Annotated in this window: 56 protein-coding genes and 2 tRNA genes (2 of these 58 running past the window's edge); 16 read left to right on the top strand and 42 right to left on the bottom strand. The window is 64.1% G+C overall.

All coding sequences use genetic code 11. From position 1 onward, the window contains the following. The 5 genes from B6V72_RS16330 to B6V72_RS16310 all read right to left on the bottom strand — a co-directional run. Positions 1 to 142 carry the 5' end (the start) of a formate dehydrogenase subunit gamma gene (locus tag B6V72_RS16330; protein WP_088736016.1) on the bottom strand. 335 nt of this gene lie to the left of the window's left edge, so the window shows 142 of its 477 coding nt (coding positions 1-142); it begins with the start codon at positions 140 to 142; its stop codon lies beyond the left edge, outside the window. Between the two features lie 89 nt (positions 143 to 231). Next, positions 232 to 1116, bottom strand: coding sequence for a LysR family transcriptional regulator (locus tag B6V72_RS16325; RefSeq protein ID WP_088736015.1), 885 nt, complete (start codon positions 1114 to 1116; stop codon positions 232 to 234). Positions 1117 to 1184: 68 nt separating this feature from the next. Continuing rightward, positions 1185 to 2906 carry an OFA family MFS transporter gene (locus B6V72_RS16320; RefSeq protein ID WP_075777247.1) on the bottom strand — a complete coding sequence of 574 codons (1722 nt, stop codon included), beginning with the start codon at positions 2904 to 2906 and terminating at the stop codon, positions 1185 to 1187. 247 nt (positions 2907 to 3153) lie between these two features. After that, a complete protein-coding gene (locus B6V72_RS16315) occupies positions 3154 to 5094 on the bottom strand; it encodes an ATP-binding protein (RefSeq protein WP_088736014.1) in 1941 nt (646 codons plus the stop codon). Between the two features lie 3 nt (positions 5095 to 5097). Next, complete coding sequence (locus tag B6V72_RS16310) at positions 5098 to 6450, bottom strand: sigma-54 dependent transcriptional regulator (RefSeq protein ID WP_088736013.1); 1353 nt, start codon at positions 6448 to 6450, stop codon at positions 5098 to 5100. 177 nt (positions 6451 to 6627) lie between these two features. Between B6V72_RS16310 and B6V72_RS16305 the strand changes: the two genes are divergently transcribed. Continuing rightward, entirely contained in the window at positions 6628 to 7281 is a 654-nt protein-coding gene (locus B6V72_RS16305; protein WP_146696212.1) for a hypothetical protein, read from the top strand. 470 nt (positions 7282 to 7751) lie between these two features. Here B6V72_RS16305 and B6V72_RS16295 read toward each other — a convergent pair. The 13 genes from B6V72_RS16295 to murA form a co-directional block, all read right to left on the bottom strand. After that, positions 7752 to 7827 (bottom strand) — tRNA-Phe (locus B6V72_RS16295). A gap of 99 nt (positions 7828 to 7926) precedes the next feature. Continuing rightward, positions 7927 to 8118, bottom strand: coding sequence for a DNA gyrase inhibitor YacG (gene yacG, locus B6V72_RS16290; protein ID WP_088720315.1), 192 nt, complete (start codon positions 8116 to 8118; stop codon positions 7927 to 7929). Then, on the bottom strand, positions 8115 to 9167 hold the full coding sequence (locus B6V72_RS16285; protein WP_088736011.1) for a ribonuclease E/G: 1053 nt from the start codon (positions 9165 to 9167) through the stop codon (positions 8115 to 8117). The genes yacG and B6V72_RS16285 overlap by 4 nt, the downstream gene beginning before the upstream one ends. After that, positions 9167 to 9736, bottom strand: coding sequence for a Maf family protein (locus B6V72_RS16280; RefSeq protein ID WP_075775994.1), 570 nt, complete (start codon positions 9734 to 9736; stop codon positions 9167 to 9169). Before B6V72_RS16280 ends, B6V72_RS16285 begins: the two co-directional genes overlap by 1 nt. Continuing rightward, positions 9733 to 9951 (bottom strand): translation initiation factor IF-1, encoded by a 219-nt coding sequence (gene infA / locus B6V72_RS16275; protein ID WP_010397442.1) that lies wholly within the window; start codon positions 9949 to 9951, stop codon positions 9733 to 9735. The genes B6V72_RS16280 and infA overlap by 4 nt, the downstream gene beginning before the upstream one ends. An 88-nt stretch (positions 9952 to 10039) precedes the next feature. After that, entirely contained in the window at positions 10040 to 10927 is an 888-nt protein-coding gene (locus tag B6V72_RS16270) for a carbon-nitrogen hydrolase family protein (protein WP_088736064.1), read from the bottom strand. Positions 10928 to 10935: 8 nt separating this feature from the next. Further along, complete coding sequence (locus B6V72_RS16265; RefSeq protein WP_088736010.1) at positions 10936 to 11517, bottom strand: GNAT family N-acetyltransferase; 582 nt, start codon at positions 11515 to 11517, stop codon at positions 10936 to 10938. Further along, a complete protein-coding gene (locus tag B6V72_RS16260) occupies positions 11517 to 11924 on the bottom strand; it encodes a ketosteroid isomerase-related protein (RefSeq protein WP_075775992.1) in 408 nt (135 codons plus the stop codon). The genes B6V72_RS16265 and B6V72_RS16260 overlap by 1 nt, the downstream gene beginning before the upstream one ends. A 4-nt stretch (positions 11925 to 11928) precedes the next feature. Further along, positions 11929 to 12381, bottom strand: a complete 453-nt coding sequence (locus B6V72_RS16255; protein WP_075775991.1) for a low molecular weight phosphatase family protein — start codon at positions 12379 to 12381, stop codon at positions 11929 to 11931. Positions 12382 to 12386: 5 nt separating this feature from the next. Further along, positions 12387 to 12863 (bottom strand): UPF0262 family protein, encoded by a 477-nt coding sequence (locus B6V72_RS16250; protein ID WP_075775990.1) that lies wholly within the window; start codon positions 12861 to 12863, stop codon positions 12387 to 12389. Continuing rightward, positions 12863 to 14176, bottom strand: coding sequence for a histidinol dehydrogenase (gene hisD / locus B6V72_RS16245; protein ID WP_088736009.1), 1314 nt, complete (start codon positions 14174 to 14176; stop codon positions 12863 to 12865). The genes B6V72_RS16250 and hisD overlap by 1 nt, the downstream gene beginning before the upstream one ends. Positions 14177 to 14313: 137 nt before the next feature. Then, positions 14314 to 14793, bottom strand: coding sequence for a DUF2948 family protein (locus B6V72_RS16240; protein ID WP_088736008.1), 480 nt, complete (start codon positions 14791 to 14793; stop codon positions 14314 to 14316). A gap of 51 nt (positions 14794 to 14844) precedes the next feature. Then, positions 14845 to 16113 (bottom strand): UDP-N-acetylglucosamine 1-carboxyvinyltransferase, encoded by a 1269-nt coding sequence (gene murA, locus B6V72_RS16235; RefSeq protein ID WP_075775987.1) that lies wholly within the window; start codon positions 16111 to 16113, stop codon positions 14845 to 14847. A gap of 290 nt (positions 16114 to 16403) precedes the next feature. Here murA and B6V72_RS16230 point away from each other — a divergent pair. The 4 genes from B6V72_RS16230 (at position 16404) to B6V72_RS16215 (ending at position 19473) form a co-directional block, all read left to right on the top strand. Continuing rightward, positions 16404 to 16478, top strand: a tRNA-Thr gene (locus B6V72_RS16230). A gap of 307 nt (positions 16479 to 16785) precedes the next feature. Continuing rightward, entirely contained in the window at positions 16786 to 17196 is a 411-nt protein-coding gene (locus tag B6V72_RS16225; protein ID WP_075775981.1) for an FMN-binding protein, read from the top strand. Between the two features lie 31 nt (positions 17197 to 17227). Further along, positions 17228 to 17950 (top strand): FAD:protein FMN transferase, encoded by a 723-nt coding sequence (locus B6V72_RS16220; RefSeq protein ID WP_206185804.1) that lies wholly within the window; start codon positions 17228 to 17230, stop codon positions 17948 to 17950. Continuing rightward, positions 17947 to 19473 (top strand): hypothetical protein, encoded by a 1527-nt coding sequence (locus B6V72_RS16215; protein ID WP_088736006.1) that lies wholly within the window; start codon positions 17947 to 17949, stop codon positions 19471 to 19473. Before B6V72_RS16220 ends, B6V72_RS16215 begins: the two co-directional genes overlap by 4 nt. A 429-nt stretch (positions 19474 to 19902) precedes the next feature. On the opposite strand, the gene B6V72_RS16210 is transcribed toward B6V72_RS16215, so the two are convergent. The 3 genes from B6V72_RS16210 to B6V72_RS16200 all read right to left on the bottom strand — a co-directional run bounded on the left by B6V72_RS16210 (position 19903) and on the right by B6V72_RS16200 (position 23387). Beyond that, the gene (locus B6V72_RS16210) at positions 19903 to 20268 is read right to left on the bottom strand and encodes a DUF1850 domain-containing protein (protein ID WP_088736005.1); all 366 of its coding nucleotides are present in this window, start codon (positions 20266 to 20268) and stop codon (positions 19903 to 19905) included. Further along, positions 20265 to 22346 (bottom strand): TRAP transporter permease, encoded by a 2082-nt coding sequence (locus B6V72_RS16205; protein ID WP_088736004.1) that lies wholly within the window; start codon positions 22344 to 22346, stop codon positions 20265 to 20267. Before B6V72_RS16205 ends, B6V72_RS16210 begins: the two co-directional genes overlap by 4 nt. 90 nt (positions 22347 to 22436) lie before the next feature. After that, on the bottom strand, positions 22437 to 23387 hold the full coding sequence (locus tag B6V72_RS16200) for a TAXI family TRAP transporter solute-binding subunit (RefSeq protein ID WP_075775976.1): 951 nt from the start codon (positions 23385 to 23387) through the stop codon (positions 22437 to 22439). Between the two features lie 312 nt (positions 23388 to 23699). On the opposite strand from B6V72_RS16200, the gene B6V72_RS16195 reads away from it, so the two are divergent. After that, positions 23700 to 24722, top strand: coding sequence for an AbrB family transcriptional regulator (locus B6V72_RS16195; RefSeq protein ID WP_240497743.1), 1023 nt, complete (start codon positions 23700 to 23702; stop codon positions 24720 to 24722). A gap of 5 nt (positions 24723 to 24727) precedes the next feature. Here B6V72_RS16195 and B6V72_RS16190 read toward each other — a convergent pair whose 3' ends face one another. From B6V72_RS16190 to B6V72_RS16170, 5 genes are all read right to left on the bottom strand, one after another. After that, complete coding sequence (locus tag B6V72_RS16190) at positions 24728 to 25363, bottom strand: hypothetical protein (protein ID WP_233243098.1); 636 nt, start codon at positions 25361 to 25363, stop codon at positions 24728 to 24730. A gap of 46 nt (positions 25364 to 25409) precedes the next feature. Beyond that, positions 25410 to 25544, bottom strand: coding sequence for an aa3-type cytochrome c oxidase subunit IV (locus B6V72_RS16185; RefSeq protein WP_075775975.1), 135 nt, complete (start codon positions 25542 to 25544; stop codon positions 25410 to 25412). A gap of 62 nt (positions 25545 to 25606) precedes the next feature. After that, on the bottom strand, positions 25607 to 26101 hold the full coding sequence (locus B6V72_RS16180; protein WP_075775974.1) for a DUF6173 family protein: 495 nt from the start codon (positions 26099 to 26101) through the stop codon (positions 25607 to 25609). Next, positions 26098 to 27150, bottom strand: coding sequence for an MBL fold metallo-hydrolase (locus tag B6V72_RS16175; RefSeq protein ID WP_088736003.1), 1053 nt, complete (start codon positions 27148 to 27150; stop codon positions 26098 to 26100). Before B6V72_RS16175 ends, B6V72_RS16180 begins: the two co-directional genes overlap by 4 nt. Continuing rightward, complete coding sequence (locus B6V72_RS16170; RefSeq protein ID WP_088720329.1) at positions 27147 to 28838, bottom strand: acyl-CoA dehydrogenase; 1692 nt, start codon at positions 28836 to 28838, stop codon at positions 27147 to 27149. The genes B6V72_RS16175 and B6V72_RS16170 overlap by 4 nt, the downstream gene beginning before the upstream one ends. A gap of 114 nt (positions 28839 to 28952) precedes the next feature. On the opposite strand from B6V72_RS16170, the gene B6V72_RS16165 reads away from it, so the two are divergent. After that, positions 28953 to 29915 (top strand): L-threonylcarbamoyladenylate synthase, encoded by a 963-nt coding sequence (locus B6V72_RS16165; RefSeq protein ID WP_088736002.1) that lies wholly within the window; start codon positions 28953 to 28955, stop codon positions 29913 to 29915. A 76-nt stretch (positions 29916 to 29991) separates the two neighbouring features. On the opposite strand, the gene B6V72_RS16160 is transcribed toward B6V72_RS16165, so the two are convergent. Further along, positions 29992 to 30552 carry a YqgE/AlgH family protein gene (locus B6V72_RS16160; RefSeq protein ID WP_075776024.1) on the bottom strand — a complete coding sequence of 187 codons (561 nt, stop codon included), beginning with the start codon at positions 30550 to 30552 and terminating at the stop codon, positions 29992 to 29994. Positions 30553 to 30726: 174 nt separating this feature from the next. On the opposite strand from B6V72_RS16160, the gene B6V72_RS16155 reads away from it, so the two are divergent. Next, entirely contained in the window at positions 30727 to 31584 is an 858-nt protein-coding gene (locus B6V72_RS16155; RefSeq protein ID WP_088720331.1) for a protein-disulfide reductase DsbD domain-containing protein, read from the top strand. A gap of 24 nt (positions 31585 to 31608) precedes the next feature. Here the strand turns inward: B6V72_RS16155 and B6V72_RS16150 are convergent, their stop codons facing one another. From B6V72_RS16150 to B6V72_RS16140, 3 genes are all read right to left on the bottom strand, one after another. Then, entirely contained in the window at positions 31609 to 34977 is a 3369-nt protein-coding gene (locus B6V72_RS16150; RefSeq protein ID WP_088736001.1) for an efflux RND transporter permease subunit, read from the bottom strand. Between the two features lies 1 nt (position 34978). After that, positions 34979 to 36439, bottom strand: a complete 1461-nt coding sequence (locus tag B6V72_RS16145; RefSeq protein ID WP_088736000.1) for an efflux RND transporter periplasmic adaptor subunit — start codon at positions 36437 to 36439, stop codon at positions 34979 to 34981. Between the two features lie 162 nt (positions 36440 to 36601). Continuing rightward, positions 36602 to 37426 carry a uracil-DNA glycosylase gene (locus tag B6V72_RS16140; RefSeq protein ID WP_088735999.1) on the bottom strand — a complete coding sequence of 275 codons (825 nt, stop codon included), beginning with the start codon at positions 37424 to 37426 and terminating at the stop codon, positions 36602 to 36604. A 98-nt stretch (positions 37427 to 37524) separates the two neighbouring features. Between B6V72_RS16140 and B6V72_RS16135 the strand changes: the two genes are divergently transcribed. From B6V72_RS16135 to plsY, 4 genes are read left to right on the top strand one after another with little or no spacing between them, the layout of a single operon-like run. Next, positions 37525 to 38490, top strand: a complete 966-nt coding sequence (locus B6V72_RS16135; protein WP_075775967.1) for an aspartate carbamoyltransferase catalytic subunit — start codon at positions 37525 to 37527, stop codon at positions 38488 to 38490. Continuing rightward, positions 38483 to 38968, top strand: a complete 486-nt coding sequence (locus B6V72_RS16130) for a hypothetical protein (protein ID WP_077701094.1) — start codon at positions 38483 to 38485, stop codon at positions 38966 to 38968. The genes B6V72_RS16135 and B6V72_RS16130 overlap by 8 nt, the downstream gene beginning before the upstream one ends. A gap of 10 nt (positions 38969 to 38978) precedes the next feature. After that, positions 38979 to 40259: a dihydroorotase gene (pyrC, locus tag B6V72_RS16125; RefSeq protein ID WP_088735998.1), complete on the top strand. Its 1281-nt coding sequence runs from the start codon at positions 38979 to 38981 to the stop codon at positions 40257 to 40259. Between the two features lie 19 nt (positions 40260 to 40278). Next, on the top strand, positions 40279 to 40887 hold the full coding sequence (plsY, locus tag B6V72_RS16120; RefSeq protein ID WP_075775965.1) for a glycerol-3-phosphate 1-O-acyltransferase PlsY: 609 nt from the start codon (positions 40279 to 40281) through the stop codon (positions 40885 to 40887). 6 nt (positions 40888 to 40893) lie between these two features. Here the strand turns inward: plsY and B6V72_RS16115 are convergent, their stop codons facing one another. Further along, positions 40894 to 41625, bottom strand: a complete 732-nt coding sequence (locus tag B6V72_RS16115) for an SDR family oxidoreductase (RefSeq protein ID WP_075775964.1) — start codon at positions 41623 to 41625, stop codon at positions 40894 to 40896. Between the two features lie 149 nt (positions 41626 to 41774). Between B6V72_RS16115 and argB the strand changes: the two genes are divergently transcribed. From argB to B6V72_RS16095, 4 genes are all read left to right on the top strand, one after another. Beyond that, positions 41775 to 42653 carry an acetylglutamate kinase gene (argB, locus tag B6V72_RS16110; RefSeq protein ID WP_075775963.1) on the top strand — a complete coding sequence of 293 codons (879 nt, stop codon included), beginning with the start codon at positions 41775 to 41777 and terminating at the stop codon, positions 42651 to 42653. Next, on the top strand, positions 42646 to 43296 hold the full coding sequence (locus tag B6V72_RS16105; protein ID WP_240497742.1) for a ferredoxin: 651 nt from the start codon (positions 42646 to 42648) through the stop codon (positions 43294 to 43296). Before argB ends, B6V72_RS16105 begins: the two co-directional genes overlap by 8 nt. Continuing rightward, the gene (locus B6V72_RS16100) at positions 43293 to 43811 is read left to right on the top strand and encodes a histidine phosphatase family protein (RefSeq protein ID WP_088725638.1); all 519 of its coding nucleotides are present in this window, start codon (positions 43293 to 43295) and stop codon (positions 43809 to 43811) included. Before B6V72_RS16105 ends, B6V72_RS16100 begins: the two co-directional genes overlap by 4 nt. Before the next feature lie 106 nt (positions 43812 to 43917). Beyond that, positions 43918 to 44901 carry a malate dehydrogenase gene (locus B6V72_RS16095; protein ID WP_075775960.1) on the top strand — a complete coding sequence of 328 codons (984 nt, stop codon included), beginning with the start codon at positions 43918 to 43920 and terminating at the stop codon, positions 44899 to 44901. A gap of 131 nt (positions 44902 to 45032) precedes the next feature. Here the strand turns inward: B6V72_RS16095 and B6V72_RS16090 are convergent, their stop codons facing one another. The 11 genes from B6V72_RS16090 to B6V72_RS16040 form a co-directional block, all read right to left on the bottom strand. Further along, positions 45033 to 45824 (bottom strand): amino acid ABC transporter ATP-binding protein, encoded by a 792-nt coding sequence (locus B6V72_RS16090; RefSeq protein WP_075775959.1) that lies wholly within the window; start codon positions 45822 to 45824, stop codon positions 45033 to 45035. Positions 45825 to 45840: 16 nt separating this feature from the next. After that, a complete protein-coding gene (locus tag B6V72_RS16085; protein ID WP_075775958.1) occupies positions 45841 to 47160 on the bottom strand; it encodes an amino acid ABC transporter permease in 1320 nt (439 codons plus the stop codon). Position 47161: 1 nt separating this feature from the next. After that, positions 47162 to 48424, bottom strand: coding sequence for an ABC transporter permease subunit (locus tag B6V72_RS16080; protein WP_075775957.1), 1263 nt, complete (start codon positions 48422 to 48424; stop codon positions 47162 to 47164). Positions 48425 to 48561: 137 nt separating this feature from the next. Continuing rightward, complete coding sequence (locus B6V72_RS16075; protein ID WP_075775956.1) at positions 48562 to 49578, bottom strand: amino acid ABC transporter substrate-binding protein; 1017 nt, start codon at positions 49576 to 49578, stop codon at positions 48562 to 48564. Between the two features lie 218 nt (positions 49579 to 49796). Then, complete coding sequence (locus B6V72_RS16070) at positions 49797 to 50507, bottom strand: ATP12 family protein (RefSeq protein WP_088722965.1); 711 nt, start codon at positions 50505 to 50507, stop codon at positions 49797 to 49799. Continuing rightward, on the bottom strand, positions 50504 to 51169 hold the full coding sequence (locus B6V72_RS16065) for an HAD-IA family hydrolase (RefSeq protein WP_088735997.1): 666 nt from the start codon (positions 51167 to 51169) through the stop codon (positions 50504 to 50506). Before B6V72_RS16065 ends, B6V72_RS16070 begins: the two co-directional genes overlap by 4 nt. Further along, positions 51166 to 52206, bottom strand: a complete 1041-nt coding sequence (locus B6V72_RS16060; RefSeq protein ID WP_088720339.1) for an RluA family pseudouridine synthase — start codon at positions 52204 to 52206, stop codon at positions 51166 to 51168. The genes B6V72_RS16065 and B6V72_RS16060 overlap by 4 nt, the downstream gene beginning before the upstream one ends. Next, the gene (gene crcB / locus B6V72_RS16055; RefSeq protein ID WP_075775952.1) at positions 52203 to 52580 is read right to left on the bottom strand and encodes a fluoride efflux transporter CrcB; all 378 of its coding nucleotides are present in this window, start codon (positions 52578 to 52580) and stop codon (positions 52203 to 52205) included. The genes B6V72_RS16060 and crcB overlap by 4 nt, the downstream gene beginning before the upstream one ends. A gap of 44 nt (positions 52581 to 52624) precedes the next feature. Beyond that, the gene (locus B6V72_RS16050) at positions 52625 to 53941 is read right to left on the bottom strand and encodes a replication-associated recombination protein A (RefSeq protein WP_088735996.1); all 1317 of its coding nucleotides are present in this window, start codon (positions 53939 to 53941) and stop codon (positions 52625 to 52627) included. Between the two features lie 87 nt (positions 53942 to 54028). Then, positions 54029 to 54619, bottom strand: a complete 591-nt coding sequence (locus B6V72_RS16045) for an acyl-homoserine-lactone synthase (protein ID WP_075775950.1) — start codon at positions 54617 to 54619, stop codon at positions 54029 to 54031. Positions 54620 to 54671: 52 nt separating this feature from the next. After that, a protein-coding gene (locus tag B6V72_RS16040; RefSeq protein WP_088725634.1) for an autoinducer binding domain-containing protein crosses the window boundary here: on the bottom strand, positions 54672 to 54991 show its 3' portion. It continues 292 nt past the right edge of the window; 320 of the gene's 612 nt are visible here — the last part of the coding sequence; the start codon falls outside the window, past its right edge; its stop codon occupies positions 54672 to 54674.

Raw genomic sequence — 54991 nt, 5'->3', positions numbered from 1 at the left:
ACCCGTGAGCCTGCGTGGGGATATACCCGAACGCCTCCTGCAAAGCATGCAGCATCGGCAGAAGCGGCCCTTCGAGGGCGCGGTGGGCGTCGACGATCCGAGCGATCTCGTCGCCGTCGATAACGGTGGCAGGCTGGGCCATGGCTGTCGTCCTCCAATTTGGCATACGTTGGCACACGGTGGGGAGCGCTGATCAATAACGGCGTTCCGTGGGGCGATAGGGATTTTGGATCAAGCGGCGGGCAGGCGCCGGGCTTCGGCTAGAAGCGCCGACAGAACGGGGGTTCGCGGGTCACGCTGCGGCAGGATCAGCGCGACCTTCTGTGGCCGCGACGCGCCTTCGAGCGGCACCAGTGCGACGTCCTTGCCGCCCGCGACGAACTCGGCCACGTCCTGGGGCAGCACGGTCATGCAGTGGCCCGACGCCACGCTCGCGACCAGCGCGATGATGGAATTCGCCTCGATACAGGTCGCCGGGGTCACGCCGCTTTCGGCAAAGAGCCGATTGATGATCCGCCGGTTCTGCATGTCAGGTGTCAGCAGTGCCAGCGTCTGCCCTTTCAGGTCGGACCACGACATCTTGGGCTTATCCGCAAATGGAGAATTGCGGGCACAGACGAGTATATAGCTTTCGTCATAGAGTTCTGCAGTATCGACCCGGCCGAGAGGCTCGTTTTCCAAGTAGGAAATCCCGGCATCGGCCTCGAAATCGTCGAGCATTTGCAGGATCTCGCGCGAGTTGCGCGACAGGATGGTGAAGCGCACGCCCGGATGACGCTTGGCGAAGGTGGTGCAAAGCCGCCCGGCCCAGGTCTGCGCTGTGGGGATCACCGCCAGCCGCACCTCGCCAGTCAAGCCGTGCCGACTGTTCCGCATCTCGTCTTGCAATTGCCGCGCATCATCGACGATGCGCTTCGCCCAGAACAAGGCGGTCTGGCCTTCAGGTGTCAGCCCGCCAAACCGCGAGCCACGATGCACCAGCTGCACGCCCAGCTGCGCTTCCAGCTGCTTGATCCCGGCGGACAGCGTCGGTTGCGCGATATTCATCCGCTCGGCCGCACGCCCGAAATGCCCCTCTTTGGCCAGCGCGATGAACATTTCCAGCTTGTCCAGCATCGGCGGTCTTTCCTGCGGCGCTCTCATAGAAGGCCGGGGCGCGCAACGCACGCCCCGGCCCGATTTCATCATTCACCCGGAACGGCTTGCAGTTCCGGTTCGTCGTGGTGGTGGTGTTCCTTGACGGGCTTCATCATCAGGTTGGCAAAGAACGCCACGACCAACAGCGCCGCCATGCAATACATGGTGGTGTTGTAGAGCGACGGGGTCGGGTCAATCGTGCCGGCGGGCGCGATTTCCATCAGCTTGGCGATAGTCACGGTCTTGGCCGCGGCCAGCTGATCCAATTGCGTCAACGGGGCGCCGAATTTCTCGGCAAAGGCCGCCGGATCGACCTTGGCGGCCAGATCCTGGATCGCGTTCGTCACCGACATCTGCCGCAGCGAGGTGATGGCCAGTGGCCCCAGCACGCCCGCGGTGGACCACGCCGTCAGCAGCCGCCCGTGGATGCCGCCCACATGCATGGTTCCGAACATGTCCGCGAGGTATGCCGGGATCGTCGCGAACCCGCCGCCATACATCGAGAAGATGATCATCGTCGCGGCGTAGAAGCCGATCAGGTAGACGATCGACGGGTTGGTGGCCACGGCTGTGGCGAAATAGGGGATCGACAGATACAGGATCGTGCCCAAGACGAAGAAGCACATGTATGTCGCCTTGCGCCCGATGTAGTCCGAGGTCGACGCCCAGAAGAAACGCCCCACCATATTGAAGACCGAGATCATCAGCACGTAGGTCGAGGCGAACGCTGCCGTGACCACCAACGGCATCACCGTGCCGAAGATTTCCGACATCATGGTTTTGGCCACGCCGATCACGCCGATACCGGCGGTCACGTTGAAGCACAGCATGAGCCACATCTGCCAGAACTGCGGCGTTTTCAGCGACTGATCGATATGGACGTTGTTTTGAGACACCATGCCCGAGGCGACGGGCTTGGGCTGCCATCCGGCGGGCTTCCAGTCTTCGGCAGGCACGCGATACTGGAACGAGGCCAGGATCATGACGATGAAATAGACGATGCCCAGCGTCATGAAAGTCTGTGCCGCCCCCGTATTGCCGGTGCCCACGACATAGACACCCGCCTGACCACCGAAATCCGCTGCTTGCGCGGCACTGGCCACCACGACCTCGACCTTGCCCGCGGCGGTTTCGGCAAAGACACGACCGTTCTCGACCACGGTCGCGACAGCGTCTCGCGCGCCGAGGAAGTCGGGGGCTTTCTGGAACACGCCCAACAGCCAGCCTTGAACCGGAGCCGCGATCATCGCGCCGCCGCCGAAGCCCATGATCGCCATGCCCGTCGCCATGCCCCGCCGGTCGGGGAACCAGCGGATCAGCGTCGACACCGGCGAGACATAGCCCAGCCCCAGCCCGCAACCGCCCAGCACGCCGTAACCCAGATAGATCAGCCAAAGCTGGTGCGCGGCGATGCCGAACGAGCCGATGATGAAACCGCCGCCCCAAAGGAACGCGGCCACCACGCCGACCATGCGCGGCCCGACGTCTTCCAGCCACTTGCCCGCGAAGGCCGCGGCGAGGCCCAGAAACACGATCGCGACCGAGAAGATCCAGACGACCGAGCTCAGCGACCAGTCTTCGGCGGCGGGCGCGACCACGCCCAACGCGCGGGTCAGCGCCGGGTTGAACACCGACCAGGCGTAGACGGAGCCGATGCACAGATGAATGGCGATGGATGCCGGCGGAACCCGCCAGCGGTTGAAACCGGGTTCGGCGACGATGTGGCTTTTGTGCAGAAAGCCCAGCGCCCCGCCAGAAGCGTTGCTCATGTAGTTTCCTCCCATGTTCTTGACAGAACGCCCCGGTCTCCTCCCCGAGCCGCTCCGGCGGCATGCAACGGCATGCGCGGACATAAGCAGGCAATTCAGTCCTTGCGTTGTCAAGAAAATTATTATTTGTTATCAGCTACTTATGAGGACACAATGTCCTGCCACGCTCTCTCGCTTTCGAATAAGTTGGACATTTTGTCCCAGCCCACGCAACGCGGGTCCGCGAAATCTGGTCATTGTGTCCGGATCAGTCGGCAACAGCGGCGGGCAGGACGATTTCAAACCGGCTGCCACCTCCGGGCATCGAGCGCACGGAAATCCGTCCGCCGGCGCGACTCACGAGTTGCTGGCTGATCGACAGGCCCAGTCCCGTGCCCTGCGCCTGCTTGGTGGTGAAGAACGGGTCGAAGATGCGCGGCAGGACCGACGGGTCGATGCCGGTGCCGGTATCCTCTACGCTCAGAATGACCTCGCCGGCTTCCTCGGCCGTGGCCACGCGAAGTGTCCCGCCGCCGGGCATGGCTTGGACTGCGTTCAGAATCAGGTTGACGATGACCTGCTGCAATTCCGTCCGCGACATATGTACCTGCGACTTGCTCTCGGTCTCAACCACACTCGTGATGCCCGCCGCCTGAATCTGGTGCCGGGTCAAGACGAGGCAATCACGGGCTACTTGCGAGAGGTTCACCAGCCTGTCTGCGCCGGAATACTCCTCGGGGCGCGCGAAATGCAGCAGCTTCGAGACGATGACACCGATGCGGTAGACTTGGTCGTCGATCAGGCGGAACTCTTCTTCGGCCCGGCGGCCGTCCTCGCCAAGGTTGCTGCGCGCAAGGTCCAAATTGCCTTGGATCACCGCGACCGGATTGTTGATTTCATGCGCGACAGAAGCCGTGATCTCGCCCACGGCGGCCAGTTTCTCGGAGATGATCAGACGTTCGGTAGTTCGCTCCAGCCGCTGGTTGGCCTCGTGCAACTCGCGGGTGCGCTCCTCCACGCGGTGCTCCAGCGTCTCACCCCATTGTCGCAGCTCGCGGTCGCGTTGTTGGAGCCGGTCTAGCAGGCTATCGAAATGTCGCGCGACCTGTGCGATCTCACCATCCGTTTCGACCGGAGCGTTGCGTGCCCCCAGATCGCCGCTTTCCACCCGGTCGATGGTGCGGGTCATTCCTTCGAGCGGGCGAAAGATACGCCGGGCCCATCGCAGGAAAACTGGAACCGACGCCAGTGCGATGAACAGGAACGCAAGGCTCAGCGTGATGACCGAATTGCGCTTGGCCGCGCTGAACGGCGCTTCGAGAAAGCCGACATAAAGCATCCCGACCGGTGTGCCGAAACTGTCGAGAACGGGTTCATAGGCCGAGATATACCAGTCATTGACGACAAAGGCGCGATCCAGCCAGATGTATCCTTCGCCCAGAACCCGTGCGCGAACCGCGGCAGAGACACGCGTTCCCAGCGCCCGCACATTCTCAAAGAGGCGGACATTAGTGGAAATACGCACGTCATCCAAAAACAGCGTCGCCGTGCCTTGGCTGCCCTCGGGCAGGCTTTCGGCGCGGTAGACGAGTGCGTTGATCGTATCGATGAAACCGAGGTTCCGGTTCAGCAGGACGCCCCCCGCCAAGGCCACCCGCGTCCCGTCCGGAAGCGTCAGCGGGGCGGCTGAATGAATGACCATGCCGCGCGTCTCGACGGTGCGCTCCGTGGGCACCGCGCCGCGGGTGGGAACCAAGGGAATTTCCGCTTGCGCAGCCAGATCGGGGGATATCGCTGCCAAGGTATCTGCATCGAACACGTCGATCTTGCTTTGCCACTTCCCATCGAGCGCATCTTTTATGACGGGCCACGTCGTATCCCGCGTGATATGCAGGAAATCGAGCCCGAGCCGCGCACGTTCCTCCTCCAGGAAGGCGTCGGCCGTGCCATTCTCGAGCGCGGTTTGCAGCGCCACAGACCGCGCGACGGCATCGATATGCTCACCAGAGGTCTCAACCAGCCGCCCGAGATATTGATCCGCGATGGTCAGGTCGCCGGTGACCTTGTTGAGCAGGATCGCGTCCACCTTGCCCGACCAGCGCCAGATGGTGCCGCCCAGCAAGACCGGCAAGAGCACAAGCATCGGCAGCAGCGCGATCACCAGCAAGCGCACGCGGACCGATCGCAAGGCTTTGGGCGCGCGCAGCATTACCTACAGGCCCCAGGTCGCGCATTTTCGGTCAATCGTCTTGCGCGAGACACCCAAGCGCCGCGCGGCCTCGGCCCTGTTACCGCCAAGCGCCTCGAGAGCGCGAAGAATTTCGCGCTTTTCCATGTCCTCCAGTGGCGCAATTTCGCCCGGCGCAATGGCGTCCCCGAGCGTTTCCAGCGGGAACCGCCCAAAGATCAGCGCGCGCTCGACGAAATTGTGCAGCTCACGAATATTTCCAGGCCAGTCGTGGCGCAGCATGGCCGACCTGACTGCGGAGGTCATCTCGACCATCGGTAGGTTGAGCGCTGCCGCGATTTCGGTCTGGAACAGCTCGGCGAGGTCCAGAACATCGGTGCCGCGATCCTTGAGAGGGGGCATGGCCACCTCGATGACGTTAATGCGAAACAGCAGGTCCTCGCGGAAATGACCCTCTTGGACAGCCTTTTGCAGCGACTTGCTGGACGCGATGACAAAGCGCAGGTCCAGTTGCACGTCGCGACCGGTGCCGATGGGTCGGATCACGCCGTCTTCGAGCACGCGCAGAAGCGCCGTCTGCGCGTTTGCGCTCAACTCGCTGACATCGTCGAGGAAAACGGTCCCTCCCGAGGCCTGAGCAAGCAATCCCTCGCGTCCGGCCTGTGCGCCGTTAAAGGCTCCGGCGCCGTGACCGAACAATTCGTATTCGATCATGTCCGCCGGGATGGCGCCGCACTGGATCGCGACGAATGGGGACGCGCCGCGCCCGGACCGGCCATGCAGATGGCGCGCGGCGACTTCTTTGCCCGACCCGGACGGGCCGGTGATGAGCACCGGCGTCGACAAGGGTGCCACGCGCTCCAACAGCGCTCGGACCTCAGCAATTACAGGCGAGGCCCCGATCAGTTCCTTGCGGCGATTGCCGCTGGCGGCCGTCTCCAGTTCCCGCCGCAAAAGCGCATTTTCGCGTCTCAACTTCGCCAGTTCCAGACACTTGCGCAGAGCGTTCAGGATCTGGTTCGAGCGGAAAGGTTTGATCAGGAAGTCCGAGGCACCCGCACGCATGGCCTCGATCGCCGTCTGCAAATCGGCATAGGCCGTTATCAGGATCGTATCGGTAAAGCCGCCCTTGGAGCGCTGCGCCTGAAGCCAGTCGAGACCTTTCTGCCCCGGCATGATATTGTCGAGAACCATTATGTCATATTGGCGCACCGCGAGCATCGCTTCGGCGGCGCGGGTGTCTTCTGCGCTGTCCACATGGCGTGCGAGGGGATTCAGCGTGTTGACGAGGAAATGTCGCATCCCCGGCTCGTCATCGACGATGAGAATACGCGCCGCCCTGAGCGGATCGCTCCCGTCTTCGGGCGCTTGCAGCATGCATTCCTCCCAATTGCTGCGGCCAGAAGACTATGCAATTTCCTGCAAGTTTTCCCGCACACTATATCTCATGCGCCAAACGGTCAGAAATTCAAGGCTGGCATTCCTTTTTTCGGAAGCGCATTTATCGGCAAGCTTTACCTTTCGCGGCGAATGTCGGCACACTACGGATATTTCATGACACGTATTCTCCTTCTTGCTGCGGCTTTGTCCGGCCTGCTGGCCGGACCGGCTGCGGCCGAAAAGCAAATCTACAATGTCACGCTGGGCCGCCGCCCCTTGGGCTCGCTGCAATTCGAAGGACAAGGCAGCAATGCGACGCTGCGGCTATCGCTCGACAACACGCCGTTCGGCTTGGACGACGGAACCTTCGAGGCGGTGACGCAGGCCAAAGGTAAGGAGGTCGATTACCTTGGGACGAGCCGGGGCAGCGAAACACGCGATATCGCGATCGTCCGTAAAGCGGACACCGTGACTGCCGTGACAATTACCCCACACTCTGAAATGACGGAGATGACGGACGCCGGAAAAGTTCCCCCCGGCGTGATCTCCCCGACCGAATTCTTCGCAAAGCTGGCAAACGGTGAAACCTGTCCTTCGCCGATGGCCATGTATGATGGCCGACGCGTGGTTCAGATGGCCACGACGGCGAAGAAGCAAAACGATGACACGGTGATCTGCGACATGTCCTACAAAGTTGCGATGGGGCCTGGGTATGTCTTTCCGTTTTACTTCAAGTCGTTCGATGTGCAGCTTGCTTATACCGCCCGCAAGCTCGCCACATTCGCCATGAGTGCCGGTGGGTTCACGGTGCGCCTGATCCGGCAGTAGCCACAAGCCGCAGAAAGTTCAGCCCATAGAAACCTAGAAGTCTTCGACGCATGGCAGCTGCGGGCGCTATGAACGGCGGCCCAAATAATCAGATCGCTATAGCCTCGGAAATCGCGAGGTCTTCTTCGAGTTCGAAACCAGACTATCGAGTGCCGTCCATCTTCGTGCGACCGAGCAGTCGAACCGCGCGCTGATTTCCTGTCTTAAGGTGGATCCGCGCAACTTTGGTCCGGCAGAAAGAATGCGTGGCGAATGAAGCAGGCGCGCAGACCTGACAATCTTGCCTTCGACGTGCCGCGCAAGGGAAGCGAACTCCTCAGAAGATTCGGTGCCCGACCCGCATGACGTGTCGGATATCTGGTAGTTTGGGGAAAGGAGCCCCGGCGGAGTCCCAGGCCAATTTCGACCGAAATGCCAGCAGACCCAACGCAAGGTAAGGCAAAAGCTTCGCTAAATATCAGGTATTTAAGTGGTGCCCGGAGGCGGATTCGAACCACCGACACGCGGATTTTCAATCCGCTGCTCTACCAACTGAGCTATCCGGGCACTTCGACCTTTCGGTCTTGGTGGAGCGGTTACTAGACGAGGGCGCGGGGGGTGTCCAGAGGGATTTCGCAGAAAATTCCGCGATCTTGCGAAAGGTTTTCAGTGCGGCTTGCCGGGGGGCAAATCATCGCCCGCGAGGCCGGTCGGCGCGCGCTCTTCTTCCTCGGCGATATCGCCGGGAATGACGTAGGAGCCGTTCAGCCAGCGCGCCAGATCGACGTCGGCACAGCGCTTTGAACAGAAGGGGCGGTATTTCGGGTCGGCCTCCTTGCCGCAGATTGGGCAGCTCATATCGCCTCCGTCGTCTGGCCCCGCAAGAGACGTGCGAGCGGCACGCGGTCGCGCTTGCGTTGCATCTCGAAATTGCCCAGCGGCGTCCAGCCTGCGAGCGAGGTCTCTGGCTCGCCTTTTACGGCGCGGCGCAGCTGCTGCTCCAGCGCCTGACGGTCGCGCTTGGGCATCGGGGCGAAGTCGATCACGACCTGCCCCCCAAGGCCGCGCAGGCGCAGCTGACGCGGCAACTCTCGGGCCGCGGCGATATTCGCCTTCAGCGCCGCGGCGGGCGACGTGTCGTTGCCCGTATTGACGTCGACCGAGATCAAGGCACGGGTCGGCTCGATCATCAGATGCGCCCCGCCCGGCAGGTCGACCCGCGGGTGCAGAAGCGCTTCGATCGCGTCGGCGACGCCGTAATCGTCGAACCCGCCTTCGATCACCTCGTCGGGCACCGGTTCGGCCCAGTCGCGCCAGGCTTCTTCATGCGGATCGGGCGCGTCGACGAGCAGCTCCGGCCCGCCTTCAGTATCGTTAGTCACGGCCTCGGCCAGCTCGCGCATCGCGGCGACATCTTCTGCCACCTCATCGAGCGCCACATGGGCCGCGGCAGAGCGCAGGATCACGCCCATATCCGAGCCTTCCATCACCGCCTCGGCTGCTGCCTGCAGATCGGCGCGCAGATTCTCTTCATGGATCCGCCGGGAGACGTTGATGCCGGGCGCGCCGGGGGTGACGATGGCGTAGCGCGACTTGAACAGCACCCGCAGCGTCACAGGCAGCGCCTTGCCGGGCTCGGTGCCGCCGGAGACCATGCAGATCACGGTCTGGCCCGGGGCGAGCCCCTTCACCTCTTTCAGGAAGCCGCGCGCGCCTTCGGGTAGATCGACGAAGACGCCGCCCTGCCCTTTCATCTGGCGACCGATCGTGCCGCGCAGAATCGCGCCGGGGGCAAAGCTGATCTCGTCGGAAGTGTCGATGATCAGGTCTTCGAGTTGCCCGTCGACCATCAGCGCCGCCGCTTCGCGACCGGCGATTTCGTCCAGCAGAACCACACGCCCCTGCATTACACTTCCCCTCGAATGCCCGCGCTTGCGAGCAGCGTTGCGGTTTCTGCGAGCGGCAACCCCACGACCGCGGTGAACGAGCCCTGGATCCACGGCACGAACGCGCCGCCGCGCCCCTGGATGGCGTAGCCACCCGCCTTGCCGTGCCACTCGCCCGAGGCGAGATAGCCGTTCACGTCCTCGTCGCTAAGCGGTTTGAACTTCACCACCGTATCGACGAGCCGCTCGCGCAGGCCCTGCGCCGTGCGGATCGCCACGGCGGTAAACACATGGTGCCGACGCCCGGAGAGCAGCCAGAGGAACTCCGCCGCCTCCTTCTCGTCTTCGGGTTTGCCCAAGATACGGCGCCCGCAGGTCACCGTTGTATCGGCGCTCAACAGCACCTCGTCGTCGGCCACATCGAGCGCCATCGCTTTCTCGCGGGCCATGCGAGCGACATAGTCGCGCGCGGCCTCGCCTTTGAACGGCGTTTCGTCGATATCGGCGGGGCGCACGTCAAAAGGCTCCAGCCCGAGCTGGGCCAGAAGCTCTCGCCGCCGCGGGCTCGCCGAGCCGAGGATCAGCTTCACTTGAAGCGGTAGTTGATACGACCCTTCGTGAGGTCGTAGGTGTTCATTTCCACCTGAACCTTGTCGCCTGCCAGAACGCGGATGCGGTTCTTACGCATCTTGCCTGCCATATGCGCGATGATCTCATGGCCGTTTTCCAGCTCGACCCGAAACGTCGCGTTAGGCAGGAGTTCCTTCACGACACCGGGAAATTCGAGCATTTCTTCCTTGGCCATGGTCACTCCGTAAATGGTTTCCCGCGCAATTCGCGGGCGAGCGTTTAAATGCGCCCGTAAGCCGCGAAATTCAAGGGGAATGTCAAGGCTAAGCGGGGTTTTCCGAGGCGATCCGGATTATTTGGGCCGCATCAGACTGCTCGGACCAATGTTTGTAGAGCAAAACAGCTCCTGCAGTCCGGCTTTGCGCGACGCGATCCAAGTCCACCGTCGCGAAGGTCCAGCCGGGTGAGTCGGGGGCCCCTTCGGCCACAATCCCGCTTTCGGGCCAAAGCCCATCGGGCGGTGCGAAGATCGCAGCCGTGCCCCGGTTCTCGTCCACCGCCGGGCACCAAAGCGCATCGCCCACGGCCGGCGCCTGAACGGTCACGCATTGGTTTTCCAGCGCCCGCGCCATCGCACCTATCCGCACCCGGTTATAGCCCGCGAGCGTGTCGGTGCAGGAGGGCACGAGGATGATCTCTGCCCCCGCCTCGGCCAGCGCGCGCGCCAGCAGGGGGAATTCGCTGTCGTAGCAGATGGTGACCCCGATCTTGCCGAGCGCGGTGTCGAAAAGCACCAGCCCCTCGCCCGCATCGACATGCCAGATCTCGCGCTCGAACCGCGTCATGATCGCCTTGTCCTGATGCCCGATCAGCCCGCCGGGACCGAACAGGCTCGCCCGGTTCACGCGTTTGGTGCCGTCGATGACGGGGCCGGAGGGGGCGAGGATATGCACGCCATGTTTTGCCGCGAGATTTGCGAACAGCGTCTCCATATCCGCGCGTAATCCGGCGACATGCGCCAGCGCGGCTTCCAGGTCAGCCGCAACCTCTGCACCGCCGAGGCTGGCCAACTCCATCGCGCCGTATTCGGGAAAAACCAGAAGCAGCGCGCCCTGCCCCGCGGCCTCGGTCACCCAAGTCGTAACCTTCGCCGCGTAGCCCGCCCAATCGTCGAACCAGTCGAGCGGATAGGCCGCCGCGGCTATCGTCACATCGCGGCTCACAGCGGGCGTCCCCAGAATTGCAGCGCCTTCTCGGTCTGCTGATCCTCACTCAAATCGGTCCATTTGAACCGCGCGATTACGCCCTCCATCGGCGCATAGCCCCGCTTGCGCCAAAACCCGTCGAGCGGGCGGTAATCGGCGGGCTTGAGCGGATGATCGTCGGGCCGGATCACCGAGCAGAAGACCGAATGACCGCGCCCCAGCTCGCGCGCATGGGCCTCGCGGTGGTCGAAGAAGGCGTGACCGAGCCCCTGCCCGCGATAGTCGGGCAGCAGCACCGACTCGGCGCAGTAGAACACGTCTACCAGCTGCAACCCGGTGCCTGCGAAAGGTGCCGCGAAATCATCGGCGTGATCTTCCAGCGGCGTGCCCGTGGCCGCTCCAACCAATGTCGTCCCGTCGAACGCGCCGACGACCACCGCCGCATCGCTCTCGCGGTAGCTCTGGATATAACGCCGCTCATACTCCAGCGAGCCGTCATAGATGTAGGGCCAGTCCCGGAAGACCGCGATCCGCAGCCGCGCCACGTCGTCAAGCGCCGCATCCAGCGCCTCACCGGTCAACCGCCGCACCTCCATCACGAAACCTGCGCGATCCAGTCTGCGAGGTTGTAATAGGTGACGACGCGCGTGATCTTGCCCTCGTCGAGCGTGAAGAACGCCCCCGCCGGCAGGACATAGCTTTGCCCATGCGCCTCGGGCAGCCCGTCATCGGTCTCCAGATAGACGCCGTTCACGATGAACTCTGCCGCACCGCGGGTGCCGGCATCGTTCGCCATGATCACCATGTCGGTCAGTTGCTCGCGATAGCAGCGGCTCATATGCGCGTTGAATTCGCGGAACGCCTCGATCCCGTGGCGGATTTTCCCCTCGTTCACATGATGCGCAAAGGGCTCGCCCAGCAGCCGCTCCATCGCCTTGGTATCGCCTTCGTTGAAGGCATCGTAGTAACGCGTGATCGTGTCGAGAGCGCGGGCGCGAGGCATGGTCTTACTCCTGAGGGGGGCCGAAACGGTCGATGAGATGACGACGGATCTGGTCGCGGGTGTCGCGATAGGCAGCGAGTTTGGCCTCGCGCGTCTCGCCAATCCCGGTCGGGTCGAGAATCGGCCAATATTCCACGTCGAGATGGAAAAACCGCGTCAGTTCCAACGCCTGACGCTGCGAGGCGGGCGAAAGTGCGATCACCAGATCGAAGGCCGACAGATCGTCGCCCCATTCCTGCAACTCGGTGAAAGAGCGCGCGCGGTGTCGCTCCAGATTGACGCCGATCTCCGCCATCACCGCGATGGTGAACCCGTCGATCTCCAGATCGGCCTTCACGCCCACTGACTGCACGTAACATTCGGTGCCGTAAAATTTCTTCATCATCCCCTCGGCCATCGGGGAGCGCGTGGAGTTATGATCGCACGCAAAAAGAACGGAGTTGGGGATCTCGCCCATTCCGATTACCTCGGGGCGAGAACGGCAACGAGGGTGAAGAGGCGCCGCGCCGTGTCGATGTCGATCTCGGCCTTGCCTTCGAGGCGTTCCTGCAGGATGCGCGCGCCTTCGTTGTGTATGCCGCGCCGCGCCATGTCGATCGCTTCGATCTGGCTGGGCGGCAGTTTCTTGACCGCCTCGAAATAGCTCTCGCAGATCTGGAAATAGTCCTTCACCGCCTGCCGGAACGGGCCGAAGGACAGATGGAACTCCGCCACTTTCGCGCCGCTCTCGGTTTCGGTGTCGAAGACCAGCCGCCGGTCGCGCACTGCCAGCGTCAACGTGAACGGCCCTTCCGGCGCGGGTTGGCCGTCACGACCCGGGATGTCGAAGCTGTTATCCTCGAGCAGGTCGTAGATCGCGACCTTGCGCTCCTGCTCGATCTCGGGCGAGGGCGCGGGAAGGCCGCTCGTGTCCAGCTGGATATGCGAAATCCGGGCCATCACCCCTCCCCTTCGTCATTGAGCGCATCGAGCCGCGCACGCACCGACAGCCCATGCGCCTCGAGGCTTTCCGATTTCGCCAGAATCTCCGCCGAAGGGCCGATCGCCTTCAGCGCGCCGGGCGTCATCTTCGCCATGGTCGTGCGCTTGATGAAATCCATCACCGAGAGGCCTGAGGAAAACCGCGCCGAGCGCGCCGTGGGCAGAACGTGGTTCGGCCCGCCAATATAGTCGCCGATCGCTTCGGGCGTGTAGGCACCAAGGAAAATGGCACCCGCGTGTGTGATCGCTTCCGCCAGCCAATCGGGATCGGCGACGCAAAGTTCCAGATGCTCGGGGGCCACCCGGTTCGACAGCTCGGCTGCCTCCATCAGATCCCGCGCGACGATCACCGCCCCGAAATCGCGCCAGCTGGCGCCCGCGATGGCGCGGCGCTCCAGCGTCTCGAGCCGTTTTTCGACCGCCGCCACAACCGCCTTGCCGAAGGCCTCGTCGGTGGTGATCAGGATCGCCTGCGCGCTCTCGTCATGCTCGGCCTGGCTCATCAGGTCGAGCGCGATCCAGTCCGGATCGCCCGTGCCGTCCGCGATCACGAGGATTTCGGACGGCCCCGCGATCATGTCGATGCCCACGCGCCCGAACACGCGGCGCTTTGCCGCCGCGACGAAAGCGTTGCCCGGCCCGGTGATCTTGTCGACCGCCGTGACCGTCTCGGTCCCGTAGGCCAGCGCTGCAATCGCCTGCGCGCCGCCCATCCGGTAAACCGTATCGACTCCCGCGAGTTGCGCCGCCAGCAGCACCAACGGGTTCACCGCCCCGCCCGGCGTCGGGCAGGCGACCACAAGCCGCTCGACGCCCGCGACCTTCGCCGGGATCGCGTTCATCAGCACCGAAGAGGGATAGCTCGCCAATCCGCCGGGCACATAGAGCCCCGCCGCCGAAACCGGTCCCCAGCGCCAGCCAAGCTCCGCCCCGCTCGCATCGATCCAGCGCGCGTCATGCGGCATCTGACGCTCGTGATAGGCGCGGATACGCTCGGCCGCCAGTTCCAGCGCCGCGCACTCCTCGGCAGGCACTTTCGCGACCTCGGCCTCGATCTCGTCGGGAGAGAAAGCCAGCGTCTCGGGCGTCAGCTCCAGCCGATCGAATTTCGCGGTCAGCTCGATCAGTGCCGCATCGCCTCGCTTGCGGATATCTGCTATGATCTCGGCCACGACAGCATCCACATCGGGACTGTCCTCGCGCTTCATCCCCAGAAGTTCGACAAACCGGGCTTCAAACCCATCTTCGCGCGTGTCCAGAAAATGCGGCATCGACAGTCTCCTTTTCCGCTTTTCGGATTAGAGACTCCCGCCCTGCCCCGCAAGCACGACGCTGCCCGCAAAGGCAATTCCAATTCGACTTGGCGAAAATATCTCCGCCGGAGGCAACCCCGGCGGCAAAACTCGGCTCACTCGGGATGATGCGGCACCTTGCCGGAGGGTGCGCGATAAGGCCGCTCCACATCACGCAGATCGACATCGAGACATTCGACATCCGCCGCCAGCGCACCATCGCCCGCCAGCGTCAGGGTCACACGCCCCGCCCCGTCTTCGGCCTCCTCGAAGGTGATATCGAGGATCGAGAGCACCACGTCGCGATCCGACCGATCGATGCCCATGCTCGCGACATGGGTGACGTCCGAGATCACCAGCAGAGAGCGCACGCGCTCGTAGGGCCGCTTCTCGGCCTCGGCCTGCTCCTTGTCTTCCCAGCGGAAGCGATTGATCAGCAGCGCGAGACGACGGGATTTCGCCTCCCACGCGATCTCGGTGATCGGCAGCACGGCGTCCTGCACCAGCGCCGCAATCACGGGCAGGTCGTCCTTGGTCTCGGCGCGCAGCGCGATCGCGCCTTCGCCACCCTCTTCGAATTTCGCGTCACGGGTCATTCGGTCACCTCTGCATTCGATATGGGGGAGATGGCGGGGATTGCCAGCCGATCAATTCGCTTTCACGCGCTCGATATGGGCGCCGACGCCCGCCAGCTTCTCCTCGACGCGCTCATAGCCGCGATCGAGGTGATAGACACGACTGACGACGGTCTCGCCCTCGGCGGCCAGCCCCGCGAGGATCAGCGACACGGAGGCCCGCAGATCGGTTGCCATCACCGGCGCGCCCTTGAGCTTGTCGACGCCATGGACCGTCGCATGGCCGCCATGGACCTCTATATTCGCGCCCATCCGCATAAGCTCGGGCGCGTGCATGAAGCGATTCTCGAAAATCTTCTCTTCCAGAACGCTGGTGCCCTCGGCGGTGCAAAGAAGCGCCATCATCTGCGCCTGAAGATCCGTCGGGAAGCCGGGGAAAGGCTCGGTCGTCACGTCGACGGCACGAATGCGGCCGTTCTTGCGCGCGACCTTGAGGCCGGTATGGGTCTGCTCGACCGAGATACCCGCCGCATCGAGCTTCTCGCAGAAGCTCTCCAGCAGATCGATTCGCCCCCCCAGACATTCCACCTCGCCGCCGCAGATCGCGGGCGCGAGCATGTAGGTGCCCAGTTCGATCCGGTCGGCGACCACCGGGTGCGTGGCGCCGTGCAGCCGATCCACGCCCTCGATCACGATCTCCGAGGTACCGTCACCCTCGATCTGCGCCCCCATTGCCCGCAGGCATTTCGCGAGATCGACGATCTCCGGCTCGCGCGCGGCGTTCTTCAGCACCGATGTGCCCTTGGCGAGCGAGGCCGCCATCAGGAAGTTCTCGGTGGCGCCGACCGAGGCGAAGCGCATCTCATGTGTCGCGCCTTTCAGTCCACCCTTCGCTTCGGCATGCAGATAGCCGTCCTTCAGCTCGATCTCCGCGCCGAGCGCCGCGAGCGCATCGACATGGATATCCATCGGACGCGCGCCAATCGCGCAACCGCCGGGCAGCGAGACGACCGCATGGCCCAGACGTGCCAGCAGCGGCCCCAGCACCAAATTCGACGCGCGCATCTTGCGCACGATTTCATAATCCGCGACCGGGTTGATCTCGCCATGGCACGAGGTTGCGAGCACCTTTCCCTCCTGCAGCGCGGTCACTTCCGCGCCGAGAGAGGCCAGCAATTCGGTCATCGTGCGGATGTCCGACAGGCGCGGCGCATTGGTCAGGGTCAGCGGCTCATCGCTCAGAAGCGTGGCCGGCATCAGCGCGAGACAGGCGTTCTTCGCCCCCGCGATCGGGATTTGGCCGGAAAGAGGCCCGTTGCCGCGTACGACGATGCTGTCCATTTCAACTGCCCTCGGATTCGTTGTTATTCGGCGGCTTGGATTCGGATTTGCGCGCGCGCGCCTGCGCCTTGCGCCGCTGCAGATTCGCCCGGAGCGCCTGCGCCCGACGCTCTTCGCGGCTCAACCCCGCCTCGCGGGACGTGCCCGATCCGTCTTTCTTACCGCCTGTCATGGCGCCCCGTTTAACCCGCCTGCGAAATCCTGTCGAGAGAGAGCAAGATTTGCCCTTGCACCCCCGCGCGATTGCGTCTAAATCCCCGCCACGGTCGAAGCGACGGACCGAAACCGGCGCTGCTGTAGCTCAGCGGTAGAGCACTCCCTTGGTAAGGGAGAGGTCGAGAGTTCAAGTCTCTCCAGCAGCACCACTTCCCCTTCGAAAATCGAATTCCGTTAGCGTCCCGAGCGCTACATCGCGATCCTGACCCACATTAGGGCGAGGGTTTTCGAGAGGGTCCTCTTGTCTTCCACCACCTGATCGAAGGCGCCGCGTCTCAGCGCCCGTCGGTATGTCACATCACATTTTCACGCACGTTCGCCTCACGCAAAGGGGAACGGGCGCGACTTCAATATCGGGGTCGAGGACGTATCTTTACTACAGGCCACGGGTCACTTGAGCGACCGTCAGATCGAATTCACCGGGCCGGAAACGAAAGGTACGTCAGGAGGTCCAAAATGACGCGTTGGAAGTTACCAAATGCTCTTTCAGCCAGTATTCTCGCGGTGCTGCTCAGTTCGACCGCGGCATCGGCAGGTTTTTTCTCGAGCTTCTCGCAGCCTCAGGCGCTGCCTGACGGAGCGCAGTATCAGGATGGCACATGGACTGGTTCGCCCGTCCGTCAATACTATGGCTATGTGCAGGCCCAAGCCCATGTGAAAAACGGAAAAATTTCCTCCATCGACATCCTGAGGGCACCGACGGATCGCAGGACCAGCCGATATATCAACAGCAAGGCCCTGCCGATGCTCGAACGCGAGATCGTCATGGCGCAGAATACCAACGTCTCCTACATCTCCGGCGCTACGCTCACGAGCCAGGCTTTTCTGAACTCGGTCCATGATGCGCTGCGGAAATCCCTGAAATAGCCCGGCCATGACAGTCGAGACGCGGCTCATCATGGGAATGCCGATCACGCTCGACATCCCGAATTCAGAGCACACAGGCATTCACGAGCGCGTGTTCGATTTCTTCACCGACGTCGATATACGCTTCAGTCCGTTCCGGCCGGACAGCGAAGTGTCGCGCTTCAATGCGGGCGAGGTCGGGGAGTCCGCACTCAGTTCCCAAATGCGCGACGTGCTGGAAATTGCGCATCGCATGCGAGAGTTCACGGACGGGTATTTCGACATAAGGCGCAACGACGGGACCATTGATCCCTCGGGTGTCGTGAAGGGTTGGGCGATCCTCGGCGCGGCCCAATTGATCGAGAGAGAGGGGTTCGCGGATTTCTGCATCGACGCCGGTGGCGATATACAAGTCGGCGGACGCGATGCGTCGCGACAGGAATGGTCGATCGGTATCCGCAATCCTTTCGCGCCGCAGGAGATCGTCAAAGCCGTCAAGCCGAGGGGACAAGGCGTTGCGACCTCGGGAAACTACATCCGTGGCGATCACATCTATGACCCGCATGATCGCGCCCGCCGGATCGAAGGCCCCGTCAGCATCACCGTAATCGGAAGTGACGTCCTCGTCGCGGACCTGCATGCCACGGCGGCCTTCGCGATGGGTGACGCGGGCGTTTACTACATCGAAGACCTCGAGGGCGTCGAAGCCTACCAGATCCACCGCGATGGCACGGCCGTGCAAACGACCGGTTTCAAGGAGTTTGTCTTCTCATGATGAGGCTGATCAGACGTGCGTTGAATGGCGTCACCATGTATCGGTTGATGGTCTATTATCTCGGGCTCCTGTTCGTCGGCGGACTTGCCGCGGGGATGACTGGAGCGACATTCCTCGACCCTGCCGGTCTGCTTTTGTCGCTCGTGCTTGCGGTCGCGAGCGCATGGGTCACGAACCGGCTTTTCAGCATTGTGCTCAAGCTGCCGACGAATTCGGAATCCGTGCATATTACGGCCCTGATCCTCGCGCTCATCATGCCGCCAGCGGATATTGCCGACCCGACGACGCTCGCCGCGATCGTGCTCGCGTCGGTCGCAGCCATCGCCTCAAAATTCATCCTGACGATCGGGCACAAACACATCTTCAACCCGGTGGCGCTCGGTGCCGTCGTCGGGGGGATCGGGCTCAACACCCCGGCCTTGTGGTGGGTCGGCGGCACGCCGCAACTGTTGCCTCTGGTGATCCTCGGCGGGCTGCTCGTCGGCTACAAGATAGAGCGCCTCGGCATGATCGCGGTCTACATCCTGTCGAACCTCGCGGCGGTCATCGCGACGACGCCCCCGGGCATGATGGGCATGGCGCTGCAACAAACGCTCCTCTACTCGCCGCTGTTCTTCGCCGGCTTCGCGATGCTCACCGAGCCCCTGACAGCCGCCCATGGCCGTTGGTCGCGGCATGTCTATGCGGCCATCGTCGGTGTGTTGTCCTGCTCGAACATCCATATCGGGACGCTATATTTCTCTCCGGAATTGGCCTTCCTCGTGGCCAATATCTACGCCTGGGCCGCGAGTCCGAAGGGACGCTTCAAGATGAAGCTGATCGGTGTCGAGGAGATCGCTGCGAACTGCTACGAGTTCGTCTTTCAGTCGGACCGCGCCCTGAAATTCCGCGCGGGACAGTATCTCGACTGGACGCTGGGACTGCCGAAATCCGACACTCGCGGCAATCGCAGAACCTTCACCATCGCCTCCGCCCCCGGGGCGTCTTCGGTGCGTGTCGGCGTCAAGTTCACCCCCGACGGCAGCGAGTTCAAGCGTGGGCTCCTGGAGATGCAGGAAGGCGACCCGATCTATGGCTCCCAGATCGCCGGCACCTTCGTCCTGCCCCGACAACGTGAGAAGAAGCTCCTCTTCATCGCGGGAGGGATCGGAATCACCCCGTTCCGGAGCATGATCGCCGATCTCCTCGAACGCGGCGAGAAACGCGATATCGTGCTGGTCTACGCGAACAGGTCGGCTGACGAGGTCGCATATCGAGAGCTGCTGACGCGCGCGCGAAGCGAACTCGGAATGAAAGTTGTCTACGCGGTTTCCGGGCCCCCCGGCGACGCCTCGACCCTCCCCGGCACGGTGGTCGAGGGCCGAATGGACGAGACGAAACTACGCGAATGCGTTCCCGATCTGGACGAACGGCGTGTCTACGTGTCCGGAGCGAGCGCGATGGTCGCCGGCTTCCGAAAGACACTTCGAAATTGCGGCGTCCGTCGCAGGCGGATTCACACGGATGCCTTTTCCGGGCTTTGATCTCCGCGGAGTTGCCTCAGGTTCGGCAGGCGCTTGACGCGAGGCCGGAGCACGGTGGCTTGCGCCGCCCAACGGGCGGTGGCCGAGAGGACCGGCGCGCGCAAGAGGCGTCCGCCCGGGACCATTGACAGGCTCAGAGGTTCGCGCGCGGTGATGCCGAGGTCTCGTTTGAGGAAGGTTTGCATCGGCGCATTCGGCCCGGCGACTATCCCGGATGAAAAAATATCGCAGGCGGCCTCCAGCGCAGCGCACTGGCTAACCCCTGCGCCGTTTTTGAAACGGATAGGTCATGAAATCTCTGAATGAATACAATCATCTATATATGAATCATTCGTATCCGATTTCTGGCGCCGTTCACAATACGATTCACGACAACTCACGAAAAAAACGGCGCGGTCGAGGCCGACCAGTCGCTACTCGGAACTCCGGTCAGTCGCAGGGGGCGATGTGGATCGGGGCCTCGCGATCGGCACCTATGGTTTCGCATTTCTTCGAGCAGAGCGTCCAGCCCGAGATCGTGGCGCCGGAAGCCGCGAGGGTCAGCGCGGGCACATCCGGACCATCGGTCGTCCAGACCCACCAGCCATCCTCGAAATGACCACCCGGACCCGGCTCCATCCCGGCACCCGAGCCTTTCACCGCCGCGCCGACGAGGCGCAGCGTGTCATGGTCGGTCACCTTCCAATGTTCGCGCCAGCCCTCATGCTCGACCGAATGCATCCATTGGAGCGAGAACTGACCATCGCTCGCCAGCGCCACCATCGCGGCGCCGACCATCAGGCAGGAGGCGCTCATGCCATCGCCCGCTTGCGGCCCAGCCAGAGCGCCGCGCCGAACGCGGCGACGAGTGCGAAGCCGATCTCGTCGGTCAGCGGCAACGCCGCGATCAGGGTGAAGCCCGCGACCATGGCCAGCGCGCGCTCCCAGATCGCCAGCGGGCGGCCCAGCCAGCCGATCACCGCAACACCCCAGAGCGACAGCGCCAGCAGCGCCTTGATCACGATGTAGGCGACCGCCGGCCAATAGCCGATCGCGGCGGCGAGTGGCCCACCATCCTGCAGCATCAGCGCGGGCGTGTAGACCGCCATGAAGGGCACGACGAAACCTGCGGCGGCGACCTTGATCGCTTCGAAGCTGATCTTCAGACCGCTCTCCTTCGCAATGGGGGCCGCCGCGAAACAGGCGAGCGCCACGGGGGGCGTCAGGTCCGCGAGGATTCCGAAATAGAAGACGAACATGTGGCTGACTATCAGCGGTACGCCGAGGTTCAGAAGCGCCGGGCCCGCGATCGAGGAGGTGATGATGTAATTCGGGATCGTGGGAATCCCCATGCCCAGCACGATGCAGGTGATCATGGTCAGGATCAGCGACAGGAACAGGCTCGATTTGCCGACGCCGACGATGAACTGCCCGAAGGTGGTCGCGGCCCCCGTCAGGGTCATAACGCCGATGATCACGCCGACGAGCGCGCAGGCAATGCCGACGGGAAGCGCGGTCCGCGCGCCATCAGCGAGGCTGTCGCGACAGAGCGCCAAGGTTTCGCGCCCGCCCTTCGAGAAGACGTTGATCGCGATCAGCACCGCGATGGCCAGCAGCACCGCCCAGATGCCGAATTCGAAGAAAGCCGCCGCGACCAGCGCCAGCACGACCCAGAAGATCACACGCAGCACCTGATTGGGCAGGCCGAGCGCGACCGACCCGCCGAGAATCAGGAGGCCCGTGAGCGACAGGCCCACGGTACCCGCGAAAAGCGGCGTGTAGCCGGTGAACAGCAGGTAGACGAGCACGGCCAGAGGCAGCAGCAGATACCACCCCTCTTTCAGCGCCTTGCGCGGGCTCGGCAGTTCGGATTTCGCAAGGCCCCGCAGATCGCGCTTTCCGGCCTCCAGATGGACCATCCAGAACGCCCCCGCGAAATAGAGGATTGCCGGGATCAGCGCGGCCTTGACGACCTCGACGTAATCGACGCCCAGCGTCTCTGCCATGATGAAGGCCACAGCGCCCATCACCGGCGGCATGATCTGCCCGCCCATCGAAGACGTGGCCTCGACGCCGCCCGCGAAGGCGGAGCGGTAGCCGAAGCTCTTCATCAGAGGGATCGTGAACTGCCCGGTGGTCACGACATTGGCGACGCCCGAGCCCGAGATCGTGCCCATCAGCCCCGAAGACAGGACCGAGACCTTCGCGGCCCCGCCCATCCTGTGCCCGACCATACCGAGCGAGACATCGGTGAACAGCTTGATCATCCCGGCTTTCTCGAGGAAGGCGCCAAAGAGGATGAACAGGAAGATATAAGTTGCCGACACATAGGTCGGGATACCGTAGATGCCTTCGGTGCCGAAACTCATCTGTTCGATCACCTGCTCGAAGGCGTAGCCGCGATGGTTCAACGGTGACGGCAGGTGTTGGCCGAACATGGCATAGAGGAAGAACGTGCCCGCGATGATCGGCAGCGCCGGACCCATCAGCATCCAGGCGGCGACGAAGACGGTGATCAGAAGCACGCAGCCGACCACGAGGTCGAGCGTGTTCGGATCACCCGCGCGCAGCAGAAGCGGCGTGTATTCGATCCATTGATAGGCGGCGACAGCGACTCCGGCTGCGGCCAGGATATAGGCGATGGAGCGTCCGACCGGACCGAAGCCTCGGGCGATGGCAAGCAGCGGAAAGCCGAGCGCGAGCAGGAAGCCCACATGGACGGCCCGCGCAATCTGGCTCGAGGGGTTGATGACATGGGCGGCGAAGGCGATCTGCCAGACCGAGAAAGCGACCGCGAGCCAGAACAGCGCCCGCCCCTCGCGCGATTGCGGAAAGCCGCCAGCCAGCGGATCGTGCACCGCCGCGTCGACCGCTGCTTCTTCTTTGTTGTCCATGCCTGTCTCCTCCCCCGGTTTGGGCGCTTTAGCCCGAATGATCAGGGGCGACCCGAAAAGCGCGCCGCCCCTCACCTGAGCTCTAGCGGCTTATTTCAGCACGCCCTGCTCCTTGTAGTATTTCTCCGCACCCGGATGCAGCGGGATCGGAAGGCCCTGCACCGCCGCCTCGAGCGAGATGCCGTTCGCGGCCGAATGCGCGGCCTTGAGCGTGTCGAGATGTTCGAAGAGTTGCTTCGTCATCTGGTAGGCCTCTTCATCCGAAACACCTTCGCGGGTGACGAGGATGTTGGTGATCGCCACCGTCGGCACATCCGCGTCCTGCCCCGGATAGGTACCTGCCGGGATCACGCCTGCCTTGTAGGGCGCACCGAGCTTTTCGGCGATGTCGGCGGGGATCTCGACGAAGGTCACGTCCTGCGTGGTCGACAGATCCTTCAGCGCCGCGTTGCCCAGACCCGAGGACTGGAAAGTCGCGTCGAGCTGGCGGTTCTTCATCAGTTCGACCGATTCCGAGAACGGCAGGTATTCGACCTTGCCCAGATCGTCATAGCTCATGCCCGCCGCGTCGAAGATCTTGCGCGCATTCAGCTCGGTGCCCGATTTCGCCGCACCGACCGAAAGGCTCTTGCCCTTGAGATCGGTGATCGTGGTCGCGCCGGCATCCTTGAGTGCGGCGAGCTGGATGTAGTTCGGGTAGATCGCGGCGATCGCGCGCAGCTTGCCGAGCTTGGCCTTGAAGCCCGCATCCGCATTGCCTTCCCACGCATCCTTTACCGAGTCGCCCAGTGCGAAGGCCAGCTCCCCCCGGCCCTGTTGCAGCAGGTTCAGGTTCTCGACCGACGCCTTGGTCGATTGCACCTGAACGCGCACGTCCTTCATGTTCTCGCCATAGACTTCGGACAGAGCCACACCGAGCGGATAATAAACGCCCGAGGTGCCCCCGGTCAGGATGTTGATGAAGCTTTCGGCCTTGGCCACGGGTGCGCTCAAAGCAATCGCCCCGGCGACGAGCGCGCCGAGCTTGATGTGTTGGAACATCGTAATCCTCCCATATGTCATTGCCCGCAGTGAAAAGCGGGACCGGCCCCAAAGTGACGGGTTTTGCGCGGGGATCAATTCAATTCACGTCGATAAAACCAGAAAGCGGAAAATTCTCCGCTTGACGTGAACGACGGCGCGCTCGATCGCAATTAGGGTTTCCGAGCGGAAGTTTCGAATTTCGCTATGCGCTTGACGCTACGAGCCCTATCTGCTCGGAAACAGATGATTTTCTTCTTCAAAGCCCCTATGCGCTCTTTGCCTCCCTTCCGATACTCCCCCGCCCGCTGGCCCGCAGCATTGCGTTGGGCCGTGCTGCTTGCGAGCTCCGCAGTTTTGGCTTTCGCGCTGAGCCTTGCGCATCTCTCGGCGGCGTTTCTGCTGGGTCCGATGGCGGCCGCGATCACGCTCGCCGCGATCGGCGGGGCCGTGCGTTTGCCGCCTCTGGGCTTCGTTGCCGCGCAAGGTGTCGTGGGGGTGATGATCGCCTCGAAGCTTCCCGCCTCGATCCTGCCCGAGATCGCCCGCGACTGGCCTATCTTCCTTGCCGGGACACTCTCGACCGTGCTGGGGGCGAGCGCGCTCGGCTGGGTGATGGCGCGTGCGGGCGGGTTACCGGGCACGACGGCGATATGGGGTTCCTCCCCCGGTGCCGCGACGGCGATGACGCTGATGTCGGACGATTACGGCGCCGATATGCGCCTTGTCGCCGTCATGCAATATACCCGCGTCGCCTGCTGCGCGATCGCCGCAACCGCCGTCGTGCAGCTCTTCGGCGTGGCACAGGGCGGCGAGGTTGGCACGGCAATGGCTCAGGAGGGTCCGACCGACTTCCTCGGCGCGGCGGAGTCGCTTGCGCTCGGGATCGGGGCGGGCTTTCTGGGGGTGCGGCTGCGCATTCCGGGCGGCGGGCTGCTGCTGCCGATGGCCTTCGGCTTGATCGCCAGCGCCACGGGCCTGCTGGAGATCACCCTGCCCCAGACCGTGCTCGCGATCAGCTACGCGGTCGTCGGCTGGGGCATCGGAATGCGCTTTACCCGTGCCGTGCTGGGCCATGCCGCACGGCTTCTGCCGCGCATCCTCGGCTCGATCATCGCGCTGATCGCGCTCTGCGCCGCTTTTGCCATGGGGCTGGTCTATTTCGCCGGGATAGAGCCAGTGACCGCCTATCTCGCCACCAGCCCGGGTGGCGCGGATTCGGTGGCGATCATCGCGGCGGGCACGCAGGTCGATGTGCCCTTCGTGATGGCGATGCAGATCGCCCGATTCCTGCTGGTGCTGGTCGCGGGCCCCGCGCTCGCCCGCGCATTGTCACGCAGGCGAGGTGATGTGTAACCCGTTCACTCGTTGAACTGGGTTTCACCGTGATTGTAGGGCTGCTGCTGGATCATCAACACGCCCGAATTGTCATCGGGATCGTCGTCGTAATGATCCTTCTCGGTGACGCCCGGCAGTTCTCCGAACGCCCGCGACAGCTTCAGCGGCGAGAAGGTGAAGGGAATCTGATCGTGCAGCCACGGCATATCGCGCAGCGCGCTCGACACCGAATCCGCACACATCATCTTGTTGACAGAGCCGTTGCGCTCCACCCGCGCCATCAACTGATCGGCCTGCGCCATCGTCAGTGGCATTTTCTGCGCGCGCACGTACCAGCTCTTGCGGGCATGATAGTCGATGTAGAATTTCCGCATCTTCTCGGTGATGCCGAAATGCACGTCGTTGCGCTCGGGTGCCCAGGGATGGTTCCAGGTGCCCGCCGGATCGAAGATGATCCGTTCGCGCCCGTTGATCAGCAATGCCGAATGCCCGCCCGACCCGGTATTGGTCGAGATCACGGTATAAAGCGTGACCGAGGGCGGCTCGTCGGAAACATAGCGATATTTGGCGACCTCGGCATCCGAGGCGTAAATGTGGTCTGCACCGCAGCCGGCCAGGAAAAGCGGCAGCATCAGGCAGACAAGAAGCAGGCGCATCATCTACCTGATCTCCCGTTCTGAGTGTCTCTCAGCTGCGCCGGTCGCGTCAGCCATTCACCAATGCGAGAAACACCAGAAAACAGATGATCACAATCACCGAAACCGTGACGAAGCGAACAAATCCGTTGAATGTTCTCTCTTGGTCACGAATGTCCATGTTGCCCGGTTTGTACTCGGCCATTGCGCGTTCTCCCTATTGCGCTGATCTCCCAGAGGGAAAACTAGCCGAGCTGCGACAGGCTGTCACGTCTCGTCTTGCGGGTTCTTGGTCTCCGGCGCAATTTCTTCCTCCAGCGCACGGGCGAGCCGGAAGCCGATCCGCCGCGGCGCCTCGTCCTCGGCGGGTTTCGGTTGCGCGATCAGCATCACGTTGAGCTGGTTCACATGCTGGATGAGCTGCGTGCGCGCACCGTATTCGTCGGTGCCGTAGAAAGTGAGGATGTCGGGATCGAAAAAACCGATCCCCTCGATCTGCAGGACGCCCGCCTCGCCGCCGGTGAGGCCAAGCACGACTTCTTCGTCTTCCTGCAGCTGCTCTTCGAAGTTCTGGATATAGAGCAACACTCGCTCATAGGCCCATTGCGCCGGGCTCTTGTCCTCGGGCCGCGCCCGAGCCAGTTCGGGCGGAAGCGGTTTGACCTCGGCGGTCTTCGGCGCGTTCTCCGAGGTATGCACCACCTTCGCATTCGGAAGGGCAGCTTCCTCATGGGCTTCGGCGGTGGTGCGTATTTCGGTCATTTCAGGCTCCAGAGCCAGGCGCCGTCCTCTCGCAAGGTACGGCTCACCTCTCCTTTGTGCCAAAGATGGTTGAGATGCGCCATCGCTTCGACCATCGCGAGCCCGTGGGTACTCTCGTCGATCTGGCGCTTGAACAGCGGCGGGAAGCAATCGCAAGCGGTGCGCGGGGTGTCGAGATGCTTGCGCAGACGTTTCAGCGCGCCCTCGTGGTTCTCGATCATCTGACGCAGCCGCAGCGGCAGCCCGGTGAAAGGCAGCTTGTGGCCGGGCAGCACGAGATGGCGATCCTCCGCGATCTCGGCAAACCGCGCGCAGGAGGCAAGCCAGTCCGCCAGCGGATCGGCCTCGGGTTCGGTCGCGTAAACACCGAGATTGGCCGAGATCGAGGGGAGCAGCTGATCGCCGCCCAGAACTAGATCGTCGTCCAAACTCCAGAGCGTCGCGTGTTCGGGCGCGTGACCGTCGCCCATCTTCACCGACCAACGCCGCCCGCCGAGGGTGATCTCGTCGCCCTCCACGATCCGGGTGAAACCAAGCGGCATCGCATGAACGCAATCGGCGAAGTTGAAGGGGCGTTCATTGGCGCGTTTGTCCAGAAGCGCCGCGTCCATCCCGGCGCGGCGGTAATAGGTCAGGGTCTCGGCCACGGGCCGATCCTGCGGATCGAGTTGCAGCATCCGCGCAAACAGCCACGAGGTCCGCGTGGTTATCAGCTCCGCGCCCTGCTCCTGCAGCCAGCCTGCCAGCCCGATATGATCGGGGTGGTAATGGGTCACCAGAACCTTCGTGACCGGCTTACCACCCAGCGGTCCGTCCATAGCCGCCTGCAGCGCCGCGCGACATTTGCGCGTGTCGATGCCCGGATCGACCAGCGCCCAGCTATCGCCCTCGTCCAACGCAAAGCAATTGACGTGATCGAGCGCCATGGGCAGCGGCAGCCGGATCCACATCACGCCGGGTGCGACCTCGATCGCGCCGCCCGTATCTGGCGGCTCCGCCCAAGGATAGCGGATGCCGCTCGTCGACGCGGGGGTGTCCTCGCCCCTCATGCCTCGAGATCTTCGACGCTGAGCGCGTAGAGCCCCTCGGCCCCCTCCTTCGCCTCGGCCAACGAGGCCGCATAGGCCGGCATCAGGCGGCGGATATAGACGGCGGCCAGATGCCCGCGCGCGGAATCGCGACCCTCGGCCATGGCGGCGCGCAGGTGGTAATAGCCCCCCAGCACCCGCGCGAAGGCGTCGAGATAGGGCACGGCACCCGCGAAACGATCCTGCATGCCTTGGCGCACCATCCATTCCGTGTGCTCGCGCAATTCCTCGGCGGCCTGCCAGACGTCTTCGGCCAGCACCGGGAAATCGCCACGTGCGCCCTGCGCCTCGTCCTCGATCTCCTGCAGCAGACGGAAGGCGGCCTTGCCCTCGTCCATCATTTTGCGGCCCACGAGGTCCATCGCCTGAATGCCGTTGGTGCCTTCGTAAATCGTGGTGATCCGCACGTCGCGCAGATATTGGGCAGCGCCCGTCTCCTCGATGAAGCCCATGCCGCCATGGATCTGGATCCCGGTCGAGGCAACGCGGATGCCCATATCTGTGCCATAGGCCTTCGCGATCGGCGTCAGCAGCGCCGCGCGGGCCTGCCAGTTCGCATCGCCGGTCGCACGCCCCATGTCGATCGCCACCGCACAGGCCAGCGCAATCGACCGCGCCGCGAAGATCTCGGCCTTCATGCCCGAGAGCATCCGGCGCACATCGGCATGCTCCACGATCGGCGCGAATTGCACCCGGTCCTTCGCATAGGCCAGCGCCTGCTGATAGGCCGCTTCGGCCACGCCGATGCCTTGCGCGCCGACGTTCAGACGCGCGTTGTTCATCATCGTGAACATCGCGGCCATGCCCTTGTTCTCTTCGCCGACGAGCCAGCCGGTCGCGCCCTCGTAGCTCATCACGCAGGTCGGCGAGCCATGGATACCCAGCTTGTGCTCCAGCGAAACCACTTTCAGCGAGTTCGCCACGCCCGGCTTGCCATCGGCATCCGGGATCAGCTTCGGCACCATGAACAGGCTGATGCCCTTCGTGCCCGGCGCCGCATCGGGCAGGCGCGCCAGCACGAGGTGGCAGGTATTCTCGACGCAATCATTGTCGCCCCAGGTGATGTAGATCTTCTGGCCCGAGATCGCATAGGTGCCGTCGTCATTCGGCACCGCCTTGGTCTTGAGCGCCCCCACGTCGGAGCCTGCCCCCGGCTCGGTCAGGTTCATCGTGCCCGACCATTCGCCCGAGATCAGCTTGGGCAGATACAGTGCCTTGATCTCGTCGGAGGCGTGATGCTCCAGCGCTTCGATCTGGCCCTGTGTCAGCAGCGGGCTGAGCTGCAGCGCGAGGTTCGCGCCCGACAGCATGTCGTTGAAGCCGACGTTGAGCGCCTGCGGCAGGCCCATCCCGCCATGTTCCGGGGTCGCCGCAATGCCAATCCAGCCGCCTTCTGCAAGCGCCGCGAAGGCCTCCTTGAAACCGGGCGACGAGCGGACAACGCCGTTCTCCAGTTTCGCGGGCGTCAGGTCGCCGTCGCGATTGGTCGGCGCGATCACCTCGTCGCAGAGCTTGCCGCCTTCGGTGAGGATCGCCTCGACCATATCGGGGGTCGCTTCGGCGAACATCTCGGTGGCGGCGACGGGCGCGAGCGGCACGACGTGATCGAGGATGAAACGAATGTCGGTGACGGGGGAACGGTAAGTCATGGGTCTCCTCCGGGCAGCTTGGCAATTGCCGCGCGCGCGTCTATGTCCTGTCGGGTTGCCATCACCCTACCGCAAGGGCAGCCCCCTTCAACTCCAACGCTGCGTCACGACTGCATGAGCCAAGCCACGAAACTCCTTTCCGCCGATGCCGAGGGCTATGCACAGGCAGCCGCCCTGCTGCGCGCGGGCGAACTGGTCGCAATGCCGACCGAGACGGTCTACGGGCTTGCAGGCGATGCGCGCAACGACCGCGCGGTGGCGGCCATCTTCGCGGCGAAGGGACGTCCGAAATTCAATCCGCTGATCGTCCATCTGCCTTCGATCGAAGCGGCGGAAGAGATCGCCGTGGTCTCTGACGATGCACGCCAGATCGCCGCGCGCTACTGGCCGGGACCGCTGACGCTGGTGCTGCCGCTGCGCCCCGATGCCGGGCTTTCCGATCTGGTGACCGCCGGGCATGACACGGTCGCGATCCGCCTGCCCGCGCATCCGGTCGCCCGCGCGCTGCTGACGGAATTCGGCGGGCCGCTCGCCGCGCCCTCTGCGAACCCCTCCGGCAAGATCAGCCCGACCACAGCGCAGCATGTGATTGACGGGCTGGACGGCAAAATCGCGGCGGTGATCGATGGCGGCCCCTGCGTGGTCGGGGTGGAATCCACCATCCTCGCACTCGATCCGCCCGCGCTGCTTCGCCCCGGCGGGGTCGCTGCGGAAGATATCCAGGCACTGATCGGCCAACCACTGCCCACCGGCGGTGACGCATCCAAACCAAATGCACCGGGGCAGCTCAAATCGCATTACGCGCCGGGCGCGACCGTGCTGCTGGACGTGACCGCCCCGCGCCCCGACGCGGTCTGGATCGGCTTCGGCGGCGATTGCCAGACCGCCGATCTGAACCTGTCGCCTTCAGGCGATCTGACCGAAGCCGCCGCAAATCTTTTCGCTATGCTGCGCAAAGGCGATGCGCTCGCTCAGACGCGCGGCCTTTCCACACTCGCCTTCGCCCCGGTCCCGGAAACCGGCCTCGGTCGCGCGATCAACGACCGCCTGCGCCGCGCGGCGGCGCCGCGCGACTGATTGCGTCTTCGTGTTGGCTTAAATATCCCGGGGGTGAGGCGCGGACGCGCCGAGAGGGCGGAGCCCCGTTCAGCCCTCAGGCATGCCCCGCTGCAGCCGAAAGCGTCCTCGGGTCAATCCCCATGCCTTCCAGCGCGCGCACCCATTTCGTCTCGTGATCGCTATCGAGCGCGAGATCGGCATCGCTGTCGGCGGTGAGCCAGCCATTGTCGAGGATTTCCTCTTCAAGCTGCCCCGGCCCCCAGCCCGCATACCCCAGCGCCATCAGCGCCTGGTTCGGGCCGCGCCCCCGCGCGATGTCTTCGAGAATGTCGCGCGTGCCGGTCATGCGCAGGCGATCGGTGACCTCCATCTGGCCCTCGCCGGTCGTCCAGTCGGGCGAATGCAGCACGAAGCCGCGCCCGGTCTCGACCGGGCCACCGAACAGGATCGGCTGATCGAGGCGGATATCCGCGCCGGGCCGGTCGATATCGAGGCTTTCGAGAAGGTCCGAGAAGGCCGGCGAAGGCAAGGGCTTGTTGATGATCAAGCCCATCGCACCCTCATCGGAATGGGCGCATACGGCGATCACCGAATGCTCGAATCGCGGATCGCCCATGCCGGGCATCGCGATCAGAAACTTGCCTGTCAGGTCCATCTCGATCCCCTTCGCAAAATGCATCCCGTCTCTATTCAAGGTGGCGCGGGGAAGACGTCGATTCAAGCCGGACGCAGGAATTGTTTGGTATTGTGACGCGCCTGGACAAAATGTTGCACGCTTCTGTCGCGTTTGTGACTTCTGAACGTGCAGGGAAGCGACTAGGTAAAAGATATGACACGTTTGTTACCAGTGATGGGAATTCTGCTCGGTTGTTGCCCGCTTGGCGTGGCGGCGCAGGAAGCTGTTGCGCAGATCGCAGCGCAGGAGCAGGTCGCGCCGCAGGAGGCATCAATGCCCGCACTGCCGACGCCCCCGGGGCTGGAACAGGCGCAGCTGCGCGCAGGCGGAAAAGGCGCGAATGGCGCCCGTATGGCGGCGCTGGAGATCGCGCTCGCTCCCGGTTGGAAGACCTATTGGCGCTCCCCGGGCGATGCAGGCATCCCGCCGCATATTCAGTTCACCGGGTCGAGCAATCTCGCCTCCGCCGTAGTCCACTGGCCCGCACCGGAAGTGTTCCTGTCCTCCGGGATGCGCACCGTCGGCTATCACGACGGCGTCGTGCTGCCGATCTCGGTGACGCCGAAAGACCCGGACAAGCCGGTGCAGTTGAAAGCCGATGTGATGATCGGGATCTGCGAGAATATCTGCGTGCCCGTCAGCCTGCAGCTGGAAACGGAGGTCACCGCCGACGGCACCACCGATCCGAAGATTCAGGCGGCGCTTGCACGCGAACCACGCCAGATCGACCCCCCGACGCGCTGCGAGACGGAGCCGAAGAAGGACGGGGTGCGACTCACGGCGCGGATCGACCTGCCGCCCGCTATCGGCAAGGAAAATACCCTTCTGGAACTGGCCTCGCGCCCGGTCTGGGTGTCCGAGGCCGACAGCCACCGCGAGGGCGACACCCTCGTGACGAGCGCCGACTTCGTGCCGCCCGACGCGAAGCCCTTCGACCTCGATCCGAGCGATATACGCATCACCGTGCTCTCCGATCGCGGCGCGGTCGAGATCATGGGCTGCACCGAGTAATCACCCCTTCAGGCGTCGGGCTTCTCAGACTTCGGGCGGCGGCCTGTGGCGGATATGGCCGCGCAAAAGCCGCGGCGCGATCAGCCCCGCCCCCATCGCCACCATCGCCGCGATCAGCGCGAAGCCTCCGAAGGCGGGCATCAGCGCCTCCCCCTCCCACATCGCGCGGCCCAGCGTGAGCGCGAAGCCCAACGCCATCAGCGCGGCGACCCCGGCGAGCACAGCGCGCAGCCGTACGACCCGCACGCCGTGACGCACCGCCTGCACCTGCCGCCCGAAATCGAGCTGCACCGCCAGCACCGCGGGCACGACCAGCAACACGATCACCATCCCGAAGCCCAGACCGTAGACCAACGTGATGACAGTGGATTTCAGGAACAGCGCCGAGCTCGACTGTTCGTAGAGTAGCGGCGCGAGGCCCAGAACCGTCGTCAGCGTCGTCAGCAGCACCGGGCGCAGACGATCCGAGACCGCGTCGACGATCGCGGGCACCATGCCGCGTCGTTCGGCATATTCGTCCACCGTTGAGATCAACACGATCGCGTCATTGATGATGATCCCCACCATGCCGATTCCGCCTACAACGGCGAACATCGACATCGGCAGGTTCCAGATGTAGTGGCCCCAGATCGCGCCGACCGCGCCGAAGGGGATCACCGACATCACCACGATCGGCCGGGTCCAGCTCGCGAAGATCCACGCCAGCACGATGTAGATGCCGATCAGGCACATGATCAGGCCCATCATGGCGTCGCTCAGGAAGTCGCGCTCCTGCTCGGCCTGCCCGGTGAGCGTATAGGCCACGCCGCGCTCCTCGGCGATGCGGGGCAGGATGTCGTCGCTGATCCGCGCCATGATCTCGTTGGCCCGCGCCGGGTCGTCCTCGGAGACATCGCCGGTGACAGAGACCTGCCGCACGCCATCCTCGCGCCGGATCGTCGAGAAGCCCGTCTGGCTGCGCACCGAGACGATATCGGCCAGCGGCACCCATTCGCCGCCCGGTGCGCGCAACTGCATCCGGTCGATGAAATCCGCAGCTAGTTCCTGCTCGGGAAGCTCCACCCGGATCGTGGCCGAGCGCACCCCGTCGGGGAAGCTCGCAGCCTCGGTGCCGTTCAGGCGCGCGCGCAATTCTCGGCTCAGCGTCGCGATATCGAAGCCCAGCGCCTCGCCCTGCGGGGTGAGATCAAGGATCAACTCCTGCTTGTCATAGGCGAGATTGTCCTCCACCGCCGAGACTTCAGGGAATTGCGCAAGCTGCGTCTTCAGGTCTTCGGCGGCCTCCTTCAGGATGCGCGTCTCGCTACCCGAGAACTGGACCGCGATACCGTCCCCTGCCCCGCCGGAGCGGAAACGGCGGAAGCTGATCTCCTCGACCAGCGGCATGCGCGGCGTTTCGGCCTGCAGTCGCGAGACGAAGTCGAAGCTGGAATAGGGCCGGTAATCGGGGTCGATCACCTCGATGGAGATCGAGCCGAGAAGATCGGCATCCTTGGTATCGGCAGAGGCCAACCCGCGCCCCGACGCGCCACCGATCTGTCCCAGCGCGTATTCGACCGGGTTCACCCCGTACTCATCCTCGAACTCCTTCGCGACCTTGGTGACGGTCGCCTGCATCGCGCGCATCATCTCTTCGGTGTCGGCCCGCGTCGCGCCCTCGACCATCGAGAAGGCGCCGTTCACCGTCGATTGTTCCGGCGGGTTGAAGAAGCGCCACTGTACCTTGCCCGACATCACGAAGCTGACCTGCCACAGCAGAAGCGCAATTGCCGCCGCGATCACCGGGTAGCGCCCGATAACGATCAGCCGGGTCAACGGCTTCATCACCACGCGGCGGAACCAGTCGAGGCCGCGGTTCGCCTGCCGCGAAGGCCAATCGTACCATTTGCCCTCGGACGTATGCCGCAGCGCGTGGCTCATATGGTTGGGCAGGATCACGAAGCACTCGATCAACGAGGCAGCAAGCACCGCGATCACCGTGTAGGGAATATCGACGATCATATTACCCATGCGCCCGCCGATCACGGTCAGCCCGGCGAAGGCGATCACCGTGGTCAAGGTCGAGGCGAAGACCGGGGCGGCCATGCGCCGCGCGCCATTCTCGGCGGCGAGCGTGGGATGCTCTCCCAGATGGCGGGCGCGGAAATCGGCATGCTCGCCCACCACGATCGCATCGTCGACGACAATCCCCAGCGTCAGGATGAGCGCAAAGATCGAGATCATGTTGAGCGTCATCCCCGTGAAATACATCACCGCCAGAGCCGCAGCCATCGAGGTCGGGATCCCCATCGCCACCCAGAAAGCCGTGCGCGCATTGAGGAACAGGAACAGCAGCACCAGCACGAGGCCCAGCCCCAGTACCCCGTTGCCCACCAGCAGATCGAGGCGCTGCGTGATCGCGTCGGAGCGCGTGCGCACCAGATCCATCGAGGTGCCCGCCGGCAGCGTCGGCTGCATCTGGTCGATCACGCCTTCGACCTTGCGCTGGATCGCGATCGCATCGCCAGCCGCAGAGCGCGCGACATTGATCACCACCGCCGGATTGTCGCCGACGAAATAGGCCTGATTGCGGTCCCCGCCCTCGACCCGGATATTTGCGACGTCGCCCACGGTCAGCTGCGAACCGTCCGGTTCGGTGCGGATCACGAGGTTCTCGATTTCGGGGGCGGAGCGGCGCTCTTCGCCCGTGCGTACCCGCGTGGCACCGCCCGCCACTTCGCCCGCCGGATCGGTATTCGCCTCGGCGGAGATCACATCGATGATCTGCGTCAGCGTCACGTCATGGGCCATCATCGACACGGTCGGCACTTCGACCACCGTCTCGGGCGCGGCGATCCCGGCGAGCGAGGTGCGCGTGACGCCTTGCTGGTAGAGCCGCACGACCGCCTCGTCGCCCAGCCGGCCCAACTGCTCGGGGGAGAGCGGTCCGGTGATCACCATGTCGGTCACCGTCTCGCGCCAGACGCCGCGTGCGACTTCCGGATCTTCGGCCCCCTCGGGCAGATCGCCTGCCGAGGCCAACGCGTTCTCGACATCGTTCACCGCGCGGGACATGTCCCAGCCGGGTTCGAAATCGAGACTGATCCGCGCCGAGCCTTCCGAGGCTCGGCTGTCCGAGGCTTCCACCCCCTCGACCGAGATCAGTGACGGCTCCAGCACCTGGACGATGGCCCGGTCGACCTCCTCCGCGCCAGCGCCGTCCCATTTCACCGAGACGGTGATCGATTCCTCGACCGAGTCCGGGAAGAACTGCGCGCGCATCCGCGGCAGGGCAACGAGCCCCGCGCAGATCATCACGACCAGCACGATATTCGCCAGCGTCGCGTGGCGGGTGAAGAGGCCGATCAGCCCGCGGGCGGGCGGCAATTCGCGCGGATCGAGGTCGGAGCGCATCTCAGCCTCCGATCCGGGATTCGAGCTTCTCGACGGTGGCGACGGGCACCTCGTCCTGCTTCAGCTCGGCAAGGAACCGCTGCTTGGCAGTATCGGGCATGACTTTGTTGGTTTCGACGAAGCTTACCAGCTTGGCGCGGCGCTCGGGATCGAGATTGATCGTCTCCGGTCCGGCGGCCGCCTGCGACTGACTGGGGCGCATCGGACGCAGCTTGATTCCACGGCCCAGAAGCGGCGTGCGCTCGGCGACGATCTCGGTGCCGGGCGCGAATTCGGCGCGGATGATGACGGCGTCGCCCTGCCGGCGCAGCACGGTGACATCGGCGGTTTCCAGACGGTCTTCCGGGCCGAGCACGAGAACCGTGCCATCCGCATCGACCGCCGCGGCGGGAATCTCGGCGACATTCTCGAGCGCGGGCTCCTCCAGCCGGACGGTCACGAAATCGCCCGGACGCAGATTGCCCAGACCGTCGGTGACACGCGCGAACAGCAGGCGCCCCGTCACCCCGTCATCGACCGCCGCCGACACGCGCGAAAGCTCTGCCTTGGCGGTCAGCGTCTCCTCGCCCGCGACCAGCTCCACCCCCACGGGAAGATCGCGCAGCGCGCCCCGCGCGTCGATCAGGCGCGCAAATTGCGCGGTGGAGACGCGGAAGGCGATTTCCAGCGCGTTGGGGTCGATCAGCTTGCCCAGCATCTCGTTATTCGACACCAGCCCACCCGCGACCGCGTTCACCTCGGCCAGTCGCCCGGAAAATTCGGCGCGAATCTCGGTATCGGTCAGTTTCCGGTCGGCTTCGGTCAGGCCGATCTTGGCGCGGGTCAGCGAGGTGCGCGCGGTATCAAGCTGCGCCTGCGCAGTCGACAATGCCGAGCGGCGGTTCAGCACCGCCTGATCGGCCGCCGAGGCCGCCAGTTCCGACGTCTCCAGATTGGCGGCAGACCCCACCCCGCGCTCAGACAGCGAGCGCTGCCGGTCGAGCGCCTTGAGCCGCAGATCGGCTTGCCGCTGCGCCGCCGTCACGTCGTCCCTCGCGATGGTCAAAGCGCGCTCGGCCTGCGCAAGCGCGGCTTCGGCCTCGGCCACGGTCGCCGCAGCGCTGTCGCGCGCCGCCTGCGCCTCCGCCGGGTCCAGCTTGACCAGAAGCGCGCCCTTCTCAACCTCCGCACCATCCTCGAAATCGGGGGCAAGCTCGACGATCGTGCCTGCCGTCGAGGCGCGCAGTTCCAGCTCGCGGGTCGAGCGCACCTCGCCATAGGCGGTCAGCACGGGCGACATCGTCTTGAAGGTGACCGGGATCACATTGGCAGCAAAAATCCTTTCGCGCGCGGTAGGGGCACGCCCGCTCTCGGCATTGCGGGCCTGCATCGCCTGAAAGATCGAGAAGCCGCCCATCGCCAGTAGGCCGACGGTCAGCGCCAGAAGAAACAGCCCCATCAGGGAGCGGGTGAGAAAGCGCATGGCATCTCCGATCAGTCGTCAGTGGCGCGGGCGCTCGCGATTACCCACGGTTGCGCGATTTCCATGTTACCTTGTCGAAATAGGTGCAGGGAATGGTTATCTCTACGCATCACGGGGCCGCGTCCGTCACTTTTTCACGAAAACGCGACCGTTTGGCGCGGTTTACGCCTGATCGAGACGGGCGCGGATTTGCAGCAGATCCGCCCATGCCTCGCGCTTCGCCGCCGGATTGCGCAGCAGGTAGGCCGGGTGGGTCATCGGCAGCGCAGGCCGCCCGAAGGCCTCGGCCCATGTGCCCCGCAGCCGCAGAATGCCGCGTTTGCCCAGCGCCGCCGCACAGGACGCATTGCCCATCAGAACGATCAGGTCAGGATCGGCCAGATCGACATGGCGGGCGAGGAATGGCAGCATCTGCGCGATCTCGGCAGGCGCGGGGTCGCGATTGCCCGGCGGACGCCAAGGCAGGACATTGGTAATATAGAGCGCCGCCTCGGCATCGGGCGATTGCCGCGAGAGACCGATCGCGCCGAACATCTTGTCGAGCAGTTGACCGGCGCGGCCTACGAAGGGCAGGCCCTTCTGGTCCTCTTCGCGCCCTGGCGCCTCGCCGATGATCATCACCCGCGCGGCAGGCTTGCCATCGGCAAAGACCGTGTTGCGCGCGCCGAGCTTCAGATCACACATCTCATAGGCGTCGATTGCGGCCCGCAGCGCTTCGAGCGTCTCGGCCTTTCCCGCCGCATCACGCGCGACCACGACCGGATCGGGGCCCTCGATCTTTGCCATCTGCGCCACCGGCGGCAAATCCCGGTCCGCCACGGGCGCAGCCTCGGGCGTCTTCGCCTTGGCCTGCGCGGATTTATCGGGCAGCGCATAGCAGTCGACCGGCGTGTCACCGATGACGGTGTCGACGCCCATTTCCAGCTGCCATTCGAGGGCGGCCAGAGCTGCGTGATAGTCGATTTCCGGGGTCGGCTGAGTCTCCATTGCGCGACCCTACCTCATGGGCGCTGCGACGGTAAAGCGGCTGGACGCCCGCCCCCCCGTTTGCCATAAGCGTCGCAGTCTAACCGGAGCATCGCGCAATGGCTTTTCGCCCAAGGCACCTGCTGGGGATCGAACATCTGAGCCCCGAGGATATCCTCACCGTTCTCGACCTCGCCGAACAATATGTGGATCTGAACCGTCGCACGGTGAAAAAGACCGACGCGTTGGCCGGGATGACCGCGATCAACATGTTCTTCGAGAATTCGACGCGGACCCAATCGAGTTTCGAGCTTGCGGGCAAGCGGCTCGGAGCGGACGTGATGAACATGTCGATGCAGACCTCCTCGGTGAAGAAGGGCGAAACCCTGATCGACACCGCACTGACGCTGAACGCGATGCATCCCGATCTGCTGGTGGTGCGGCACGGCTCGTCCGGCGCGGTCGATCTGTTGGCGCAGAAGGTCGAATGCGCGGTGATCAATGCGGGCGACGGCAAGCATGAACACCCCACGCAGGCGCTTCTCGACGCGCTGACGATCCGGCGCGAGAAGGGCCGGATCAAGCGCCTCACGGTCGCGATCTGCGGCGATGTCGCTCATAGCCGGGTGGCGCGCTCCAACCTGATCCTGCTGGGCAAGATGGAGAACCGCGTACGCCTCGTGGCGCCGCCGACGCTGATGCCCTCGGGCGTGGGCGAATTCGGCTGCGAAGTCTATCACGACATGCGCGAAGGCCTGCGCGACGCCGATGTGGTGATGATGCTGCGGCTTCAGAAAGAGCGGATGGATGGCGGCTTCATCCCGTCGGAGCGCGAATATTTCCACCGCTACGGGCTGGATGCCGAGAAGCTCGCCTATGCCAAGGAAGACGCGATCGTCATGCATCCGGGCCCGATGAACCGCGGCGTGGAGATCGACGGCACCATCGCCGACGACATCAACCGCTCGGTCATTCAGGAACAGGTCGAGATGGGCGTGGCGGTGCGCATGGCGGTGATGGACCTCTTGGCGCGCAACCTGCGGGCAGAGCGCGGGCGCGCTTTGACGGAGGGTACCTATGTCTGAGATCAAGCGCGACGAGGTTCTCAACTACCGCCCCGGCCCCGAAAGCGAATTGCCGCTGGAAGAGGGCGAGAAAGTTCTGGCCGTCTTCACGGCGGACAAGAAACGCTACTGGACCGACCATGCGGTTCTGGCGGTGATCGGTGCGGTGCTGGTCTCGGCGGTGCTGTTCTGGCTCGGCAAACCCGATCAGGTGGTGATCGCGAGCTTCGCCATCGTGGTCGGCATGGCTGCCCGCGGGCTCTATTTCCGCTCGGAGGCCTTCGCGCGGCGCTGGCAATTGACCGACCGCCGCCTGATCGGACCACAGGGCAAACAGGTGATGCTTCTGCAGATTGACGCGGTGCGCTCGCTGATGGGCGACGTGCAGGTCGTGACGAAAAGCGGCGACAAGCATCTGATCCGCCACCTCGCCGATGCAGGCCCGGTGGTGCGCGAAATCGAGAGCGCGCGGGCCGCGCGCAAACTGGTGGCGAAGTGAGGCACGAAGCATGACCCTTTTCCTCGAAAACGCCCGCCTGATCGACCCCGAGGCACTGACCGAAACTACCGGAAACGTGGTGATCGACGGCGACCGGATCGCGGCGATCGGCGACATGTCCGCGCCCGCCGATGCCGAGGTGATCGATTGCGGCGGCAAATGCCTCGCGCCGGGGATCGTCGATCTGGGGGTGAAGATAGGTGAGCCGGGCGAGCGCCACATGGAAAGCTTCCGCACGGCGGCGCTGGCGGCCGCAGCCGGGGGCGTGACCACCATCATCGCCCGTCCCGACACGCAGCCCGCCATCGATAATCCCGAGACGCTGGAATTCGTCACCCGCCGTGCAGCGGATGCGCCGGTGCGTATCCTCCATATGGCGGCGCTGACCAAGGGCCGCGACGGGCAGGAAATGACCGAGATCGGCTTTCTGAAAGATGCCGGCGCGGTGGCTTTCACCGATGTCACGCGCGTCTCGGATCAGACCAAGGTGCTGCAACGCGCCTTCACCTATGCGGCCCATCTGGGCGCTCTGGTGATCGGCCATCCGCAGGAACCGGTCCTGTCGAAAGGAGCGGCCGTCACCTCGGGCAAATTCGCCTCACTGCGCGGTCTTCCCGGCGTGTCCCCGATGGCCGAGCGGATGGGGCTCGACCGCGATCTGGCGCTGGTGGAGATGACGGGCCTCGCCTATCACGCCGACCAGATCACCACCGCGAAGGCCCTGCCCGCGCTGAGCCGTGCGAAGGCGGCGGGGCTTGATGTCACCGCCGGGGTCTCGATCCACCACCTGACGCTGAACGCGCTCGACGTGGGCGATTACCGAACCTTTTTCAAACTGACGCCGCCGCTGCGCGACGAGGAAGACCGGCTCGCGGTGATCGAGGCGGTGGCGGACGGAACGATCGACGTGATCTGCTCGCTCCACACGCCCGCCGACGAGGAATCCAAGCGCCTGCCCTTCGAGGAAGCGGCCTCTGGCGCGGTCGGGCTAGAGACGATCCTGCCTGCTGCGATGCGCCTGTATCATGCCGGTCAGCTGACCCTGCCGCAGCTGTTCCGGGCGATGTCGCTGAACCCGGCGAAGCGGCTCGGATTGCCGCAGGGGCGGCTTTCCGAGGGAGCTCCGGCAGACCTCGTGCTCTTCGATCCGGACGCGCCGTTCGTGCTCGACAGGTTTAAATTGCGCTCAAAATCGAAGAATACCCCCTTCGATACTGCTCGAATGGAAGGCAAAACGCTTGCCACATTCGTCGCAGGGGTGCAGGTTTATAACAACAATAACGACTCATAAATGAGGCGAGGGCAGGCACATGCCGGGAATTGAGAACGGGTCCGCATGGCTCGGGCTGGTGGCTGCACTGGGCTACCTGCTCGGATCCGTGCCCTTTGGGCTCGTTATCACCAAGCTTTTCAAACTGGGCGACCTGCGCAAGATCGGCTCCGGGAATATCGGCGCGACGAACGTCCTGCGCACCGGAAGCAAGAGCGCGGCGCTCGCGACCCTGCTCCTCGACAGCGGCAAAGGCGCGATCGCGGTTCTCATCGCGCGCTATGTGCTGGGAGAAACCGCCGCACAGGTGGCGGGCGCTGCGGCCTTCATCGGTCATATCTACCCGGTCTGGCTGCGCTTTCAGGGCGGCAAAGGGGTCGCGACCTTCCTCGGCACGATGATCGCGCTGGCCTGGCCTGTGGGTCTCGCGACCTGCGCCGTCTGGCTGGTGACCGCGGTGGTAACGCGGATTTCTTCGCTCGCCGCACTTGTTTCGGCGGCGGCGACGGTACCGTTGGCCTATTTCCTCGGCTATCGCGAATTGATGATGCTGGCGGCGGGCCTGTCGGTGCTGATCTTCTGGCGCCACCGCACCAATATCGCACGCCTTGCAATGGGCACGGAGCCGAAGATCGGCAAGAAGACCTGAGCCACCTCAGACGTGCTGGCCCGCGTTCACCTCGATCTCGGTGCCGGTGACGTAGCTCGACGCGTCCGAGCACAGGAACCAGATCACATCCGCCACTTCCGACGGTTGGCCGAGCCTTCGCAACGGCAGGTTCTCGACGATCTTCTCGGTGCCGGGGCTGAGGATCGAGGTTTCGATCTCGCCCGGCGCGATCGCGTTCACGCGCACGCCGAGCGGCCCGAAATCATGCGCCATTTCGCGCGTCAGCGCCTTCAGTGCCGCCTTCGACGTGGAATAGGCCGCCCCCGCGAAAGGATGCACCCGCAGCCCGGCGATGGAGGTCACGTTGACCACAGCCCCCTGCGCCGCCGACAGTTCCTCGACCAACCCGCGCGCAAGCACGATGGAGGCGAAGAAATTGACGTGGAACACCTGCCCCCAGGTACGCAGATCGGTGTCGAGCGTATTGAGCCGCTCGCCCTCGGGCCCTTTGGGCGAAATCCCGGCATTGTTCACCAAGGCATGCAGCCGCCCGTCGATCCGGCTGCGAATATCTGCGATCGCGTCGATCACCTCGTCGGGCTTCGAGAGATCGACCTGAATGTGGTCTTCGCGGCCGCCGCCCCACGGGCATTGCTCGGGAAACGGTTGGCGCGAACAGGTAATCACGCGCCACCCCTCGGCTGCGAAACGTTTCACCGTGGCGTGGCCGATCCCGCGGCTCGCCCCTGTCAGCAGCATTACTTTGCGATCGTCCATCACTCGAACTCCCCGTCAGCGCGTTCCCGACCCTAGTCGGTTTTGGTCCGAGCGCAACGGCCCCGATTGCACCCTTCCAAACCCGGCGCGAACGGTCTAGCAAGATGAGATCACCCTGCCCGAGGACCAGCCAGATGAGAAAGCAGACCATGGATCGTGACTGGATTGCCACCGCCCGCACCCTCTCCGAAGCCCTGCCCTACCTGCAACGCTATTCCGGCGCCGTGGTCGTGGTGAAATTCGGCGGAAACGCGATGGGCGACGAAGAGGCGATGGCCGATTTCGCCCGCGATATCGTGCTGATGCGCCAGGTCGGTATCTTCCCGGTCGTGGTGCATGGCGGCGGGCCGATGATCAACGAGATGCTGGGCAAGCTCGGCATCGAGAGCCAGTGGGTCCGCGGCAAGCGCGTCACCGACAAGGCGACCGTCGAGGTGGTCGAGATGATCCTCTCGGGCCTCGTCAACAAGCGCATCGTGCAGGCGATCAACGATCAGGGCGGTCGTGCCGTCGGTATCTCGGGCAAGGACGACGACCTGATGGTCTGCGAGGCGGACGACCCGGAACTCGGTTTCGTCGGTCGTCCGGTCGAGATGAACGTGCAGGTGATCCGCGACCTCTACAACGCGGGCATGATCCCGGTGATCGCCCCGGTCGCGACCGGTATGGCCGATAACGAGACATTCAATGTCAATGGCGACACTGCGGCTGGCGCCATCGCGGGCGCGCTGCGCGCCGATCGCCTGCTCCTGCTGACCGACGTAGCGGGCGTCAAGAACAAGGCCGGCGAAGTGGTGACGCAGCTGACGCCGGAAGACGTCACAGCGATGATCGCCGATGGCACCATCGCGGGCGGCATGATCCCCAAGGTCGAGACCGCGCTGAAAGCGGTCGAAGAGGGCGTGCGCGCGGTTGTCATCGTCGACGGGCGCGTTGCCAATGCCTGCCTGCTGGAACTCTTCACCGAACATGGGGCGGGCTCGATGATCCGCTCGACCGAGCCGCGCGTGAAACCGCGCGGTGAGTGAGACGCCGCCGGTGACTTTTCCGGCGATCGAGCCGCTCGCGGAGGCGCTCGCCCCGCATCGGCTGTTCGTATCGGGGCTGCTGCATGAGGGCAGCGAGACGATCGCGCTGATCTCCCCCGACGAGCCGGGGTTTTGGGCGCATGTCACCGCTCAGCCGGAATTCGCCGAGGACGTTCTCCATCCTCTGGATCGCTGGTCGGCACGGGTGATCGGCGCCATCGCACGGCAATTTGAAGCCCGCGCGCTTTTCCCCTTCACCGGTCCACCCTGGCAGCCATTCGTAAGCTGGGCCTTGAAAAGCGGACAGAGCTTCGCCTCGCCGGTCCACCTGATGTGCCATATGCATATGGGCCTCTGGGCCTCGGTACGGGGCGCGCTGGCCCTGCCCGGCTTGCTTCCGCTGCCCGCAGCCGCAGCCAATCCCTGCCTCGGTTGCCCCGCGCCCTGCGCCACCGCCTGCCCGGTCGACGCGCTCACGGCGGACGGTTACGACACGGCAAGCTGTCACGCGCATCTCGACCGCCCCGAGGGTGCGACCTGTCGCGATCTCGGCTGCCTTGCAAGACGCGCTTGCCCGGCAGGTGAAAGCTATGGCAGGCTGCCCCAGCAATCCGCATGGCATATGAGGCAGTTTCACCCATGACCCCGCTCGGCTATCGCCGCCTGATCCTGACCCGTCATGCGAAATCCAGCTGGGATGACCCGGCGATGGAGGATCGTGACCGCCCGCTGAATGGGCGTGGCCGAGCCGCCGCGCTGGAACTCGGCGATTTCCTCGCCTCGCGCGGGTTGGAGCCGGAAGAGGTGCTCTGCTCCTCGGCCACCCGCACCCGCGAGACGTGGGACCGGGTCGAACGCGCGGTGATCGAGACGCGGCCGCAGGTGAGCTATGTCGAAGACCTCTACCACGCCGCCCCCGAGATGATGCTGCAGGTACTGCGCACCGCCTCCGCGCCGACGGTGATGATGCTGGGCCACAACCCGGGCATCGCGGAATTCGCCCATCGCCTGCCCGCGCGCGCCCTGCACGACCCCGATTTCCGCCGCTTCCCCACCTGTGCCACGCTGATCATCGATTTCCAGATCGAAAGCTGGGACGAGGTGCAGCCGGGACAGGGATCGGTGCTCGATTTCTTCACGCCGACCCGGCGCGGCTGATCGCGGCATTTCTCTCCCATGATCGTGACGTCGGGACACGGTTTTCTGTGGCCAGTCGCGCGCCGGTGCCCTATCTCTCGGGCGTAATCATCACAGGAGGGTTTCCATGTCCGCTCAAACGCCGAAACGCATCGCCGTCACCGGGGCTGCCGGTCAGATCTGCTACGCGCTGCTGTTTCGCATCGCCAAGGGGGATGTCTACGGTCCCGATCAACCGGTGATCTTGCAGCTTCTCGACCTGCCGCAGGCGCTCGACGCGGTGCGCGGCGTCGTGATGGAACTGGAAGACTGCGCTTTCCCGCTGCTCGCAGGGACAGTCGTGACCGATGACCCGGTGACCGCCTTCACCGATATCGATGCCGCGTTCTTCGTGGGCTCGCGCCCCCGCACCAAAGGCATGGAGCGCCGCGACCTGCTGTCGGCCAACGCCGAGATCTTCCGCGTGCAGGGTGAAGCGCTCGACAAGGCTGCCAAGCGCGACGCGAAATGCGTGGTCGTGGGCAACCCGGCCAACACCAACGCGATGATCCTCGCGGCCAACGCGCCGAACTTCCCCACCGAGAACATCACGGCGATGATCCGGCTCGACCATAACCGCGCGCTGACCCAGTTCGCGTCGAAAGCCGATCTGCATGTCGACGACATCGAGCGCTTCGTGGTCTGGGGCAACCACTCGCCCACCATGTTCGCCGATTGGACCGAAGCCGAAGCGAAGGGCCGCAAGCTCTCCGAGATTATCGGCGACGAGACCTGGTATCGCGAAACGCTGATCCCGCAGGTCGCCACCCGTGGCGCGGCGATCATTGAAGCGCGCGGCGCCTCCTCGGCCGCCTCCGCCGCGAATGCCGCTATCGATCACATGCATGACTGGATCCACGGCACCGATGGCAAATGGGTGTCGATGGCCGTGCCGTCGACCGGCCTCTACGGCATCCCCGAGGGGCTGATGGTCGGTCTGCCGGTGATCTGCAAGGATGGCCATTACGAGCGCGTCGAAGGGCTCGAGTTCAACGACTTCCAGAAAGAGATGATGGCACGCACCGTCGGCGAACTGGAAGAAGAGCGCGAAGCGGTTTCCGACCTGCTTTAAATCAGACCCGAATATAGAACAGGGGCGGCACGATTATTCGCGCCGCCCCTCTTTTAATTCTTCGCCTTGGCGGAAATATCCCATGGGGGTCTGGGGGTATGAAACCCCCAGCCTCTGCCCGCAGCCTTGGCTCAGTGCCCGAGGATCTGGCTCAGGAACTGCTGGGTCCGCTCGGATTTCGGGTTGTTGAAGAAGTCATGCGGGTTGTTCTGCTCGACGATCTGACCGTCGGCCATGAAGATCACCCGGTTCGCCACCGCCTGCGCGAAGCCCATCTCGTGGGTCACGCAGAGCATGGTCATCCCCTCTTCGGCCAGCTCGATCATCGTATCGAGCACTTCCTTGATCATCTCCGGATCGAGTGCCGAGGTCGGTTCGTCGAAGAGCATGATGCGCGGCTTCATGCACAGCGAACGCGCGATCGCCACACGCTGCTGCTGGCCGCCCGAGAGCTGGCCGGGATACTTGTCCGCCTGTTCGGGGATTTTCACCTTCTCGAGGTAATGCATCGCCGTCGCTTCGGCTTCCTTCTTGGGCGTCTTGCGCACCCAGATCGGGGCGAGCGTCAGGTTCTCGAGGATCGTGAGATGCGGGAACAGGTTGAAGTGCTGGAACACCATGCCGACTTCCCGACGGATCTTGTCGATGTTCTTCAGGTCGTTGGTCAGTTCGATTCCGTCGACGATGATCTTGCCCTGCTGGTGCTCCTCGAGCCGGTTAATGCAGCGGATCAGCGTCGATTTCCCCGAGCCGGAGGGCCCGGCGATGACGATGCGCTCGCCGCGCTGCACGGTCAGATCGATGTCGCGCAGGACGTGAAACTGGCCATACCACTTGTTCATGTTCTCGATCTGGATCGCAACCTCGTCGGAGACCTGCATGTGGCTGCGGTCGACCTGACGTTCGAAATGCGGTTCGGTCATTGTGTCTAGTCCCCGATTAATGGTTATCACGCTGCAGTCGACGCTCGAGAGACATCGAGTAGCGCGACATTGCGAAGTTCAGGATAAAGAAGATGGCGCCGACGAAGATGAAGGGCTCCCAGTAGATGCCTTTCCAGTTGAAGTCGGCGCGGATGAAGTCCGGGATGCCCTTGAGCGGGTCGAAGAGACCCACGAACACGACTAGCGTCGTATCCTTGAACATGCCGATGAAGGTCGAGACGATGCCCGGGATCGAGATCTTCAGCGCCTGCGGCAGGATGATCAGCCGCTGCGCCTTCCAGTAGTCGAGCCCCAGCGCATCCGCCGCTTCGTATTGGCCCCGCGGAAGTGCCGCGAGACCGCCGCGGATCACCTCGGCGATATAGGCCGCGGCGAAGAAAGTCACGAGGATCATCACCCGCAGGATGATGTCGAAATTCGTGCCCGGCGGCAGGAAGTAGTTCAGCAGCAGCGAGGCTACGAACAGCAGCGTGATCAGCGGCACGCCGCGGATGAACTCGATGAAGATCACCGAGAAGGCCTTGACCAGCGGCATGTCCGACTGACGCCCGAGTGCAAGGATGATCCCCAGCGGCAGCGACATCATGATGCCGCCCACGCCCAGCGTGATCGCCAGCAGGAAGCCCCCGAACTTGGCGGATTCCACCGGCTCGATCCCCCATGGGAGGATCGCCTGCAGACCGCCGATCAGCGGGCCCACCACGAAGAGGAAATAGAGGATCGTCACGAAAGCACCGACAGAGAAGGCCGCGATGGAACCGATCCGCGATGCGAGCAGCATCAAGATCGCCCCGCCCAGCAAGAAACCCGCGAACACCATGACCGGGGCCCAACCGGTGCCGCCCCAGAGCAGCCATACGGCGAGGAACGGGTAGACCGGCGTGAACCACGCCAGCGCACGCGGCACCCAAGTGAAGAGAAGCGGGCCGACCGCCACGAAGAGCAGCAGGAAGGCGAGAATCGGACGCCAGTAGAGCTCCGGCGGGTAGAAGCCGAAGATGAACTGGTGCCACCGCTCGCGGATCACCGCCCAGCAGGCGCCGGTCGCGCCTTCGCCGTAACGGTCGGTGATGATCGTGCGGCACTCCTTGATCGAGTTGGCGTCCCAGACGCCATGCAGGAACCACGGCAGGAAATGCATCACCAGCGTGTAGATCACCGCCACGCCCACAAGGGTCAGCAGCGTATTCAGCCAGCCCGAGAACAGGTTCTCGCGCAGCCATTGGACCGCGCCGGACTGCCCCGCGGGGGCCGGCTGCTGCGGCAGCATCGAGTCGCGGACATAGGCGACGGAATGGGCTTCGGTATCGCTCATCTCACCGCTCCTTCAGCTTCACGCGATTGTTGTAGACGTTCATCACGCCCGAGATCGTCAGCGAGATCGCGAGGTAGATCAGCATCATCAGCGTGATCGCCTCAAGCTCGCGCCCGGTCTGGTTCAGGGTGATGCCGCCCAACGTGCCGCGCAGTTCCAGGTAGCCCACGGCGATCGCGAGCGAGGAGTTCTTCGTCAGGTTCAGATATTGCGAGATCAGCGGCGGGATGATGACCCGCAGCGCCTGCGGCAGGATCACGAGGCTCATCGTGCGATTGGCCCGCAGACCCAGCGCAAAGGCGGCCTCGGTCTGGCCTTTCGAGATGGCGAGAATACCGGCGCGAACGATCTCGGCGATGAAGGCCGCCGTATAGAGCGACAGGCCCAGCCAGAGCGCCACGAAGGAGTTCGACACGTTCGTGCCGCCGGTAAAGTTGAAGCCCTTGATCTGCGGCTCTTCGGGATTGATGCCGAGCGCGATTGCGAGGATCAGCACCGGCCCGAGAATGATGAGGATGCTCTTCCACCACGTGGTCGGCCTCTTCCCGGTCGCCTCCTGTACTTTGGCGGCATGGGTCATAAGCCGCTTGTTCACCCAGATCGAGGCGATCAGCACGATCACGAGCGCGAGGAAGTCGAGCGAGATCGGCGCGAGAGCCGTGTCGAGCGATCCAAGCGAGCGGTCGAAATGCACCGCGGGGATCGCGGTATAGCGGTTGGTGAAGGCGACGGAGTCGAGGATCATCGACGCCTGCGCCTCGCCGGTCTGCTGGTTCACCTTGTAGGCGTTGGGCGACGGGGCCACATCGGTCAGCAGCGCGATCGCCACGAGGATCCAGAGCAACACCGGGATGTTGCGGAAGACTTCGACATAGACGGTCATCAGCCGCGCCACGAGCCAGTTCTTCGAGAGGCGCAGCACGCCCACGAAGATCCCGATGATCGTCGCCGCGACGCAGCCTAGGAAGGACACCCAGAGCGTGTTGATCAGACCGACCAGCAGCGCGCGGCCGTGGCTCATGTCGTTGTTATACGGGATGATGGCATTGCCGATATCGTAACCGGCCCTCTGCCCGAGGAAGGAGAAATTGAAATCCTTCCCGAGATCGTTGAGGTTCTGGATCACATTGTCCACCAGCCATGCCGCGCCGCCCATCACGAGGATGAAGACGACCACCTGGATCGTCAGGGAGCGATAACGCGTGTCATAGATAAGCTGGCTGAGCCGGAAGCCCTGCTCCGGCGCGTCGGGCGCGCTTGTCATTCTTATTTCCCCTGTTGCCGCGTCGCTGTTTTTGTAAGGCCATTCTTACGGGCCCTTGCGGGGATGTCTCCCCTACGCACGGTCTCTTGAAAACGGATCAGGGGCGCGGATTGAACCGCGCCCCTGCCGGGCCCTCCTTAGCGGAAAGGAGGAGCGTACATCAGACCGCCCTGGGTCCATTGTGCGTTCAGGCCACGGGCCAGACCGATCGGGGTCTGCTCGCCGATGGTCGCAGCGAAGATCTCGCCGTAGTTGCCGTTGGCCTTGATGGCGTTGACGGCCCAAGTCTTGTCGAGGCCAATCATCGCGCCGAGGTCACCCTCGGTGCCGAGCAGGCGGTTGACTTCCGGGTTGTCGGTGCCCTTGGCCAGCTCGTCGATATTGGCCGAGGTCACGCCGTATTCTTCGGCCGCGATCAGCGCGAAGACGGTCCAGCGGACGATGTCGGTCCACTGATCGTCGCCCTGACGGACGGCGGGAGCCAGCGGCTCTTTCGAGATGATTTCCGGCAGGATCACGTAATCCGACGGGTTCGCGAAAGCGGCGCGGGTGGCAGCGAGGCCGGACGCGTCGGTGGTGTAGGCGTCACAAGCGCCAGCGAGGAACTGTTGTTCGCCTTCGGCATTCGAATCAACCGTGATCGGCTGATAGGACATGTTGTTGGCCTTGAAGTAGTCGGCAAGGTTCAGCTCGGTCGTGGTGCCGGTCTGGATACAGATCGACGCGCCGTCGAGTTCCTTGGCCGAGGTCACGCCCGAGTCCTTGCGCACCATGAAGCCCTGACCGTCGTAGTAGTTGGTCGCGGTGAACTGGAGCTTGAGGTCGGTGTCGCGCGAGAAGGTCCAGGTGGTGTTACGTGCCAGCAGGTCCACTTCGCCCGAACCGAGCGCGGTGAAGCGCGTCTGGCCCGAGGTGGGAACATACTTAACCTTCGAGGGGTCGCCCAGCACAGCGGCGGCGACGGCCTGGCAGACCGCGACGTCGAAGCCGGACCAGTTACCGTTGGCATCCGGCGCGGCGAAGCCGACGAGACCGGTGTTCACGCCGCAGATCAGCTCTCCGCGCGATTTCACGTCATCGAGCGTGGCCGCGCCAGCCAGACCGGCAGTCAGCGTCGCAGCCGTCAGCGCGCCGAAAAAGACGGATTTCTTCATTTTTACCTCTTCCTGTTGTCGCCGCTCTGACAGAGCGGTTCTTGGTCCCTCACGGACCTGGTCGATCGTGTCCCATGACACGGAGTAACGAAAGTTTGGTCCATCCGATCAAAGAAGGTCAAGGCTAGTTTCCGGATTTCGTGAGGGTAGCTGCGCAAATCATCGGCAAGTGATGATGCTTTTGGCAGGTCCGTAAGCGGCGTAAGAATCCCGGGCGGTCACCTTTCGGCGAGCGACCAGATTCGAGCCGCGTCACACAGCGCCTCGCGCTTGTGTGCGGCGATCTCGGCCGCCTCTTCGTCCTCCCCCCATTGCGCGATCTGCCAATCCTCGTCGAGCCGCGAGAGCGCCCACGCCTCTTCCGCCGAGAGCCGACCGCGGGCTACCGCCAGCCCCAGAACGAGCGAGCCGGTGATGCCCACGAGATCGTGGAGCGCCGCGAGCGCGAACGGATCGAGGGCTGCGACTTCCGCTTCCAGCCGTGCCAGATGGTCCGCAGGCTGATCGACCGGCAGGATACCCGTCGTGACCTTGAGCGCTGCGCCATAGGTCTGCGCGGCCCACTCCAACAGCGGATCCCATTTCTCGGCCTGAAGATCGACCAGCTCCGCCGGCGCCTCGGCGCGGTAGCACAGAAGATCGGTGCCGCCGAATTCGCAGACATGGGCGACAACCTCGGAATGCTGGCGCGCGACCTTGTCGATCGCGGCGTTGGCCGAACGGGTGACCGGCATCTTGTGGGGCTGGATCGCGCCCTCTTGCGCGTCCCATTCGGCGGCGATCGCCTCGGCATAGGCACGGGTCGGCACGGTCAGCGCGGCTTTCGCCGGCGTCTTCACCGCACGCCCATCAAGCGCCACGCCGAACCCTTCCGGACGCTCGGTGACGGTGGTTTCTTTCCAGAACCGTTTCGCCGCCCATTCGCTCATGCGCTCATCTCCCACAGGTCCAGAAGTGTCGTTTGCAGCGAGTCGAAATCATCGACCATCTGATGCGCGCCCGCCGCTTCTAGCAGCTGTGGCGCATGGTAGCCCCAGCGCACGCCGATCGTCGCGACGCCCGCGCTGCGGCCCATCGCCATGTCGAAGCTGGTATCGCCGATCATCACCGCGTCGCGTGCGTCCACGCCGGTCTCGCTCAGCGCCGCGCCGATCATCGACGGGTGCGGCTTGGAGGGGTGATCGTCGGCGGTCTGTTGGCTGACGAACAGCCCGTCCAGCCCGTGATGCTCGATCAGCGCGCGCAACCCGCGGCGGGATTTCCCGGTGGCGACCGCCAGCAGCATGTCATCGCGCGCGGCGAGCTTGCGCAGGAGCGCCTCCGCCCCGGGATAGAGCGGTGCGGGAGAGGCGGCGCGGGTGGTCATGTAACTTTGCTTGTAGCCCTCGACGATGCGCGCCTGCGTCTCGGCATCGTGCTCGGGCGCGAGCCGTGCCACCGCGAGCGGCAGCGACAGGCCCACAATCTGGAGCACTTCGGACGCGGCCGGCGCGGGAAGGCCTGCCGCCTCGAACCCGAGCGTCATCGCGTGGGTGATATGATTCTGGCTGTCCGAGATCGTGCCGTCGACGTCGAAGATCGCAAGTTTCATGCCAGATCCTCGAACGGGTCGGCGGGCACGTCTTTCTCGTGCCAGTCCAGCAGGTCCCATGTCCGTTTCATATGTTCGGGCAGCGGCGCGGTCAGGGTGATCCGCTTGCCGCTGATCGGATGATCGAAGCTGATCTGGCGCGCATGCAAATGCAGCTTGCGGGAGATTTCTCCTCCCAGCTGCGCGCCCCAGCCATCGCCGAGATTCTCCTGACCCGAGCCGCCGTATTTGCCGTCACCGATGATCGGGTTGCCGATCTCGGCCATATGTGCGCGCAGCTGGTGGGTGCGCCCGGTGATCGGCACCAGCGCGACCCAGCTGACCCGCTGCCCGAGGATGTGCAGCGTGAAATAATCGGTAGTCGCGCGCTTGGCGCCCTCGGTCTTGTCGACCTTCGCGGGATGCACGCAGATCATCTTCTCGCCCTCGCCACCTCGGCCATGACCCGGCGCCTTCACGAGGCCGAAGCGGATCGTTCCGGTCTTCGGTTCGGGTGCGCCTGCGACGGCCGCCCAATAGATCTTGCGGGTGGTCTTACCGCGGAACGCCTCTGACAGGCGGCGCGCGACGCGGTCGGTGCGCGCGAGCAGCAGAACGCCGGAGGTGTCCTTGTCCAACCGATGCACCAGCTTCGGCTTGTCCTTGTAGCCGAATTTCAGCGCCTCGCTCAGCCCGTCGACATGACGGTTGCCCTGCCCCGAGCCGCCCTGCGAGGGCAGCCCCGGCGGTTTGTTGAGCGCGATGATGTGTTCATCCTTCCACAGCACGCAGCTCTGGATGAATTTCGCATCCGCCTCCGAGATGCCCTCGGTCTTCGGCGCGGGCGCGGAATCGGGGATCGGCGGCACGCGGATTTCCTGCCCCGGCGCGACGCGCGAATTGGCCTTTACCCGGCCCTTGTCCACGCGCAGGTCGCCCTTGCGGCAAAACTTCTCGATCATGCCTTGGGACAGATGCGGAAACCGCTTTTTCAGGAACCGGTCGAGGCGCTGTTCGCCCTCTTCCTCGGTGACGGTGATATGCTGGACGCCGCTCATAGCATGGCCCTCATAAGTAGAATGCCCGCGACGAGGCCTAGAAGCCCCGCGCCGACCGACAGTCCGATATAGCTGACTGCCAATGTGACGTCGCCCTTCTCGATCAAGCGATAGGCTTCGAGCGAGAAGGAGGAGAAGGTCGTAAAGCCCCCGAGGAAGCCGGTCGCTAGGAAGGCGTTCCAATGGGTCAGCTGCTTGTCACCAAGGAATACCACGAGCGCGCCCATCAGGAACGAGCCGAGGATGTTCACCGTGATCACGCCCAGCGGGAAGGGCTGCGGGCCGAAGCTGCGCATCATCCCGACGCCCACGAGGTACCGCCCAGATGCGCCCATCGCGCCGCCAAGCGCGACCTGCAAGATCGTAGAAAGCATCGCTGTCTCCTTTGGCGCCGTAAGAGCGGTCACGGGCCTGAATGTCAAGATTTGCGCTGTTCGCGCAGCTTGGCAAACCAGTCGACCCGCTTTTTCAACTCGCGCTCGAAGCCACGCTCGACCGGCTGGTAGAGGACCGGGCGCTTCATCGTGTCGGGGAAGTAGTTCTGCCCCGAGAAGCCGTCCTCGGCGTCGTGGTCATAGGCGTAGCCCGCGCCGTAGCCCTGTTCCGACATCAGCTTGGTCGGGGCGTTCAGAATATGCTTCGGCGGCGGCTCCGAGCCGGTCTTCTGCGCCTGCGCCCGCGCGCCCTTGTAGGCGACGTAGCCCGCGTTGGATTTTGGCGCGAGTGCGAGATAGATCACCGTCTGCGCCAGCGCCAACTCCCCCTCGGGCGAGCCGATGCGCTCGTAGATTTCCCACGCGTGCAGCGCATGCGTCTGGGCCTGCGGATCGGCGAGCCCGATATCCTCCACCGCCATGCGCACGAAGCGCCGCGCGAGGTAGCGCGGATCCTCGCCGCCCTCCAGCATCCGCGCGAACCAATAGAGCGCGGCATCCGGGTCCGATCCGCGCACAGATTTATGGAGCGCCGAGATCAGGTTGTAATGCTCGTCGCCCGATTTGTCGTATTTCGCCGCGCGGCGCATCAGTCGGGTCGAGAGCGCGTCCGTGTCGAGATTGCCGGTCACTTTCCATGCCGCGACCTGCTCGATCAGGTTCAGAAGCGCGCGCCCGTCGCCATCGGCCATCTCCAGCAGCGCCTCGCGCGCCTTGCCGGTCAGCGGCAGGGGACGGCCGAGCGCCTTCTCGGCGCGCTGCGCGAGGCGTTCCAGATCGGCGAGGTCGAGCCGCTCGAGTACCATGACCTGCGCCCGGCTCAGCACAGCGGCGTTCAGCTCGAAGCTCGGGTTCTCGGTGGTGGCCCCCACCAGCATGATCGTGCCGTCTTCCATATGCGGCAGGAAGCTGTCCTGCTGCGCCTTGTTGAAACGGTGAATCTCGTCGACGAAGAGGAGCGTGCCCCTGCCCTGCCCGCGCCGAAGCTTGGCAGCTTCGAAAACTTTGCGCAGTTCCGGCACGCCGGTGAAGATTGCGGAAATCTGTACGAAGGCGCGGTCGGAGGCATCGGCCAGCAGTCGCGCGATGGTCGTCTTGCCGACGCCGGGCGGCCCCCAAAGGATCAGCGAGCCAAGCGAGCCCGCGGCCAGCATCGCACCCAGCGGCCCATCGGGGCCAAGCACCTGCTCCTGACCGATCACCTCACCCAGCGTTTTGGGACGGATGCGATCGGCGAGCGGGCGCGGCGCTTCGGACGCAGGCGCGGAGGGATCGGGGGGCGTGTCGAATAGGTCGGCCATGATGGCGTGAACCTAGTGATTAGCTCGGCTCACGAAAAGCCCCCGTGCGTGTGGGGTCGCACGGGAGCTCTGATCTCCCCCACGCTTTCAATGAAGGTTCTGGGAAAAGTCCATCGACACGACCTGGTTCTTGATCCCGTCGATCTCCATGACCGGCCCCATCGCCGTCATGTCCACTCCAACCCGACCCGCCCAACGCGGCCAATTCGCGTTCAGAAGAGTAAGGGCGGAGCTTGCGCCGAGTTGCCGGGCGGAATTGCCGATTTCCTGCACGAGACGCGCATGGACCTTGCGGCGCAGCGCCATCGGAACGTCGTGCGACACGAAAAGACGCGAGCTTTCCCACACGGTCTCGCTGACCGGAGCTTCGTCATAGAGAAGATCGGACGGGATCGTCGCGAGTAGCCCACGCTGCGCGTCGCGGATCATGTAGCTGTAGATCCCGCAGGTTGCCGTCGTGGGCGTGAGACGGTTGCCTGCCAGCACCTTGCCCAGTTCGTCATGGACCACCACCCAGCGGCTCGCCGGGGTGTCATACTGATCATATTCCATGCCCATCGCTTCAGGGAGGTCCCATTTGTTCTGGACGATGAAGAGCTCGCGACGTGCGCGCAGCATGTTTGCGAATAGCTCACCATGATTATGGAAATTGGTGAACGAAAGCGTAGTGGTCTGCATGTCTTCCTCCTGCAGGTTTAACACAGTACAGCCGTGCGGAGGGTCAACAACACTATAACAGGCGGAAATCCTTTGCGCGCTGAATAGCTTCGGCGGTCGTCCGAGCCATCAGTCTTGCGCGCGCAGAATTCAGCCGCGCCTTGAGCGCGCTTTCCGAAATTCCAAGTTTCGCGGCCGCCGCCGCGTGTCGGTCACCCCCAGCAACACAGCGCAGGGCTTCGATCTGAGCTCGCGTGAGTTCCTCAGGCGGTTCAGTCATATCGTGCATTTCACGCACGATAAGCTCGAAGGTCTCGATCTCGGTAAGGTCGAATTCCCGATCATCGCGCGCCATGCTTGCGATAGTACGGGACCGGATCGGGCCGCATGAGA

The sequence above is a fragment of the Thioclava sp. F34-6 genome, assembly GCF_002213235.1.
GTDB classification, from domain to species: Bacteria; Pseudomonadota; Alphaproteobacteria; order Rhodobacterales; family Rhodobacteraceae; genus Thioclava; species Thioclava nitratireducens.
Note: the sequence above shows the minus strand (reverse complement) of the source record. Positions and strands in the feature narration are given on the sequence as shown.

What these genes read in the sequence shown, in the direction of transcription:
- B6V72_RS16325 (WP_088736015.1), bottom strand. Translation starts at nt 1,116, where the DNA reads ATGCTGGACAAGCTGGAAATGTTCATCGCGCTGGCCAAAGAGGGGCAT.
- B6V72_RS16320 (WP_075777247.1), bottom strand. Translation starts at nt 2,906, where the DNA reads ATGAGCAACGCTTCTGGCGGGGCGCTGGGCTTTCTGCACAAAAGCCAC.
- B6V72_RS16315 (WP_088736014.1), bottom strand. Translation starts at nt 5,094, where the DNA reads ATGCTGCGCGCGCCCAAAGCCTTGCGATCGGTCCGCGTGCGCTTGCTG.
- B6V72_RS16310 (WP_088736013.1), bottom strand. Translation starts at nt 6,450, where the DNA reads ATGCTGCAAGCGCCCGAAGACGGGAGCGATCCGCTCAGGGCGGCGCGT.
- B6V72_RS16305 (WP_146696212.1), top strand. Translation starts at nt 6,628, where the DNA reads ATGACACGTATTCTCCTTCTTGCTGCGGCTTTGTCCGGCCTGCTGGCC.
- yacG (WP_088720315.1), bottom strand. Translation starts at nt 8,118, where the DNA reads ATGAGCTGCCCAATCTGCGGCAAGGAGGCCGACCCGAAATACCGCCCC.
- B6V72_RS16285 (WP_088736011.1), bottom strand. Translation starts at nt 9,167, where the DNA reads ATGCAGGGGCGTGTGGTTCTGCTGGACGAAATCGCCGGTCGCGAAGCG.
- infA (WP_010397442.1), bottom strand. Translation starts at nt 9,951, where the DNA reads ATGGCCAAGGAAGAAATGCTCGAATTTCCCGGTGTCGTGAAGGAACTC.
- B6V72_RS16265 (WP_088736010.1), bottom strand. Translation starts at nt 11,517, where the DNA reads ATGGAGGTGCGGCGGTTGACCGGTGAGGCGCTGGATGCGGCGCTTGAC.
- B6V72_RS16260 (WP_075775992.1), bottom strand. Translation starts at nt 11,924, where the DNA reads ATGCCTCGCGCCCGCGCTCTCGACACGATCACGCGTTACTACGATGCC.
- B6V72_RS16255 (WP_075775991.1), bottom strand. Translation starts at nt 12,381, where the DNA reads ATGGGCGAGATCCCCAACTCCGTTCTTTTTGCGTGCGATCATAACTCC.
- B6V72_RS16250 (WP_075775990.1), bottom strand. Translation starts at nt 12,863, where the DNA reads ATGGCCCGGATTTCGCATATCCAGCTGGACACGAGCGGCCTTCCCGCG.
- hisD (WP_088736009.1), bottom strand. Translation starts at nt 14,176, where the DNA reads ATGCCGCATTTTCTGGACACGCGCGAAGATGGGTTTGAAGCCCGGTTT.
- B6V72_RS16240 (WP_088736008.1), bottom strand. Translation starts at nt 14,793, where the DNA reads ATGACCCGTGACGCGAAATTCGAAGAGGGTGGCGAAGGCGCGATCGCG.
- murA (WP_075775987.1), bottom strand. Translation starts at nt 16,113, where the DNA reads ATGGACAGCATCGTCGTACGCGGCAACGGGCCTCTTTCCGGCCAAATC.
- B6V72_RS16225 (WP_075775981.1), top strand. Translation starts at nt 16,786, where the DNA reads ATGACGCGTTGGAAGTTACCAAATGCTCTTTCAGCCAGTATTCTCGCG.
- B6V72_RS16220 (WP_206185804.1), top strand. Translation starts at nt 17,228, where the DNA reads ATGGGAATGCCGATCACGCTCGACATCCCGAATTCAGAGCACACAGGC.
- B6V72_RS16215 (WP_088736006.1), top strand. Translation starts at nt 17,947, where the DNA reads ATGATGAGGCTGATCAGACGTGCGTTGAATGGCGTCACCATGTATCGG.
- B6V72_RS16210 (WP_088736005.1), bottom strand. Translation starts at nt 20,268, where the DNA reads ATGAGCGCCTCCTGCCTGATGGTCGGCGCCGCGATGGTGGCGCTGGCG.
- B6V72_RS16205 (WP_088736004.1), bottom strand. Translation starts at nt 22,346, where the DNA reads ATGGACAACAAAGAAGAAGCAGCGGTCGACGCGGCGGTGCACGATCCG.
- B6V72_RS16200 (WP_075775976.1), bottom strand. Translation starts at nt 23,387, where the DNA reads ATGTTCCAACACATCAAGCTCGGCGCGCTCGTCGCCGGGGCGATTGCT.
- B6V72_RS16190 (WP_233243098.1), bottom strand. Translation starts at nt 25,363, where the DNA reads ATGATGCGCCTGCTTCTTGTCTGCCTGATGCTGCCGCTTTTCCTGGCC.
- B6V72_RS16185 (WP_075775975.1), bottom strand. Translation starts at nt 25,544, where the DNA reads ATGGCCGAGTACAAACCGGGCAACATGGACATTCGTGACCAAGAGAGA.
- B6V72_RS16180 (WP_075775974.1), bottom strand. Translation starts at nt 26,101, where the DNA reads ATGACCGAAATACGCACCACCGCCGAAGCCCATGAGGAAGCTGCCCTT.
- B6V72_RS16175 (WP_088736003.1), bottom strand. Translation starts at nt 27,150, where the DNA reads ATGAGGGGCGAGGACACCCCCGCGTCGACGAGCGGCATCCGCTATCCT.
- B6V72_RS16170 (WP_088720329.1), bottom strand. Translation starts at nt 28,838, where the DNA reads ATGACTTACCGTTCCCCCGTCACCGACATTCGTTTCATCCTCGATCAC.
- B6V72_RS16165 (WP_088736002.1), top strand. Translation starts at nt 28,953, where the DNA reads ATGAGCCAAGCCACGAAACTCCTTTCCGCCGATGCCGAGGGCTATGCA.
- B6V72_RS16160 (WP_075776024.1), bottom strand. Translation starts at nt 30,552, where the DNA reads ATGGACCTGACAGGCAAGTTTCTGATCGCGATGCCCGGCATGGGCGAT.
- B6V72_RS16155 (WP_088720331.1), top strand. Translation starts at nt 30,727, where the DNA reads ATGACACGTTTGTTACCAGTGATGGGAATTCTGCTCGGTTGTTGCCCG.
- B6V72_RS16150 (WP_088736001.1), bottom strand. Translation starts at nt 34,977, where the DNA reads ATGCGCTCCGACCTCGATCCGCGCGAATTGCCGCCCGCCCGCGGGCTG.
- B6V72_RS16145 (WP_088736000.1), bottom strand. Translation starts at nt 36,439, where the DNA reads ATGCGCTTTCTCACCCGCTCCCTGATGGGGCTGTTTCTTCTGGCGCTG.
- B6V72_RS16140 (WP_088735999.1), bottom strand. Translation starts at nt 37,426, where the DNA reads ATGGAGACTCAGCCGACCCCGGAAATCGACTATCACGCAGCTCTGGCC.
- B6V72_RS16135 (WP_075775967.1), top strand. Translation starts at nt 37,525, where the DNA reads ATGGCTTTTCGCCCAAGGCACCTGCTGGGGATCGAACATCTGAGCCCC.
- B6V72_RS16130 (WP_077701094.1), top strand. Translation starts at nt 38,483, where the DNA reads ATGTCTGAGATCAAGCGCGACGAGGTTCTCAACTACCGCCCCGGCCCC.
- pyrC (WP_088735998.1), top strand. Translation starts at nt 38,979, where the DNA reads ATGACCCTTTTCCTCGAAAACGCCCGCCTGATCGACCCCGAGGCACTG.
- plsY (WP_075775965.1), top strand. Translation starts at nt 40,279, where the DNA reads ATGCCGGGAATTGAGAACGGGTCCGCATGGCTCGGGCTGGTGGCTGCA.
- B6V72_RS16115 (WP_075775964.1), bottom strand. Translation starts at nt 41,625, where the DNA reads ATGGACGATCGCAAAGTAATGCTGCTGACAGGGGCGAGCCGCGGGATC.
- argB (WP_075775963.1), top strand. Translation starts at nt 41,775, where the DNA reads ATGGATCGTGACTGGATTGCCACCGCCCGCACCCTCTCCGAAGCCCTG.
- B6V72_RS16100 (WP_088725638.1), top strand. Translation starts at nt 43,293, where the DNA reads ATGACCCCGCTCGGCTATCGCCGCCTGATCCTGACCCGTCATGCGAAA.
- B6V72_RS16095 (WP_075775960.1), top strand. Translation starts at nt 43,918, where the DNA reads ATGTCCGCTCAAACGCCGAAACGCATCGCCGTCACCGGGGCTGCCGGT.
- B6V72_RS16090 (WP_075775959.1), bottom strand. Translation starts at nt 45,824, where the DNA reads ATGACCGAACCGCATTTCGAACGTCAGGTCGACCGCAGCCACATGCAG.
- B6V72_RS16085 (WP_075775958.1), bottom strand. Translation starts at nt 47,160, where the DNA reads ATGAGCGATACCGAAGCCCATTCCGTCGCCTATGTCCGCGACTCGATG.
- B6V72_RS16080 (WP_075775957.1), bottom strand. Translation starts at nt 48,424, where the DNA reads ATGACAAGCGCGCCCGACGCGCCGGAGCAGGGCTTCCGGCTCAGCCAG.
- B6V72_RS16075 (WP_075775956.1), bottom strand. Translation starts at nt 49,578, where the DNA reads ATGAAGAAATCCGTCTTTTTCGGCGCGCTGACGGCTGCGACGCTGACT.
- B6V72_RS16070 (WP_088722965.1), bottom strand. Translation starts at nt 50,507, where the DNA reads ATGAGCGAATGGGCGGCGAAACGGTTCTGGAAAGAAACCACCGTCACC.
- B6V72_RS16065 (WP_088735997.1), bottom strand. Translation starts at nt 51,169, where the DNA reads ATGAAACTTGCGATCTTCGACGTCGACGGCACGATCTCGGACAGCCAG.
- B6V72_RS16060 (WP_088720339.1), bottom strand. Translation starts at nt 52,206, where the DNA reads ATGAGCGGCGTCCAGCATATCACCGTCACCGAGGAAGAGGGCGAACAG.
- crcB (WP_075775952.1), bottom strand. Translation starts at nt 52,580, where the DNA reads ATGCTTTCTACGATCTTGCAGGTCGCGCTTGGCGGCGCGATGGGCGCA.
- B6V72_RS16050 (WP_088735996.1), bottom strand. Translation starts at nt 53,941, where the DNA reads ATGGCCGACCTATTCGACACGCCCCCCGATCCCTCCGCGCCTGCGTCC.
- B6V72_RS16045 (WP_075775950.1), bottom strand. Translation starts at nt 54,619, where the DNA reads ATGCAGACCACTACGCTTTCGTTCACCAATTTCCATAATCATGGTGAG.